This is a genomic window from Pseudomonas sp. SIMBA_068 (genome assembly GCF_046534705.1).
GTDB classification, from domain to species: domain Bacteria; phylum Pseudomonadota; class Gammaproteobacteria; order Pseudomonadales; family Pseudomonadaceae; genus Aquipseudomonas; species Aquipseudomonas putida.
Window position 1 is genome coordinate 1 of the sequence record NZ_JAWRYI010000010.1, and the last position, 57,183, is coordinate 57,183.

48 protein-coding genes (1 of these 48 only partly in view) are annotated in these 57,183 nt (G+C 63.7%); 22 read left to right on the top strand and 26 right to left on the bottom strand.

All coding sequences use genetic code 11. The features are described from left to right. A partial coding sequence (locus SB756_RS21285; RefSeq protein WP_410911779.1) for a YifB family Mg chelatase-like AAA ATPase occupies positions 1-1,331 on the top strand: 1,331 nt, incomplete at its 5' end. A 79-nt stretch (positions 1,332-1,410) separates the two neighbouring features. On the opposite strand, the gene SB756_RS21290 is transcribed toward SB756_RS21285, so the two are convergent. Both SB756_RS21290 and SB756_RS21295 read right to left on the bottom strand, forming a co-directional pair. Next, complete coding sequence (locus tag SB756_RS21290) at positions 1,411-1,779, bottom strand: response regulator transcription factor (protein WP_341797095.1); 369 nt, start codon at positions 1,777-1,779, stop codon at positions 1,411-1,413. Then, entirely contained in the window at positions 1,776-2,768 is a 993-nt protein-coding gene (locus SB756_RS21295) for a response regulator (RefSeq protein ID WP_341797096.1), read from the bottom strand. Before SB756_RS21295 ends, SB756_RS21290 begins: the two co-directional genes overlap by 4 nt. Before the next feature lie 240 nt (positions 2,769-3,008). Between SB756_RS21295 and SB756_RS21300 the strand changes: the two genes are divergently transcribed. Continuing rightward, positions 3,009-8,057 (top strand): AAA family ATPase, encoded by a 5,049-nt coding sequence (locus tag SB756_RS21300; protein ID WP_410911781.1) that lies wholly within the window; start codon positions 3,009-3,011, stop codon positions 8,055-8,057. Between the two features lie 123 nt (positions 8,058-8,180). On the opposite strand, the gene ycaC (SB756_RS21305) is transcribed toward SB756_RS21300, so the two are convergent. Continuing rightward, positions 8,181-8,807 (bottom strand): isochorismate family cysteine hydrolase YcaC, encoded by a 627-nt coding sequence (gene ycaC / locus SB756_RS21305; protein WP_341797098.1) that lies wholly within the window; start codon positions 8,805-8,807, stop codon positions 8,181-8,183. 72 nt (positions 8,808-8,879) lie between these two features. Next, on the bottom strand, positions 8,880-9,242 hold the full coding sequence (locus tag SB756_RS21310; RefSeq protein WP_086978482.1) for a helix-turn-helix domain-containing protein: 363 nt from the start codon (positions 9,240-9,242) through the stop codon (positions 8,880-8,882). Between the two features lie 137 nt (positions 9,243-9,379). On the opposite strand from SB756_RS21310, the gene SB756_RS21315 reads away from it, so the two are divergent. From SB756_RS21315 to SB756_RS21330, 4 genes are all read left to right on the top strand, one after another. Then, on the top strand, positions 9,380-10,354 hold the full coding sequence (locus SB756_RS21315) for a GlxA family transcriptional regulator (RefSeq protein WP_341797099.1): 975 nt from the start codon (positions 9,380-9,382) through the stop codon (positions 10,352-10,354). A gap of 237 nt (positions 10,355-10,591) precedes the next feature. After that, positions 10,592-12,379, top strand: a complete 1,788-nt coding sequence (locus SB756_RS21320; protein WP_341797100.1) for a monovalent cation:proton antiporter-2 (CPA2) family protein — start codon at positions 10,592-10,594, stop codon at positions 12,377-12,379. 688 nt (positions 12,380-13,067) lie between these two features. Continuing rightward, entirely contained in the window at positions 13,068-13,361 is a 294-nt protein-coding gene (locus SB756_RS21325; protein ID WP_341797101.1) for a hypothetical protein, read from the top strand. Positions 13,362-13,532: 171 nt separating this feature from the next. Then, the gene (locus SB756_RS21330; RefSeq protein WP_410911784.1) at positions 13,533-14,018 is read left to right on the top strand and encodes a PBECR2 nuclease fold domain-containing protein; all 486 of its coding nucleotides are present in this window, start codon (positions 13,533-13,535) and stop codon (positions 14,016-14,018) included. 290 nt (positions 14,019-14,308) lie between these two features. On the opposite strand, the gene ycaC (SB756_RS21335) is transcribed toward SB756_RS21330, so the two are convergent. Then, complete coding sequence (gene ycaC, locus SB756_RS21335) at positions 14,309-14,938, bottom strand: isochorismate family cysteine hydrolase YcaC (protein ID WP_284359198.1); 630 nt, start codon at positions 14,936-14,938, stop codon at positions 14,309-14,311. A gap of 135 nt (positions 14,939-15,073) precedes the next feature. Here ycaC (SB756_RS21335) and SB756_RS21340 point away from each other — a divergent pair, with 135 nt between their 5' ends. After that, on the top strand, positions 15,074-15,985 hold the full coding sequence (locus SB756_RS21340; protein ID WP_019473573.1) for a LysR substrate-binding domain-containing protein: 912 nt from the start codon (positions 15,074-15,076) through the stop codon (positions 15,983-15,985). Here the strand turns inward: SB756_RS21340 and SB756_RS21345 are convergent. Next, complete coding sequence (locus tag SB756_RS21345; protein ID WP_410911786.1) at positions 15,946-17,145, bottom strand: YbfB/YjiJ family MFS transporter; 1,200 nt, start codon at positions 17,143-17,145, stop codon at positions 15,946-15,948. The two genes, SB756_RS21340 and SB756_RS21345, sit on opposite strands and share 40 nt — an antisense overlap. A 129-nt stretch (positions 17,146-17,274) precedes the next feature. Here SB756_RS21345 and SB756_RS21350 point away from each other — a divergent pair, with 129 nt between their 5' ends. Both SB756_RS21350 and SB756_RS21355 read left to right on the top strand, forming a co-directional pair. Beyond that, a complete protein-coding gene (locus SB756_RS21350; protein ID WP_410911788.1) occupies positions 17,275-18,132 on the top strand; it encodes a LysR family transcriptional regulator in 858 nt (285 codons plus the stop codon). Positions 18,133-18,266: 134 nt separating this feature from the next. Continuing rightward, positions 18,267-19,529, top strand: a complete 1,263-nt coding sequence (locus SB756_RS21355) for an OprD family porin (RefSeq protein ID WP_410911790.1) — start codon at positions 18,267-18,269, stop codon at positions 19,527-19,529. Between the two features lie 147 nt (positions 19,530-19,676). Here the strand turns inward: SB756_RS21355 and SB756_RS21360 are convergent, their stop codons facing one another. From SB756_RS21360 to ycaC (SB756_RS21375), 4 genes are all read right to left on the bottom strand, one after another. Continuing rightward, entirely contained in the window at positions 19,677-21,518 is a 1,842-nt protein-coding gene (locus SB756_RS21360) for an amidohydrolase (RefSeq protein WP_410911924.1), read from the bottom strand. A gap of 313 nt (positions 21,519-21,831) precedes the next feature. Next, positions 21,832-22,650 carry an alpha/beta fold hydrolase gene (locus SB756_RS21365; protein WP_410911791.1) on the bottom strand — a complete coding sequence of 273 codons (819 nt, stop codon included), beginning with the start codon at positions 22,648-22,650 and terminating at the stop codon, positions 21,832-21,834. Between the two features lie 39 nt (positions 22,651-22,689). Next, positions 22,690-22,998: a hypothetical protein gene (locus tag SB756_RS21370; RefSeq protein ID WP_341797108.1), complete on the bottom strand. Its 309-nt coding sequence runs from the start codon at positions 22,996-22,998 to the stop codon at positions 22,690-22,692. Positions 22,999-23,115: 117 nt separating this feature from the next. Next, positions 23,116-23,745, bottom strand: coding sequence for an isochorismate family cysteine hydrolase YcaC (gene ycaC, locus SB756_RS21375; protein ID WP_019472736.1), 630 nt, complete (start codon positions 23,743-23,745; stop codon positions 23,116-23,118). Positions 23,746-24,066: 321 nt separating this feature from the next. Here ycaC (SB756_RS21375) and SB756_RS21380 point away from each other — a divergent pair, with 321 nt between their 5' ends. After that, positions 24,067-25,494: a mechanosensitive ion channel domain-containing protein gene (locus SB756_RS21380; RefSeq protein WP_410911793.1), complete on the top strand. Its 1,428-nt coding sequence runs from the start codon at positions 24,067-24,069 to the stop codon at positions 25,492-25,494. Positions 25,495-25,601: 107 nt separating this feature from the next. Here SB756_RS21380 and SB756_RS21385 read toward each other — a convergent pair whose 3' ends face one another. Further along, positions 25,602-26,888 (bottom strand): NAD(P)/FAD-dependent oxidoreductase, encoded by a 1,287-nt coding sequence (locus SB756_RS21385; RefSeq protein ID WP_341797110.1) that lies wholly within the window; start codon positions 26,886-26,888, stop codon positions 25,602-25,604. Between the two features lie 150 nt (positions 26,889-27,038). After that, entirely contained in the window at positions 27,039-28,529 is a 1,491-nt protein-coding gene (locus SB756_RS21390; protein ID WP_012274799.1) for an aldehyde dehydrogenase family protein, read from the bottom strand. A 135-nt stretch (positions 28,530-28,664) separates the two neighbouring features. On the opposite strand from SB756_RS21390, the gene SB756_RS21395 reads away from it, so the two are divergent. Then, positions 28,665-29,555 carry a LysR family transcriptional regulator gene (locus SB756_RS21395; RefSeq protein ID WP_341797111.1) on the top strand — a complete coding sequence of 297 codons (891 nt, stop codon included), beginning with the start codon at positions 28,665-28,667 and terminating at the stop codon, positions 29,553-29,555. A gap of 200 nt (positions 29,556-29,755) precedes the next feature. Next, a complete protein-coding gene (locus SB756_RS21400) occupies positions 29,756-31,150 on the top strand; it encodes a VOC family protein (RefSeq protein WP_410911795.1) in 1,395 nt (464 codons plus the stop codon). Positions 31,151-31,206: 56 nt separating this feature from the next. On the opposite strand, the gene SB756_RS21405 is transcribed toward SB756_RS21400, so the two are convergent. Next, positions 31,207-32,136 (bottom strand): LysR substrate-binding domain-containing protein, encoded by a 930-nt coding sequence (locus SB756_RS21405; RefSeq protein ID WP_341797113.1) that lies wholly within the window; start codon positions 32,134-32,136, stop codon positions 31,207-31,209. Positions 32,137-32,292: 156 nt separating this feature from the next. Between SB756_RS21405 and SB756_RS21410 the strand changes: the two genes are divergently transcribed. Beyond that, complete coding sequence (locus tag SB756_RS21410; protein WP_016502208.1) at positions 32,293-33,681, top strand: NorM family multidrug efflux MATE transporter; 1,389 nt, start codon at positions 32,293-32,295, stop codon at positions 33,679-33,681. A gap of 81 nt (positions 33,682-33,762) precedes the next feature. Here SB756_RS21410 and SB756_RS21415 read toward each other — a convergent pair whose 3' ends face one another. Continuing rightward, the gene (locus tag SB756_RS21415; RefSeq protein WP_410911926.1) at positions 33,763-35,322 is read right to left on the bottom strand and encodes a putative bifunctional diguanylate cyclase/phosphodiesterase; all 1,560 of its coding nucleotides are present in this window, start codon (positions 35,320-35,322) and stop codon (positions 33,763-33,765) included. A 402-nt stretch (positions 35,323-35,724) separates the two neighbouring features. Here SB756_RS21415 and rep point away from each other — a divergent pair, with 402 nt between their 5' ends. Next, positions 35,725-37,734 (top strand): DNA helicase Rep, encoded by a 2,010-nt coding sequence (gene rep / locus SB756_RS21420; protein WP_341797115.1) that lies wholly within the window; start codon positions 35,725-35,727, stop codon positions 37,732-37,734. A gap of 64 nt (positions 37,735-37,798) precedes the next feature. Next, positions 37,799-38,371 carry a xanthine phosphoribosyltransferase gene (locus SB756_RS21425; protein ID WP_003253535.1) on the top strand — a complete coding sequence of 191 codons (573 nt, stop codon included), beginning with the start codon at positions 37,799-37,801 and terminating at the stop codon, positions 38,369-38,371. 123 nt (positions 38,372-38,494) lie between these two features. Here the strand turns inward: SB756_RS21425 and SB756_RS21430 are convergent, their stop codons facing one another. The 5 genes from SB756_RS21430 to dadA all read right to left on the bottom strand — a co-directional run bounded on the left by SB756_RS21430 (position 38,495) and on the right by dadA (position 44,317). Beyond that, a complete protein-coding gene (locus SB756_RS21430) occupies positions 38,495-40,351 on the bottom strand; it encodes an acetyl-CoA hydrolase/transferase C-terminal domain-containing protein (protein ID WP_341797116.1) in 1,857 nt (618 codons plus the stop codon). Between the two features lie 226 nt (positions 40,352-40,577). Further along, positions 40,578-40,982 (bottom strand): c-type cytochrome, encoded by a 405-nt coding sequence (locus tag SB756_RS21435; protein WP_033692624.1) that lies wholly within the window; start codon positions 40,980-40,982, stop codon positions 40,578-40,580. Between the two features lie 154 nt (positions 40,983-41,136). Next, positions 41,137-41,685 (bottom strand): cupin domain-containing protein, encoded by a 549-nt coding sequence (locus SB756_RS21440; RefSeq protein ID WP_016489803.1) that lies wholly within the window; start codon positions 41,683-41,685, stop codon positions 41,137-41,139. A gap of 109 nt (positions 41,686-41,794) precedes the next feature. Further along, on the bottom strand, positions 41,795-42,868 hold the full coding sequence (gene alr / locus SB756_RS21445) for an alanine racemase (RefSeq protein ID WP_410911798.1): 1,074 nt from the start codon (positions 42,866-42,868) through the stop codon (positions 41,795-41,797). Positions 42,869-43,012: 144 nt separating this feature from the next. Continuing rightward, positions 43,013-44,317, bottom strand: a complete 1,305-nt coding sequence (gene dadA / locus SB756_RS21450) for a D-amino acid dehydrogenase (RefSeq protein ID WP_410911800.1) — start codon at positions 44,315-44,317, stop codon at positions 43,013-43,015. 156 nt (positions 44,318-44,473) lie between these two features. On the opposite strand from dadA, the gene dadR reads away from it, so the two are divergent. Beyond that, positions 44,474-44,962, top strand: a complete 489-nt coding sequence (gene dadR, locus SB756_RS21455) for a transcriptional regulator DadR (protein WP_003258963.1) — start codon at positions 44,474-44,476, stop codon at positions 44,960-44,962. A 2-nt stretch (positions 44,963-44,964) separates the two neighbouring features. Here dadR and SB756_RS21460 read toward each other — a convergent pair whose 3' ends face one another. Beyond that, positions 44,965-45,318, bottom strand: a complete 354-nt coding sequence (locus SB756_RS21460; protein WP_341797118.1) for a YkgJ family cysteine cluster protein — start codon at positions 45,316-45,318, stop codon at positions 44,965-44,967. 197 nt (positions 45,319-45,515) lie between these two features. Here SB756_RS21460 and SB756_RS21465 point away from each other — a divergent pair, with 197 nt between their 5' ends. Further along, positions 45,516-46,808, top strand: coding sequence for an NAD(P)/FAD-dependent oxidoreductase (locus tag SB756_RS21465; protein WP_410911802.1), 1,293 nt, complete (start codon positions 45,516-45,518; stop codon positions 46,806-46,808). Between the two features lie 42 nt (positions 46,809-46,850). Here the strand turns inward: SB756_RS21465 and SB756_RS21470 are convergent, their stop codons facing one another. Beyond that, positions 46,851-47,081, bottom strand: coding sequence for a DUF1127 domain-containing protein (locus SB756_RS21470; protein ID WP_410911804.1), 231 nt, complete (start codon positions 47,079-47,081; stop codon positions 46,851-46,853). A 178-nt stretch (positions 47,082-47,259) separates the two neighbouring features. Here SB756_RS21470 and SB756_RS21475 point away from each other — a divergent pair, with 178 nt between their 5' ends. Further along, positions 47,260-48,690 (top strand): aminotransferase class I/II-fold pyridoxal phosphate-dependent enzyme, encoded by a 1,431-nt coding sequence (locus SB756_RS21475; protein WP_174370591.1) that lies wholly within the window; start codon positions 47,260-47,262, stop codon positions 48,688-48,690. A gap of 59 nt (positions 48,691-48,749) precedes the next feature. Further along, the gene (locus SB756_RS21480) at positions 48,750-50,300 is read left to right on the top strand and encodes a phospholipase D family protein (protein WP_341797120.1); all 1,551 of its coding nucleotides are present in this window, start codon (positions 48,750-48,752) and stop codon (positions 50,298-50,300) included. 37 nt (positions 50,301-50,337) lie between these two features. Here SB756_RS21480 and SB756_RS21485 read toward each other — a convergent pair whose 3' ends face one another. Continuing rightward, a complete protein-coding gene (locus SB756_RS21485; protein ID WP_410911806.1) occupies positions 50,338-51,477 on the bottom strand; it encodes an MFS transporter in 1,140 nt (379 codons plus the stop codon). Between the two features lie 202 nt (positions 51,478-51,679). Beyond that, positions 51,680-53,173: an aldehyde dehydrogenase gene (locus SB756_RS21490; protein WP_049275895.1), complete on the bottom strand. Its 1,494-nt coding sequence runs from the start codon at positions 53,171-53,173 to the stop codon at positions 51,680-51,682. A gap of 196 nt (positions 53,174-53,369) precedes the next feature. Here SB756_RS21490 and SB756_RS21495 point away from each other — a divergent pair, with 196 nt between their 5' ends. Continuing rightward, positions 53,370-53,729 (top strand): cupin domain-containing protein, encoded by a 360-nt coding sequence (locus tag SB756_RS21495; protein ID WP_019472525.1) that lies wholly within the window; start codon positions 53,370-53,372, stop codon positions 53,727-53,729. A 77-nt stretch (positions 53,730-53,806) separates the two neighbouring features. On the opposite strand, the gene rpmG is transcribed toward SB756_RS21495, so the two are convergent. After that, on the bottom strand, positions 53,807-53,962 hold the full coding sequence (gene rpmG / locus SB756_RS21500; RefSeq protein WP_003253507.1) for a 50S ribosomal protein L33: 156 nt from the start codon (positions 53,960-53,962) through the stop codon (positions 53,807-53,809). 11 nt (positions 53,963-53,973) lie between these two features. Continuing rightward, a complete protein-coding gene (rpmB, locus tag SB756_RS21505; protein WP_003253504.1) occupies positions 53,974-54,210 on the bottom strand; it encodes a 50S ribosomal protein L28 in 237 nt (78 codons plus the stop codon). Between the two features lie 361 nt (positions 54,211-54,571). Between rpmB and SB756_RS21510 the strand changes: the two genes are divergently transcribed. Continuing rightward, positions 54,572-56,179 carry an ABC transporter substrate-binding protein gene (locus SB756_RS21510; RefSeq protein ID WP_084967367.1) on the top strand — a complete coding sequence of 536 codons (1,608 nt, stop codon included), beginning with the start codon at positions 54,572-54,574 and terminating at the stop codon, positions 56,177-56,179. Positions 56,180-56,240: 61 nt separating this feature from the next. On the opposite strand, the gene radC is transcribed toward SB756_RS21510, so the two are convergent. Next, on the bottom strand, positions 56,241-56,921 hold the full coding sequence (gene radC, locus SB756_RS21515; RefSeq protein ID WP_410911808.1) for a RadC family protein: 681 nt from the start codon (positions 56,919-56,921) through the stop codon (positions 56,241-56,243). Between the two features lie 128 nt (positions 56,922-57,049). Here radC and coaBC point away from each other — a divergent pair, with 128 nt between their 5' ends. After that, positions 57,050-57,183, top strand: partial view of a bifunctional phosphopantothenoylcysteine decarboxylase/phosphopantothenate--cysteine ligase CoaBC gene (coaBC, locus tag SB756_RS21520; protein WP_016489816.1) — the 5' portion only. The gene runs 1,078 nt beyond the window's last position; the window shows 134 of its 1,212 coding nt (coding positions 1-134); the start codon lies at positions 57,050-57,052; the stop codon falls past the right edge of the window.

A 57,183-nucleotide genomic window follows, 5' to 3' on the forward strand; every position in this document is an offset into this window, starting at 1 on the left:
AGAGTGAGGTTCTGGAAGGCCCGAAATATAAGGGCTACAGCGAATGTCCATACCATGCACACTCACCGGTGGGCGGGCGCTACGACCTGGCCATTGCCCTGGGCATCCTGGCCGCCGACGGCCAAGTGCCAGCGGCCAGCCTTGCAGAGGTCGAGTGCCTGGGCGAACTGGCGTTGTCGGGCAAATTGCGGGCAGTGCAAGGCGTGCTGCCGGCGGCCTTGGCGGCACGCGAGGCGGGCCGCTCGCTGGTGGTTCCACGGGAGAATGCCGAGGAAGCCAGCCTGGCCGGCGGGCTGGTGGTGTATGCGGTGGGGCACCTGCTGGAGCTGGTCGCCCACCTGAACGGCCAAGTGCCGCTGGCGCCTTACGCGGCCAACGGTTTGGTCCTGCATCCACGTCCCTACCCTGACCTGAGCGAGGTGCAAGGCCAGCTGGCGGCCAAACGCGCATTGATGCTGGCGGCGGCTGGGGCGCACAACCTGCTATTCACCGGGCCACCCGGCACCGGCAAGACCTTGCTCGCCAGCCGCCTGCCAGGGTTGCTGCCACCGTTGGACGAGCACGAGGCGCTTGAGGTGGCGGCCATCCAGTCGGTCAGCGGGCATACACCGCTGAGCAGCTGGCCGCAGCGACCCTTTCGCCACCCCCACCACTCCGCATCCGGCCCGGCACTGGTCGGTGGCAGCAGCCGTCCGCAACCGGGCGAAATCACCCTCGCCCACCATGGCGTGCTGTTTCTCGATGAGCTGCCAGAGTTCGAGCGGCGCGTGCTGGAGGTACTGCGCGAGCCGCTGGAATCGGGCGAGATCGTGATTGCCCGCGCCCGCGACAAGGTGCGCTTTCCGGCACGCTTTCAGCTGGTGGCGGCGATGAACCCATGCCCTTGCGGCTACCTGGGCGACCCTACTGGCCGCTGCCGTTGCAGCACCGAGCAGATCGCGCGTTACCGCAACAAGCTGTCCGGGCCGCTGCTGGACCGCATCGACCTGCACCTGACCGTCGCCCGCGAAAGCACCACGCTCAACAACCAGCCCTGTGGTGAAGCCAGTGCCAACGTGGCAGCCAGGGTGGCACAGGCGCGGGAGGTCCAGCAGCGCCGCCAAGGGTGCGTGAATGCGTTTCTCGACCTCGAAGGGTTGCGCCTCCATTGCGGATTGACGGCGGCGGACCAGGCGTGGCTGGAAGGGGCCTGCGAACGGTTGACCTTGTCGTTGCGGGCAGCGCACCGGTTATTGAAAGTGGCGCGGACACTGGCGGACCTGGAGGGCTGTGAGGCGATCGGCCGGCCACATCTGGCCGAGGCCCTGCAGTACCGGCCGGGAAATAACTAGATTGCCGGGGCCGCTCTGCGGCCCATCCGACCGGTCCGGCGCCCTCGCAAGGCCGCTCGTAAAAGGGACTGGTGGCACATCACTGACTACCCGCCAATGCCTCTTCAACCACCTTCAGCAACGCCTCTTCAGAGAAAGGCTTGCCCAGGCAGGCCAGCGCCCCGAGGCTCATCGCCGAATGCACCGCGCCATCATCCCAATGCGCCGACATGCAGATCACCGGCAAACGCCACTCCCGCCGCGCCAGTTCACGCTGCACGTCCAGCCCACCCATGCCAGGCATCTTCAGGTCGAGCAACACACAACCCGCCTGCCGCGCCAGCTCCGAGCCCAGGAACACAGCGCCCGCAGCAAACGAAAAGGTCTCGAACCCGGCCGAACGCAACAGGTTAGCCAGGCTTTTGCGCACCGAAGCATCGTCGTCGACGATGCACACCCATCTGTTCATGCGCCGCCCAGGCCCTCAGGCCGCGCCCCGATAATGGTGTGCATGGCCACCAGTTCGACCAGCGAGCGGGACTGCATCTTGTTCATGATGTTTTTCTTGTGCACCTTGGTTGTCACTTCACTGGTGCCGATCTGCCTGGCGATCTGCTTGTGCGACAAGCCATCGACCACCAGCGAGAAAACCTCGCGCTCACGCGGGGTCAGGCGCTGGTACTTTTCCTCGACCTGCCGCGCGTGGCGCCATTTACGCCCATCAGCCACGGCCCTGTGCCGCACGGCCTGTAGCAGCGTCAGCAGCTGGTCTTCGTCAAAAGGCTTGGTCAGGAACTCCACAGCACCGGCTCGCATGGCCTGCACCGTCATCGGGATTGTGCCGAAGCCCGTCATGAACACGATTGGCCAGGGCAGTGCCAGCCGGCGCAGTGCATCTTGCACCTCAAGCCCGTTGGTATCGGACAGGTGCATGTCCAACAGGAGGCAGGCATAGGGGGTTTCCAGGCGGGCGTCGAACAGCGCCTCGGCACTGGCAAACAGATGATGCGGGATATCCTGTGAGCGCAGCAGGCGGCCCAGCGCCGTACGCACCGACGGGTCGTCGTCCACAACCAGCACCGGCACATGAGCGCTGTGATCCAACGCCTCAAGGCTGTCGGCCGCAGCACACAGCGGCGACTGGACCTGCGCCTGGCAAGGGACATCGAAGCTGATCTCGGCGGCCAGGCGGTAACCCCGCCGCGGCACAGTCTGGATCAGCCCACGGTCGCCAAAGGCTTTACGCAGCAGAGACACCTGCACCTGCAGGTTGTTGTCCTCGACCACGGTGCCGGCCCACACCTGGCTGAACAGCTCGTCCTTGCCGACCACCCGGCCCTTGGCCTTGATCAGCGTGGCCAGCACCTCGAATGCGCGCCCGCCCAACACGATCGGCTTACCGTCGAGAAACGCTTCGCGCCGCTCCAGCGACACCTGGGCATTGCCTATTCGGATCATGGCTTCCTCGCACGGGCACGGGCGTTTGCGCCGCCCCGGGCAGCCTAGGCCGACGCACACATTGAGACAATTATCCCGAGGGATAGGTTGGCCCAAGCACTATACAAGTGCCGGTCGGCCCTCAGGGTACGATAACGGACAATAGCGTGCCCGTTCCTGCCAAGCGGGCTGCAACCCTCATCCGTACTGGGCTCGCTGCGTATACTCGCGCGTCAGGATGTCGCTGCCAGGGGGTTCCAGATGCTCGATGAACGCCTCGCTCACAGGCCCATCGATTTTGACCAGTCGATTGACGAGGGCTGGCTGAACCGGTGCGCTGTCACACCGCTGGGCCAGGAGGGCGAGCTCAGCTACTTCCGGCTGAGCGACGCCGTCACCGGCCAGTCGTGGATCGCTGCGCGCGCTCCGCTCGACGCACCCGCAGCCTGCCAGCGCCTGGAGCGTGACTACCAACTACAGCTGGACCCTCAGTGGGCGGTAATCCCCTCGGCGTTCGTGCGCTCGGCCGAGGGCCCGCTGCTGGTGTACCCGGCCGGCCACTCCATTGCCGACCTGCTGAGCGAAGGCCCGGCGGCCCTGGAGCCGTTTCTCGACATCGCGGTGAACGCCGCAAGGTCCCTGGCCCGGGCCCACGAACGCAATGTGCTGCATGGCGCATTGCAACCCGAACATGTGTGCCTGCAAGGCCCTCAGCGGGTGCGCCTGGGCTGCTTTCGCGCAGGCCCGGCGCAACTGATCGGCGAACAGGGCACCCCGCTCGGCAACTGGTCCTACCTGGCGCCGGAGCAGGTTTGCCCCCATGGCAGCAGCAGCGACCGGCGTAGCGACATCTATGCCCTGGGCGCTATCCTTTACCAGCTGTTGCTGGGCGAACTGCCGCTGGCGGGGCGCGACACCCAACACTGGCGCCAACTGCATGCAGGCGTGCAGCCAAGGGCAGCCTGCGAAGTGGACAGCAACGTGCCGCAGCCTCTGAGCCGGATCCTGGCCAAGGCCCTGGCCAAAGAACCGGACGCGCGATACCAGAGCGCTCGCGCCTTGGCAGTAGACCTTGCCTACTGCCAGCGGCAATGGGCCAGCAGCAAGACCATGGCAGCGTTCACCCCAGGCTGCGCCGACCCGGTCGCGCCCAACCGCACACGCCTGTATGGCCGCAGTGCGGAACAACAAGCCATTGCCCTGATGCTCAAGGGCCTGCGCCGCCACAGCACGCCACAAGCGCTGTTCGTCAACGGTGCCGCCGGCATGGGCAAGTCGAGCCTGGTCGAGGCCGCGCTGAAGAGCAACGCCCACGGCTACTGGGCCATCGGCAAGTGCAATAGCCTGGCCCAGGCCGTGCCCTATGCGCCTTGGGTGGAGATCCTCGGCGCGCTGACCAACCAGCTGCTGGCGAAGAACAGCCAGGACCTCGACACCCTGCGCGGCGAGATCTTGCGCCGCATCAAAGGCCACGGTCGGCTGCTGGGCAAGCTGGCGCCAGACCTGCAATTGATACTCGGCCCACTGCCCGCGCTGCCAGCAAAACCCACGCGCCTCGCGCTGCAGAAGGAATTACAGGCGATCGTAGAGTTCCTGCAGGTGTTCAGCCGCCCTGGTCAGCCACTGGTGCTGTTTCTCGATGACATGCAGTGGGCCGACGACGCCACGCAGCAGCTGCTGGCACAGCTGCTGGCACAGGCGCCCGCTAACCTGTTGCTGATCTTTGCCCGGCGCACTGACGCACAAGCTAGCAGTGCACAACCCGCCATGCCCGCAGGCGTGCGCAGCACCACCCTCAACCTGCGCCCGCTGGCCGTTGGCGCGGTGGCCGAGCTGATCGGCGAACGCTACCACGTCGCCCCCGACCAGACCTTGCAACTGGCCGAACTGGTGCACGACAAGACCGCCGGCAACCCGTTTTTCATCAACCAGATCCTCAGGGCGATGGTCGAGGACCAGTTGTTCACCTTCGATACCCAGGCCATGCGCTGGTCGTGGTGCCTGCAGGCCGTGGCCCGGCACCGCTATTCCGACAATGTCGCCGACCTGATGGTCCACCGCCTGGTGCGCCTGCCCGCGCCCCAGCGCGACGTACTGCGCATCGTCAGCGCAGCAGGCAACCGATGCGATGAACGCTTGCTCCGCCGGGTCCTTGCACAAGCGCCGGGCGAACCGTTGCAGGCCTTGATTGGCGCAGGCTTCCTGCTGCCGAGCCAGAACGGCCTGGGCTTTGCCCACGACCGGGTGATGGAAGCGGCTTATCAGCTCACGCCCGTGCGCGAGCGCGAATCGCTGCATGCATGCATTGCCCAGGCCATGCTGCAAACCTGGCCAGAGCACTTGCACGAGGTGCTTTTCGAGGCTGCCCACCAGCTGCAACGCGCCAGCCCACGCGGGTTTTCAGCGGATGACTGCGAAGTGTTCCTGCAGCTTTTACGTGAAGCGGCATTGCGCGCGCGCGACAGCGGCGCCTTTGCACAGGCTGCGGGTTACCTGCACACGGCCGAGCAGCTGCTGCACCACGGCAGCACCCTGGAAAGCCGCGCCACGCACGGCTTTGCCATCGCCTGCATGGCGGCGGAGTGCGACATGCAACTGTCGCGCATGGCTGCGGCCGAGGCCCAGCTCAGCGAGTGCCGACAGCGCGCACGTTCGGCGCTGGATCGGGCCCGGCTGTGCCAGTTGCAGGCCCGCCTGTTCACCTTGCAGAGCGACTATCAGGCAGCCATCGACAGCGCCTTATCAGGCCTGGAACTGCTGGGTATCCGCCTGGCACGCGGCGTCGACCGGCAACTGGTAGAAACCAGCCATGCCCGTGTGCTGGCCATGATCGAACAAAAGGGCCGCCACTGCCTGGAGTCGCTGCCGCGTGCCGACTCGGAGCAAGTGGCGGTGGCGATCGGCCTGCTGGCCACGCTGTCGTCATCGTTCTTTGTCCAGGACGACCTCGGCTTCCTGCACCTGGCCAAGCTCATGGAGTTGTCGCTGCTGCATGGCGTTGCCCCAGGCAGCACTTACGGCCTGGCCTGGTTCGGGGTGATGATCGCCGAGCGTTTCGGTGCCTACCACGACGGCCATGCCTATTGCCTGGCCGCGCTGAAGCTGATCGAGCGGCACGGCTTCGAGGGCGATCTGACCAGCGCGTTGCTGGCCCTGGACCAGGTCAGCGCCTGGACTTCGCCGATGGAGTTCGCCCGCCGCACCGCACTGGAAGCGGTCGACTCGGCACGCCTGAGCGGCGACCTGGCGATGGGCTGCTATGCCCGCAACCATCTGGTCTCCGACTCGCTGTTCATGGGCCGCTATCTGCCGGACGTCGCTGAGGAAGTGAAACAGGGCCTGGCCACCGTTCGCCGTTGCGGCTACAGCGATATAGAACAGATCCTGCAGGCCCAGCAAGCGTTCGTCGCCAACCTGAGCGGCGCAGCCTGCGTGGCCTCGACCACGCCGGTCAACTCAGCGACCACGCTGTTTTTCCGGCACCTGTTCACAGGCATGTCGGCCTTCTACCTGGGCAACATCCCACACGCCATGCGCCACCTGGCCAAGGCCGGTGACAATGCCTGGGCGGCGCCTGCGCATATCAACCTCGCCGACTACCACCTGTTCCACGGCCTGGCCCTGGGCAGCCCGGAGGCCCCCGCCAGCCTGGCCGACAAGCTGAGCGAGCTGCGAGGCTTGCGTGAGCGTTTCAGTCGCTGGGCCGGCTTCAACCCGGCGACCTTCCGCAACAAGCTGCTGCTGATCGAAGGCGTCATCGCCAAGCTTGAAGGTGACGGCCTGGCCGCCATCCGTTGCTTCGACCAGGCGCAGATCGCCGCCACCGCAGCGGGCTTCATCCACGAGCAGGCCCTGGCCCATGAACAGCTGGCCGAGGTGTGCATCCCCAGCGGTTTGATTTCCGGCGCCAACCTGCACCTGCGCATCGCCCGCGACTGCTTCCATATCTGGGGTGCGACGGGCAAGGTCCATCAGCTGGAGGCCTTGCACCCGTTTCTGCGCACCCAGCCCATCCAGGAGACCTACCGCGCCACCCACCAGGCCAAGCTCGACCTGGAAGCCGGTATCGAAGCCGCGCGCGCGTTGTCCGAGGAAGTGCTGCTCGAAGGCCTGATCGAGACCCTGATGGGCCACCTGACCCAGCATTCCGGTGCCGACCACGGCGCGCTGTTGATCGTCAGCGGCGCCGAATTCCAGATGGCCGCCCTCGCCTATATCGACGATGCCGGCCTGCACGTCAGCATGGACAACTGCCAGAAGTTCATGACCCAGGCACCGCTGTCGATCATCAACACCACCATGCGCACGCGCAAGCCGCTGGTCCTCAATGATGCCCAGAGCGATTGCCCCGAGGCTTTCCGCCAGGAGCTGCAGGCGCGCAACGCACGTTCGGTATTGTGCCTGCCGCTGGTGATCCAGGGCGTGCTGATCGGCTTGGTGTACCTGGAGAACCGCATGGTACCCAACTTGTTCGGCAGCCAGCGCCTGGCCATGCTGGAAATCCTCGCCTCGCAGGCAGCGGTCTCGCTGCAGACCGCCAAGTTCTATACGCGCCTGGCCGAAGACAACCAGAGCCGAGCGCAGATGGAAGCCGAACTGCGCCGCTCACGGGCGGAACTGGCGCGCAGTGCGCACCTGCAGGCGATGAACGAGCTGTCGGCGTCCATCGCCCACGAGATCAGCCAGCCGCTGCTGGGCATCACCTCCAACGCCGCCGCCAGCCTGCGCTGGCTCAAGCGCGCCAAGCCCGACCTGGAAGAGGCAATCGCCGGCCTGGAAGACATCCGCAACGACAGCGAACGTGCCGCCAACATCGTGCGTGCATTGCGCTCGCTGGCCAAGCAGTCGCCGATGCAACTCCAGGCGGTGAAGCTGGACGAGCTGATCCGCGAGGTGGTGCGCTTGACTTCGGCCGATGCCGCCAAGGCCACGGTTGACGTGCAGACATGCCTGCACGCGGGGGTGACCGTGACGGCCGACCCGGTGCAGTTGCAGCAGTTGGTGTTCAACCTGATCACCAATGGCCTGGAAGCGCTGGCGGGGTATCGCAGCGATGGCGTGCTGCGGATTGCGTCGACGGTGGCCGGGGATGAGGTGGAGCTCTGTGTGGACGACAACGGGCCAGGGATTGCACCCGAGGAACGGGAGCAGGTATTCGGGGCGTTCTACACCACCAAGAGTGGTGGCATGGGGATGGGGCTGGCGATCTGCAGTTCGGTGGTGCAGGCCCATGGCGGGCAGTTGCAGGCGCTGTTGTCTGAGTTGGGTGGATGTCGGATTCGCTTCACTCTGCCTGTGAATCCTGCTTAGCCTGTACCGGCCAATCGCCGGCAAGCCAGCTCCCACAGGGGACTCCACAGTATTCAACCCTGGCGCTGTACCTGAGGGAGCTGGCTTGCCGGCGATTGGGCCGCACAGCGGCCCCGCTCTAAATCAGCGCGAGGTCAATGCCGAATAGCTGTTCATCAGGTTGCGGTAGTTAGGAATGCGCTGCGACAGCAGGTTACCCAACCCTTCGATGTCATTACGCCAGTCGCGGTGCAGCTCACAGGCCACCGAGAACCAGTTCATCATCTGCGCGCCCGCCTGGGTCATGCGCGCCCATGCCGCCTGTTGCACGGTTTCGTTGAAGGTACCCGAGGCATCGGTCACCACAAACACTTCAAAGCCTTCAGCCAGTGCCGACAAGGTCGGGAAAGCCACGCACACATCGGTCACCACGCCGGCGATGATCAGCTGCTTGCGGCCGGTGGCCTTGATCGCCTTGACGAAGTCTTCGTTGTCCCAAGCGTTGATCTGGCCTGGGCGGGCAATGTACGGCGCGTCCGGGAACATCTCTTTCAGCTCGGGTACCAGCGGGCCGTTCGGGCCTTGCTCGAAGCTGGTGGTGAGAATGGTCGGCAGGCCGAAGAACTTGGCCAGGTCCCCCAAGGCCAGCACGTTGTTCTTGAACTCGTTGGGCGAGAAGTCCTGCACCAGAGAGATCAGGCCGGTCTGGTGATCCACTAGCAGGACCACGGCGTCGTCTTTGTTCAAGCGCTTGTAATCGGGTTGGCTCATGGGGTGACTCCTTGGGTTGGGAATACGGGCCGGCACTGTCCGCAAGGGCTTATACCGGTGGATAGCTTCGGCTTAAGGAATGGCCTGCGCCTGGCGCCAGGCCTTGGGCGGCTGGCCAACCAGGCGGCTGAACGCGCGGGTGAAATGGGCCTGGTCGCAAAAGCCGCACTCCAGGCTCACATGGGTGATCGGGACCTCTGTGGCAAGCAGGCGCTTGGCCTTTTCCATGCGCGCCAACAGGCGCCAGGCCTGGGGCGAGAGGCCAGTGTTGACCTTGAAGGCACGGGAGAAATGGCTGCGGGTGAGGTTGCACACGCCAGCGATCTCGATGATCGACAGCGAGCTGCGCAGCATCAGTTCCTTGGCCTGGCGCAAGCGTGCGGGCGTCAGTGCGCCGGTGGTTTGCAGCGGCTCTTGGGGCGTGCCGTGGTGCATGGCGACTCTCCTCTTGAATGCAGAAAGTCTCGCCCCCGGCACATGACAAAGTCCTGAGCCAAAGCTGAATTGTTCTTAATTGTGCGCAGCGGTATACCGTAAGATGCAGGCTGTACTCAGCTACCGAACGAAGAAGCATGCAGGTAAACGCTCACCGCACCGTGGCCATGGTGCTGTTCAACGACGTCCTGTTGCTGGACGTCATCGGCCCGATGGATGCATTCGCCATCGCCAACCGGTTTTTGCCGGCAGAGCGGCAATACCGGCTGCTCACCCTGGCCGAAGGGCAGGCAGCGGTGCGCGGCTCATGCGGGCTGAAAGTGGTGGCAGACCTGCGCCTGGAAGACCTGCCAGAAGCCGTCGACCTGTTGCTGGTACCCGGCGGCCCGGGGGCGTATGACACCGCCGTACCAGCGCTGGAGCGCTGGTTGCCACAGGCGGTGCGCAGTGCCAGGCGCTTTGGTGCCATTTGCACTGGGGTATTCCTGCTGGGCCGGGCCGGGCTGCTGGACGGCTACCGCTGCACCACCCACTGGAACTACGTGGAGCGCCTGGCACGGGCGTTCCCCGAGGCCAAGGTCGAGACCGAGCAGATCTACGTGATCGACCGCTGCTTGATCACCTCGGGCGGAATCACCGCAGGGATCGACCTGGCGCTGGCGGTGGTGGCCGAGGACCACGGTAAGGCATTGGCCCTGGAAGTGGCCAAGGTGCTGTTGGTCGCCCGCCATCGCCAGGGCGGGCAAACGCCATACGGGCCGTTGCTGGCAGCGGTACCGCGTGATGATTCGCCCATTGCCCGGGTACAGGCGCACATCGTCGACCATATCGAGCAGGCGCTCACCGTGCAGAACATGGCCGAACTGGTGGCCATGAGCAGCCGAAATTTCGCCCGCACGTTCCAGCGCGAGGTGGGAATAACGCCGCTTCAGTACCTGCAGAATGCCCGGATCGACCGGGCGCGCAAGCTGTTGGAAGGTAGTGACCTGCCGTTGAAGGTGGTGGCGGCGCAGTGTGGGTTTGGCAGCGACCGGCATTTGCGCAAGGTGTTCTGTGAGCGTATTGGCATGACGCCGGCGCAGTATCGGGCGCAGTTTGGTGGCGATGAATAGTTAGATCTGCACCGCCTTCTTCGCGGGCATGCCCGCTCCCACAGAGATAACACAGGCCTTAGGGGCTTAGCTGAGCCTGTGGGAGCGGGCGTGCCCGCAAAGAGGCCGCCACAGACTGTCACCTGTAATGGGACAATCTTTCTCCCATAAAGCAGATTGTCTACCACGCCCACATTCCCCAGAATCGTCGGCCAAACTGTTCAAACGCTGCCCCGGCAGCTCATGGAGTAAGCGCCAATGCCACACGAAGGCAGCCTTCTGCAAACCGCGGTGATCTTTCTGCTCGCCGCGGTCGTCGCCGTCCCCTTGGCCAAGCGCCTGCAACTGGGGGCTGTGCTCGGCTATCTGCTGGCCGGTGTGGCCATCGGCCCGCAGGCGCTTGGCCTGATCCGCGACACCGAAAGCGTGGCGCACATTTCCGAGCTGGGCGTGGTCCTGCTGCTGTTCATCATTGGCCTGGAACTGTCGCCCAAGCGCCTGTGGCTGATGCGCAAGTCGGTGTTCGGTGTCGGTACCGCCCAGGTGCTACTGACCGGCGCGCTGATCGGTGCCATCGCCCTGTTCGGCTTCAGCCAGACACTGCCGGCAGCCATCGTGCTCGGCTTGGGCCTGGCGCTGTCGTCCACCGCCCTTGGCCTGCAAAGCCTGGCCGAGAGCAAGCAGCTCAACGCCCCGCACGGCCGCCTGGCGTTCGCCATCCTGCTGTTCCAGGACATCGCTGCGATCCCGCTGATTGCCTTGGTACCGCTACTGGCCGCCAGTGGCCCGGACACCAGCCACGGCGACAGCCTGCAACACGGCCTGAAGGTATTCGGCAGCATCGCCGTGGTGATCATCGGCGGCCGCTACCTGTTGCGCCCGGTGTTCCGCACCGTGGCTCGCACCGGCCTGCCGGAGGTGTCTACTGCCACCGCACTGCTGGTGGTAATCGGCACGGCCTGGCTGATGGAAGAGGCCGGCATTTCCATGGCCTTGGGCGCCTTCCTCGCCGGCCTGCTGCTGGCCGACTCGGAATACCGCCACGAGCTGGAATCACAGATCGAGCCGTTCAAGGGCCTGTTGCTGGGGCTGTTCTTCATCAGCGTGGGCATGGGCGCCAACCTGCGCCTGCTGCTGGAAATGCCGCTGGTGGTGCTGGGCCTGACCCTGCTGCTGGTCGCGGTAAAGCTGGTGCTGCTGATAGGCGTCGGGCGCGTGGTCGGTGGCCTGAACAGCGCCAGCGCCCTGCGCCTGGGCATGGTGCTGGCGGCCGGTGGCGAGTTCGCCTTCGTGGTGTTCAAGCTGGGCAAGGACCAAGGCCTGTTCGACACTCAGACCTACGACCTGCTGCTGATGACCATTACCCTGTCGATGGCCATCACCCCGCTGCTGATGCTGGGTTGCGCCCGCGCCCTCAAACGCCCGCAACCGGCGCGTGAAGTGCCCGAGCAGTACAAGCAGATCCAGACGGATACACCGCGGGTGGTGATCGTCGGCATGGGCCGCATGGGCCAGATCGTCGCGCGTATCCTGCGGGCGCAGAAGATCCCGTTCATAGCGCTGGAAACCTCGGTGGATGCCATCGAGATGACCCGTATGTTCGAACAGGTGCCGGTGTTCTACGGCGACCCGTTGCGCCCGGAGGTGCTGCATGCCGCCAAGGTGGGTGAAGCGGAGTATTTCATCATCACCATTGATGACCCTGAAGCCGCTATTCATACCGCCGAACGAGTAAAACGCCTGTACCCACACCTGAAGGTGCTGGCCCGGGCACGTAACCGCCAGCATGTGCACAAGTTGGTGGATGCAGGCGCCGAGCCGATTCGCGAGACGTTCTACTCCAGCCTGGAGATGACCCGCCGGGCGCTGGTGGGGTTGGGCTTGAGCGATGAACAGGCGGCGGACCGGATTACCCGGTTTACCCAGCATGACGAAGAAGTGCTGGTGGCCCAGGGGCAGGTACGCGATGACCGGGCCAAGGTGATGCAGACGGCCAAGGAGGCGCGGGTGGAGCTGGAAAGGTTGTTTGATTCGGATGCGGATTGAGGGTTTTTGTCGTACGCCTTGAGGGTTGTGGTGCCTGTGAGATCGAGCGCCGCCCGCGCGGCGCTTCGCAGCACAAGGCTGCTCCTACATCTATTTCGGGCCAATTATTCCTGAGCCCTAGGCGCGCGGCCCTCTTGGTGCTCACCTCAATAACGTGTCGAACAAACAAGGCGTTCGCGCGCGCTGGTGCAGGCGTCACTGGCCCGAAACAGATGTAGGAGCAGCCTTGTGCTGCGAAGCGCCGCGCGGGCGGCGCTCGATCTCACAGGCGCCAAAAACCTATCGCCTGGCACCTGGAGGCCATCCTGCAACCTCCTGACGATCACTCGCCGCCATTACGCGCACCCAAAAAAACCATCACAGAATCGTCCGATTCTCAGCAAGGTCCTACTTTCCAGCCAACCATTTCCTACGTTAACGCCGCCCCCGAGGATTTATCCTACACATCGTGTCGACGCCCGTCTGATTGTCCGGGGAAGGCCTGCTCTCTAGGCTGACCGGGTCGCTGTCGGTTCAGCGATCGGGTGTGGAAACCCGTCTGATCTGAGGTGCTGTCTTCAATGGCAGCTGTGCGCGGGAGGCCGTATGGCCTACCGGGTTGCCTCCGACCGGTTTTCCACCCCGCGTACAGCTGCCACCCTTCGTGTGGAAACGGATGGTTGCAGGTCAACCCTGTGAGGTCACTCCAATGAAAAGAATCGTCCCCGATCCCCCCCTTCCCGAAACCACACAACGCCCTTTCAGCCGCTGCGATGCCGGCCATCCCCCATTGTTCACAGTAAACCCGGGCGTCTCCGCCCACGATGCCCTGGTGCATGTCGCCCAGTACCTGCGCGGCGCCTACGACTGCGGCTACAAAGCCTTGGAGCATCTGGATGACACCGGCAAAAGCCTATTCTGGAGCAACCTGAATGCAATCGAAATGGCAGAAGGATTGGTTGAGGCACTGCTGGATGGGATTGAGTCACAGCCAATAAGTTGAAGCGCATTGGATAAGCTTTGAGCAGGCTGCAATGATCAGCCTGCTCTACCGACATTCAGGAAACGACCTACAAAACGCGTCACCCTCCGTCTGATTGTTCGGGGGAACACTTCGCCATAGGCTCACCTGGCCCGCCGCCGCATCAGCGACTGTTCCCCGTCAGGTATCTCATTGAGCCCCAAAAACCCAGCCGCAACAATTGCCGAGAACAAAGGCCAGATGTCCTGGCTGGACGAACAACTACCCGACCTCAGAACACTTGCGCGCGATCTACGCACCCAGGCTATCGAAGAACTAGCGCCTGCTGATTCGCATGACGCTGCAATCGAGGTTGCTGCGCAGCAGCTGGGCTTCGACAGCGAAAAAACTGAGGAAGTAAGCATCAGCAGCCCAATGGGCGACATCCGGATTCTGCGCAGCTGTATCCACCACATCGTCGAGAAGAGACAGGACGCCCAGGAACGCTATGTAAAAGTAGCGCTGGACACGTTAATCGGACCATTTGAGATATGGCAGGTCGCTTACACCAATGATACCTGCAGACTGGCGTTCATTGGCGCCTACGAAACCAGGCGGCAGATGCTGGTAATCGTGACACTCGACAACGGCAAAATGCTGTGGAATTACATGCAGTGCGATGCAAAAAGCACTGAATAAACATCGCCACGGAAAGCTGCTCTACAAGCGGTACACTTTTTTGCCGACGAAAAAAAAGGGCCACTGTCACCAGTGGCCCTGTATTTGCGCTTGATATTCATATACACACCCTCAAGCGGGGGTGTGGAGGTCTCACCCGACGCTGATGATTCAGCCATCGACGGGGTTCCTACGCCAGCTAGTGCCGCTGAATGGCAGCTGGTTTCGCGCTCAAGTCAAACGCTAACAACACTCTACGATCAAGTCAACGATAGCGCCCCAGGGGAGGCCAATCATCAGGTTACTTAGTGTTACTTACCCGCAGTCACCGCGTTATAGCTGGTCATCAGGTTGCGATAATCCGGAATGTGGTTGGAGCACAGCGCAGCCAGCCCTTCGACATCGTTGCGCCAGTCGCGGTGCAGCTCGCAGGCCACGCCGAACCAGGTCATAAGCTGCGCACCCGCCTGGCTCATGCGGTCATGGGCGGCATCGCGGGTCATTTCGTTGAAAGTGCCGGAGGCATCGGTCACGACGAACACATCGAATTCTTCTTCCAGCGCCGACAGCGCCGGGAAGGCTACGCAAACCTCAGTCACCACACCGGCAATGATCAGCTGCTTCTTGCCAGTGGCCTTCACCGCCTTGACGAAGTCTTCGTTGTCCCAGGCGTTAATCTGGCCTGGGCGGGCGATATACGGCGCATCCGGGAACAGCGCTTTCAGCTCTGGCACCAGCGGGCCGTTAGGGCCTTGCTCGAAGCTGGTGGTGAGGATGGTTGGCAGGTTGAAGAACTTGGCCAGGTCAGCCAGGGCCAGTACGTTGTTCTTGAACTTGTCCGGCTCGATGTCACGCACCAGGGACAACAGGCCAGCCTGGTGGTCGACCAGCAGTACGGCAGCATCGTCTTTGTTCAGGCGGTTGTAGGTGAATTTGCTCATGGTCTGTGCTCCTAAGGGTTATGAATTTTTCAGCAATCCGGGGTGTTTCGCGTTGATGGGCACAGATTAAAATCATCACCTTTGCTGCACCAGACTGCGAAAACCGTCCTTAGCGTTCCGTTTGGAGAACGATCATTGGAAGACCTCAACTCCCTCTACTACTTCACCCAAGTCGTGGAGCACGGCGGCTTCGCCCCGGCCGGGCGGGCGCTGGACATGCCCAAGTCGAAACTCAGCCGGCGCATCGCCGACCTTGAAGACCGCCTGGGCGTGCGCCTGCTGCACCGCACCAGCCGCCACTGCTCGCTGACCGAAATCGGCCAGGCCTACTACAACCGTTGCCTGGCCATGCGCGTGGAGGCCGAGGGCGCGGCGGAAATCATCGAGCGCAACCGCAGCGAGCCACGCGGGCTGGTGCGCATCAGTTGCCCCACCACCCTGCTCAACTCCTGGGTCGGGCCGATGCTGACCCGCTACATGCTCAAGTACCCCCAGGTGGAACTGTTCATCGAGAGCACCAACCGCCGTGTCGACCTGCTGCATGAGGGCTTCGACATCGCCCTGCGCGTGCGCTTTCCGCCGCTGGAGAACACCGACATGGTGATGAAGGTGCTGAGCAACAGCACCCAGTGCCTGGTCGGCCAGCCGCACTACCTGGCGCAACTGCCCAAAGGGTTTGACCCACAGCTGCTGGGCACGCTACCCAGCGTGCATTGGGGCAGTGCCCAGCGCGAGTACCAGTGGGAACTGTTCCAGGGTGAGGACAACAGCCGCAGCATCGTCATCCCGCATACACCGCGCATGGTGACTGACGACTTGTTTGCCCTGCGCCACTTCGTAGTGGCCGGGGTGGGGATTGCGCACTTGCCGCGGGTGGCGGTGCGCGAGGACCTGGCGGCAGGGCGGCTGGTTGAGCTGATTCCGGACTGGCACCCGCGGTGTGGCATCGTGCATGCGATCTTCCCGTCGCGCCGCGGGCTGCTGCCCTCGGTGCGGGCGTTGATCGATCACTTGGCAGAAGAGTTCGCAATCAGCGACATGGCCTGATGCTCTTTGGGCAGCAGATCAATCAGCAGCGCCAGCAGCACCGCGCCAGCGGCTACGGCGAACAGCACGGTGTAATGGCCGCCATTGGCAGCAAACAGTGCTGAATAAGCGTAACCTGCAATGGCCTGAAAACTGGCGAACGATACCGTCGCCCTGCTCCACGTCGCATTCTGCCGGGCATGGCCATCGACCAGTTGGTGCACCCTGGCCAGCGCCAGCGGCACGATGCCCGGCGGGAACGAACCAATCAACAGTGCGGCGGCGCCGAGCAAGCGCAGGTCATGGCTAACCAGCAGCACCGCCAAGGCTGCCAGTTGCGCCAGCAACACCAGGCGAATGCCGGCACGTGCCCCCAGGTGGTCGGCCATTAGCCCGTAAGCCACCGGCCCGGCAATTGCCCCCAGGCCATACAGCCCCCAGATCACGGCCCCGGCATGTGTACCAGCGCCAAGACCCCGGCTGATGTAGTCCACCAGGAACATCATCGGTGCCACCAGTGCTGTTGCCATCAGCGCGTACTGACTGAAGAGAACAAGGATGGCGGGCGAGGCAACCCCTTGCTGCTTCGTCTGCGTAACCTGCGCATACTCGTGCTCGGCCGGCCAACCAGCCCAGCTGGTGAGGGTCAGCAGCAGCGACAGCAGGGCCAGCCCAAGCCAGGTCTGCTGCAAGCCTTTGCCCAGCAGCCAAGGCACCAGGCTCGCGGCACCGGCGATACCCAGGCCGATGCCGAGAAAGATCGCACCACTGGCCAGCCCACGCCGCGAGGCCGCGACATGGGGCAGGATTGCGCTGGCCGCCAGTACCATGATCACCCCGCCAGCCACCCCGGACAGTAACCGCCAGCCGAAGTACCAGCTCACCGACAGCGGCCAGGCACACGCCAGGAACGCCAGGCTGACACAGAGCATCATGCAGCGCAGCACTGATGCACTCGACCAGCGTGCAGCCAATGGCCTGCCGACGAGGGCGCCGATCAGATACCCGGCGAGGTTGGCAGCACCGAGGTAGACCACCGCCGAACTGTCGAACCAATGCGCGTCGATCAGCGCCGGAACCAGCGGTGTATAGGCAAAACGCGCCAGGCCGATACCTACCAGGCTCGCACACAGCCCGGCCCAGATCGGCAGCCAGGGGGAACGTGATGTTGATTCGCTCATGATATTCCCTTGCGCCAGCGTCGGCGCTTGTCGATAACGATGGGAACAGCATAAAGTGGCCGATCGCAGAAAAAATGCAGCGATTTTTCACTACTGCACTGCATCATTGCATCATCGAGGATCACGTTGATGAACTGGGACGATACCCGCGTCTTTCTCGCGCTGTGCCGCGAGCAGACCTTGCGAGGCGCAGCCCGTCGCCTGGGTGTGGACCAGGCAACCGTCGGCCGCCGGCTGTCGTCGTTGGAAAGTGCGCTGGACGCGACCCTATTCCTGCGCACCTCCAGCGGCTATTCGTTGACCAGCGCCGGCGAAGTGGCGATGCGTGCGGCACTCGAGATGGAGACGGCCGCCGCCGGCCTGCAGCGGCAGATCCTCGGCATGGATGAGCGCCTGAGCGGCGCAGTGCGGGTCACCACCACCGATTCCTTCGCCCTCGACTTCATCATCCCGGCGATTGCCCGCCTGCGCCTCGACCACCCGGGTATCGAAGTGCAACTGCACGCTTCGACGCAGATGCTCAACCTCAGCCAGCGCGAGGCCGATATCGCTGTGCGTACACATAAGCCGGATAACCCCGAGCTGGTTGTGCGCCGGCTGGCGCGCTGGCACAGCGGGCTTTTCGCTTCTCGCGAATACCTGCAGCGACGCGGTGAACCCCCGCCGGGCAGCGCATTTGCCGGGCACGAACTGGTGATCTACCAACCGTACCTGGACAGCGGCAAGGAGGTGACCCTGGCGGGCGAGTCGATAGCTCAAGGGCGGATTGCAATAACCTGCACCTCGGGTCTTATGGTGCGGCGGGCTCTGGCAAGTGGTATCGGCCTGGGTGAGCTGCCGGTGCCACTGGGGGAGCGCGATGGCCTTCAGCAGGTATGGCCGCCGGGCAAGCCTTACGACATCTGGCTGGTGACCCATCAGGATGTGCGGCACACCGCGCGGGTGCGGGTGGTGATAGAGGCTATTGTCGAGGCGTTCAGCGTCTAGGCAGCCTGTGCCGGCCTCTTCGCGGTGATAGCCGCTCCTGCAATGATGGTGCGGGCACCTCCCCCAGCACACCCTTACAAGACCGCTGGCCTACACTTGCTCCACAGTCCCGGATCATCCCACCCGGAGCCCTCATGATCCGCGCCACTCACGGACCGGGCCGCGCCCTGCTCGCCACGCTCGCCTTGTGCCCCACATTCAGCCAAGCCGACGAACCCGGCTGGTCGCTGCTCAGCCGCAACTACTTGCTGCACAGCGACTTCCGCTCACCTTCCGCCAGCGGCCAGAACTACCGCCAGGAATGGGCCCAGGGTTTCATCGGCGAGGTACGCTCCGGGTTCACCCAGGGCGCTGTCGGGGTGGGCCTCGATGCCCACGGTTTTATCGGCCTCAAGCTCGACGGCGGCCGCGGCCATGCCGGCACTGGCCTGCTGCCACGCGACAGCGATGGCCGCGCCGAGTCCGACTATTCCAGCGCTGGTGCCGCACTCAAATTTCGCCTGGGCAATACCCGGCTGCGCTATGGCGAGATGATGGTGGAAACACCGGTATTCGATACCGGCGACAAACGCCTGCACCCGGAATACGCCACCGGCTGGTTCGTGGAAAACGCCGACCTGCCCGACTGGCGCCTGCAGGCCGGGCGTTTCACCGCCTTCAGCAACCAGGACAACAGCTCTACCCATGACGACTTCAGCGGCTACGGCGCCAGTACTCACAACCGCGCAATCAGCCTGGCCGGCGCCACCTTCGCGCCCGCAGGCCCGTTCGGCGGCGCGCTGTATGCCGGGCAGTTGCAGGACACCTGGCGCCAGGCCTACCTGAACCTGAACATGGCTGAGCGCAACTGGCGCCTGGACGGGAACCTGTACAAAACCCGCGATACCGGCAACGCCAGCGCGGGCGCAATCGACACCCTCGCCTACAGCCTTCTGGCCAAATACAGTTTCGGCGCCCAGGCGCTGAGCCTGGCCTACCAGAAGGTCGAGGGCGACACCCCGTTCGACTTCGTCGGTGGCGATTCCATCTACTTGGCCAACTCGATCAAGTACGCCGACTTCAACGGCCCCGGCGAGCGCTCGTGGCAACTGCGCTACGACCTCAACTTTGCCACCCTCGGCGTGCCCGGCCTGAGCCTGATGGGCCGCTACGTCAGCGGCCGTGGTATCGATGGCAGCCATGCACCAGCGGGTGGCGCCTACACCGGCCAGTACGGACCGGGCGGCAAGCACTGGGAACGCGACATCGACCTGAAATACGTGGTGCAGTCAGGTGCGGCCAAAGACCTGAGCCTGTCGTTCTCCCACGTGAGCCACCGCGCCAACCAGGCCCAGGCCGGCGATGACATCGACCGCATCTACCTGATCATCGAATACCCACTCAAAGGCAGCTTCTGACATGAACACTGCCTCTTCGAACAGGTGCTGTACAGCACTCGGCACCCGCGCGATCCCTGTGGGAGCGGGTTTACCCGCGAAGAGGCCGGCACTGAAAACACAAGAAAGGGGCCAGACACTGGTCCCCTTCCTTCATGTCAGCTCAGCTTAGAAAGCAAAGCAAGAACAACCCAGCGCCCCCCAGAAGCCTTGGAAGTCATTCACCGGCACACTCGATTTGCGCGCTTTGTCATGACTGTGCGCATGTACCCCGCACGGCCCCGAGCACTGATGCACGGCTGCCGCCAACGATGGCGTACCCACGCGCCAGTGCCCTGGCACCTTGGCTACTGGCGACCACTCTGGCAGCACTGGCACCTGCGGTGGGCCAAGGCGATCGAATTCTCCCGCCGCGTACACCACCTTGCCATCGACGATGGTCAGCACCGACTCGATGCCCTTGATCGCCTCTTCATCGACACTGAAGAAGTCCAGCGACAGCGCCGCCAGGTCGGCCAGCTGGCCCACCTTGATCTGGCCTTTCTTGCCCTGCTCGCTGGAGAACCAGGCACTGCCCTGGGTGAACAGTTGCAGTGCGGTGTCGCGATCCAGGCCTTCCGGGTACAGCTCCATGCCGCCGACGGTCTTGCCGCTGACCAGCCAGTACAGCGAGGTCCACGGGTTGTAGCTGGACACACGGGTAGCGTCGGTACCGGCACCCACTGGCACGCCCATGTCCAGCATGCGCTTGATGGGCGGGGTCTGCTCGGCAGCCTTGGCGCCGTAGCGGTCGACAAAGTACTCACCCTGGAAGGCCATGCGGTCCTGGACGGCGATGCCACCGCCCAAGGCGCGCACGCGCTCGATGTTCTGGGGGGTGATGGTTTCGGCGTGGTCGAAGAACCACGGCAGGCCGTTGAACGGGATGTCGCGGTTGACCTTCTCGAACACGTCGAGCATGCGCGTGATCGATTCGTTGTAGGTGGCGTGCAGGCGGAACGGCCAGCGTTGCTCGACCAGGTGGCGCACCACCGGTTCCAGCTCTTCTTCCATGGTCTGTGGCAGGTCCGGGCGCGGCTCGAGGAAGTCCTCGAAGTCGGCGGCGGAGAACACCAGCATTTCGCCGGCGCCGTTGTGGCGCAGGAAGTCGGTGCCGCTGTGCAGCTTGACGCTGGAGGTCCACTTCTTGAAGTCGTCCAGCTCTTCCTTGGGCTTCTGGGTGAACAGGTTGTAGGCGATGCGCACGGTCAGCTGGTTGTTGTCGGCCAGCTCCTGGATCACCGAATAGTCGTCGGGGAAGTTCTGGTAGCCGCCGCCGGCGTCGATGGCACTGGTGAGGCCCAGGCGGTTGAGTTCGCGCATGAACTGGCGGGTGGAGTTGACCTGGTACTCCAGCGGCAGCTTCGGCCCTTTGGCCAGGGTGGCGTAGAGGATCATCGCGTTCGGGCGGGCGATCAGCATGCCGGTCGGGTTGCCAAACTTGTCGCGCTGGATCTCGCCTCCCGGCGGGTTCGGGGTGCTCTTGTCGTAGCCGACGGCCTTGAGCGCAGCGCGGTTGAGTAGCGCGCGGTCGTATAGGTGCAGCAGGAATACCGGGGTGTCGGGCGCAGCCTGGTTGATTTCTTCCAGGGTGGGCATGCGTTTCTCGGCGAACTGGAATTCGTTCCAGCCACCGACTACCCGCACCCACTGCGGGGTTGGCGTGCGCGCGGCCTGGTCCTTGAGCATGCGCAGGGCATCAGCCACCGACGGCACGCCTTCCCAGCGCAGTTCGAGGTTGTAGTTCAGGCCACCGCGGATCAGGTGCAGGTGCGAGTCATTCAGGCCCGGTATCACCGTGCGCTGCTTGAGGTCGATGATTTGCGTCGCGGCGCCCTTGTGGGCCATGGCCTCGGCGTCGTTGCCCACGGCGACGAAGCGGCCGTCCTTGATGGCGACGGCGGTCGCGGTGGGCTTTTCGCGGTCAACGGTGTGCAGCTTGCCGTTGAACAGAATCAGGTCGGCGGTCATGGAACCTCCTTGGGTGGATGCGTGAGCGGAACCGGCTTGGCCGGTGAAGGGCAATGCGGACCAGAGCGCGCCCGCGGCACCGAGCACGGTGCTGGTGGCGAGGAACTGGCGACGGGTCTTGTCGTTGCGGTCTTGGGCCATGGTGTTCTCCGTCTGGGTGCGGCGGCGGCAGGCGCAACTGCGGAGCATGCCGGTTAATGCTGGGTCAGGGCTTGGATGGATGTGCGGTAGGCTGTAGAAGGTTAGCCCTGATCAACATTAGTGCTGCCAGGGCCGGCCTATTCGCGGGCGAGCCCGCGAATGCCTCCCACAATTACCGCTGGAGAAACGCCAGCAAGTCCTCGTTCAACTGCTGCGCATGGGTCACCGCAAACCCGTGCGGCGCCCCGGCATACACTTTCAGCTCAGCCCCACGAATCAGCTCCGCCGCCTGCTTGCCGGTGGCCTCGAACGGCACGATCTGGTCGGCGTCACCATGGATCACCAACGTCGGTACATCGACCTTGCCCATGTCCGGCCGGAAATCGGTCTCGGAGAACGCCGTCACGCACTCCAGCGTGCCTTTGATCGATGCCATCAGCGCGATGTTCAGGGTCTGCGTCTGAACGCCCTGGGACACCTGCTGCCCATGGTTCAGGCCATAGAACGGCGTCGCAAAATCGGCAATGAACTGCGCACGGTCGGCCCGCAGGCCGGCACGAATACCCTCGAAAACCGACAGGTCGACCCCTTCAGGGTTGTCTTCACGCTTGCCGAACACCGGCGTCACCGCACCCAGCAGCACCAACCCGGCCACCCGCTCGCTGCCGTGGCGGGCGATGTAGCGGCTGACATCCCCGCCACCCATCGAGAAGCCCACCAGGGTCACGTCGCGCAGGTCGAGGTGTTCGATAAGCTGGGCGATGTCATCGGCGAAGGTGTCGTAGTCGTAACCGCTCCACGGCTGGCTCGAACGGCCGAACCCACGGCGGTCGAAGGCGATGGCGCGGTAGCCGCGGCTGGCCAGGAACTCCATCTGCGAATCCCACATGTCGGCATCCAGTGGCCAGCCGTGGCTGAACAGCACGGGCTTGCCGCTGCCCCAGTCCTTGAAATAGATCGAAGTGCCATCGCGGGTAACGAACGTGCTCATGTCGGTATCTCCTTGAAAGTATCGAAGTAAGGGCGCGACTCAACCGCGCAGCCAGTTGGCACAGCGGCGGGTTACCCAAGGCATGATGTAGAACACCACCGGCAGGATGACGAACAGGTTGACGATCAGGTTGCCGGTAATCGGGCCGCCCAGCTGCGGGAAGCGTGCAAACAACGGCGCCAGCAGTTGCGGAATGACCATGGTCATCGGGCAGATCACCAGGTAGGTCAGCAGCGCCTGTTTCCAGCGCGGTGGCTGGGCCGGCGTCGCGCCCGTCGGGCTAGCGAGAACGTGGTGTTGCAGGCATACGGTCACCACTTCACGGTTGTCTTGGAGTGCGGTGTTCATCGGCGTTCCTTGGGATGAGCTTGCCCGCATCCACTGTGCAACGGTGAACGGGCGGAGGATTGGATGGGTGTGCTGCCCTTTGGCGGGCACCGACTGGCGGTGCCCGGGGCGGTCGGCTTACTTGCCGGCGTTGAAGGCGTTGTAGCTGGTCATCAGGTTGCGGTAGTCCGGGATGTGGTTGGAGCACAGCGCGGCCAGGCCTTCAACGTCGTTGCGCCAGTCGCGGTGCAGCTCGCACGCCACGCCGAACCAGGTCATCAGTTGCGCACCGGCCTGGCTCATGCGGTCATGGGCGGCGTCGCGGGTCATGGCGTTGAAGGTGCCGGAGGCATCAGTCACCACGAACACATCAAACTCTTCTTCCAGAGCCGCCAGGGCCGGGAACGCAACACACACCTCAGTCACGACGCCGGCGATGATCAGCTGCTTCTTGCCGGTGGCCTTTACTGCCTTGACGAAGTCTTCGTTGTCCCAGGCGTTGATCTGGCCGGGGCGAGCGATGTACGGGGCATCCGGGAACAGGGCTTTCAGCTCGGGGACCAGCGGGCCGTTGGGGCCTTGCTCGAAACTGGTGGTGAGGATGGTCGGCAGGTTGAAGAACTTGGCCAGGTCAGCCAGGGCCAGCACGTTGTTCTTGAAAGCGTCTGGTTCGATGTCGCGGACCAGGGACAGCAGGCCAGCCTGGTGGTCGACCAGCAGTACGGCGGCGTCGTCTTTGTTCAGGCGGTTGTATTTGAAGTTGGTCATGGTCGTTGCTCCTAAGGGTTTCTGTCTTCAGTAAGTTGGGTGTTTCGCGCTGATGGGAGAAGATTAAAACCATCACCTTTGCAGCGGTAGATAGCGTTTTTTGGCTTTAACGTTCTGTTTTAGGAACGATAGATTGGCGTTGGTTTTGCTGGTCTCTTCGCGGGCTCGCCCGCTCCCACAGGGATCGCACAAGATTCAAAAGCAGCGCTTTACCTGTGCGAGCGGGCAAGCCCGCGAAGGAGCCAGCACAGGCTTGCATTGCCTGCCCGGCAAACCTGCTCTATTACTACCCACAGCCCTCCCCTCACCCCCGAGACCACCATGCTGGCGTTCATCCAGTCGTCCCCGTTGTTGCTCGGCACTACCCTCATCCTGCTCGACCTCGTGCTCTGGCAAGTCATCCCCACGCAGCGCCGTGCCTGGCGCATCGGCACGCGGCTGGTGATATTCCTGCTGTTCAGCTCGGTGCTGGTGGCCGCCGGCATGAGCCCGCTGCAACCGCCACCCTGGCCCGACGATGTCTCGCGCAACCTCATAGCCACGGTACTGGCCATCGGCTGGTGGCTGTTTGGCGCGCGCACGGTCACGGTGGTGTTCGGCCTGCTGCTGGTGGCCCGGGGCAGCCATGGCGGGCGGCTGCTGCAGGATGTGCTGGGGGCGTTGATCTTTTTGGTCGCTGTAGTGGCTGCCGCGGGCTATGTGATGCAACTGCCGGTGAAGGGCTTGCTGGCTACGTCCGGGGTGATGGCCATCGTCATCGGCTTGGCGTTGCAGAGCACCTTGGCGGACGTGTTCAGCGGCATCGTGCTGAACACCACGCGGCCCTATCAGATTGGCGATTCAATCTCCATCGACGGCACCGAAGGCAAGGTGCTGGACATCGACTGGCGCGCCACGCGGCTGCTGACCGGCACCGGCAGCCTGGCGGTGATCCCCAACTCGGTCGCGGCCAAGGCGCGGCTGCTCAACCACAGCCGCCCGGCCGATGTGCATGGGGTGTCGATCAGCGTGGTGGTGCCGGCCAAAGTGCGGCCCAAGCGGGTGTTCGATGCGCTGGAAAAGGCCTTGCAGGGCGTCAGTGCCATTCTTGCGACCCCAAAGCCGAAGGTGACGGTGAAGGCCTCGACGCTGGAGTCCGTGGAGTACGAGGCCAGCGGCTTCGTGGCCGACGCGGGCACCAAGGGCGACGCACGCAATCAGCTGTTCGACCTTGCCCACCGGCACCTGGAGGCCAGCGGGGTGATGTGGAACGTGGACCTGGCCATGCCGCCGCGCAGCCGACAGCGCGAGGTGCTGGACGAAGTGCGGGTGTTCCGCTCGCTAAGCGATGAGGAGCGTGACGCGCTGAGCCAGCGCATGACGGCGGTGGAGTACCTGGCGGACCAGGTGATCCTGGGCGTGGGTGAGCATTCCGAGCACCTGCTGGTGATTGGCAGCGGGGTGGTGTCTGCGTCGGTGCGTGATGGCGACAAGCGGATCGAGGCTGGGCGCATGGGGCCGGGTGAGGTGCTGGGGATCGAGGGGATCATCGATGAGGACGACTCGTTTGCCGAGTTTCGCACACTGACCGGTTGCGTGCTGTACCGCATCGAAAAGGAACAGGTGAAGAGCTGTTTGCAGCAGCGTGGCGAAGTGCAGACGGCGTTGAGCAAATTGCAGCGGTTCCGCAGGCAAAGCCGGGAGTCGTTGTTGCTGCAAAAGCCGGCCCTGATCAAGAAAGGCGGCTTCCTCAGCTGGTTGCACAAGTAAACCTGGCCGGTCTCTTCGCGGGCACGCCCGCTCCCACAACAACCCCACAGGTTTCAGCATCTGCGCGATTCCTGTGGGAGCGGGCGTGCCCACGAAGAGGCCAGTACTTACAACACAACCCTCAGGCACTGCCCCGCGTGGTAAAGCGAGAAGCCAGATTCGTAGAACGCGGTCCGCAGCGAAGGCGCACTCACGCCGCTCATCGGCGAGAACGGAATCGGCAGGCTGTCCGCGTCACCCTTGAGCAGAAACTCGGCAAAGGCACGGCCGATCACGGTACCTGTGGTGTTGCCACGCCCGTTGTAACCCGTAACCGCGACCAACCCTGGCGCCGGCTCGAACAGGCGCATCAGGTGGTCAGGGGTAAAGTCGATACAGCCGGTCCAGTGCATTTCCCACTCGACCTTGCCCAGTTCCGGGTAATAGTGGCTCTGGATGCGGTCCGCCCAGCTGCGCACAAACCACGCCGGCTTGTTGTCGACCCGGCCCAGGCTGCCGAGCAGCAGGCGGCCCTGATCGTCGCGGCGGATGCTGCTAAGCACGGTGCGGGTGTCCCACGAGCCTTGGCCATGTGGCAGTACCTTGTCGGCCGCGGCACCCTGCAGCGGCTTGGACGCCACCTGGTAGTAGTAGCCACGGAAGAACTGCTTCTGCAGGTTGCTCCAGTCGCCTTCGGTGTACGCGCCAGTGGAAACAACCACCTTGTCGGCGCGCACCGAGCCACGCGCAGTCTTCACCCGCCAGCCATCGCCATCACGTTCCAGGCCTTCGACCGAAGACTGCTGGAACAGCTTGCCGCCCAGGCGCGCCACGGCAGCCGCCAGGCCCTGGGTGTAGCCCATGGGGTTAATGGTGCCAGCGCGGCGGTCGAGCAACGCGGCGGAAATCTTGTTGGTACCGCAATATTCCTGGCACTGGGCGCCGGTCAGCAGCTCCACGTCGGCACCACGGCGTCGCCATTGTTCGTGGCGGGCCTCGAGGTCAGCGATGCCGGTGGCGTTGTGCGCCATGTGCAGCGTGCCTTTGTGCTGGGCCTGGCAGTCGATGCCCAGGCGCTCGATCATGGCGAACACTTCACCCGGGGCTTCGCCGAGCACCTTGTTCAGGCGGCTGCCCTGCTTCTGGCCGAGGGTGGCCTCGACGTCGTCGGGGCGGATCCAGGTGCCGGCGTTGACCAGGCCGACGTTGCGCCCGGAGCCACCGTGGCCGATCTTCCAGGCCTCAAGCAGGATCACCGACTTGCCCTGTTCGAGCAGGTGGATGGCCGCCGACAGGCCAGTGATGCCACCGCCGATCACGCAGACATCAGCCTTGTGCTCACCGGCCAGGGCCTGGGCGGCAACGGTCGGTTTGCTGACGAATTCCCACAAGCATTCTTGACGCAGTTCGGACATGGCCGGCTCCAGCAATTTGTTCTTGTTGGGGCTGCTTCGCAGCCCATTCGCGGCACAAGGCCGCTCCTACAGGAGATCGCGATGCCTGTGTAGGAGCGGCCTTGTGCCGCGAACCGGGGGCTATGCCCCCGGCCATGCAGCATCAATACATCAGTCGAACACGATACCCTGCGCCAGCGGCAGCTCACGCGAGTAGTTCACGGTGTTGGTCTGGCGACGCATGTAGCCTTTCCAGGCATCCGAACCCGACTCACGACCACCGCCGGTTTCCTTCTCGCCGCCAAACGCACCGCCGATCTCGGCGCCGCTGGTACCGATGTTGACGTTGGCGATACCGCAGTCGCTGCCCGAAGCACTCTGGAAGCGCTCGGCTTCACGGATGTCGGTGGTGAAGATGCACGACGACAGGCCTTGTGGCACTTCGTTGTTCAGGCGCAGGGCCTCTTCGAAGTCGTCGTAGGCCAGCACATACAGGATCGGGGCGAAGGTTTCGTGGCGCACCACGTCGCTCTGCGCCGGCATTTCGGCAATGGCAGGCGACACGTAGTAGGCGTTCGGGTACTGGTCGGCCAGCTGACGCTCGCCACCAAACACCTGGCCACCTTCGTCGCGGGCCTTGGCCAGCGCGCCCTGCATGGCGTCGAACGACAGCTTGTCGATCAGCGGGCCCACCAGGTTGTCCTTGCGCGGGTCGCCGATACGCACTTTGCCGTAGGCGGCTTTGACGCGGGCAACCACTTCGTCCTTGATCGAGCGGTGCACGATCAGGCGGCGCAGGGTGGTGCAACGCTGGCCGGCGGTGCCGACAGCCGAGAACAGGATGCCGCGCACGGCCAGGTCCAGGTCGGCGCTCGGCGCCAGGATCATGGCGTTGTTGCCGCCCAGTTCCAGGATGCTGCGGCCGAAGCGGGCAGCAACGCGTGGGCCGACTTCGCGACCCATGCGGGTGCTGCCGGTGGCGCTGACCAGCGGTACGCGCGGGTCGTCGACCATGGCTTCGCCAGCTTCACGGCCGCCGATCACCAGTTGTGCCAAGCCAGCCGGAGCATCGCCGAAGGCTTTCAGGGCTTTTTCGAACAACGCCTGGCAGGCCAGGGCGGTCAGCGGAGTCTTCTCGGACGGTTTCCATACCACCGAGTTGCCGGCCACCAGGGCCAGGGCGGTGTTCCAGGCCCACACGGCAACCGGGAAGTTGAAGGCGCTGATCACGCCGACCACACCCAGCGGGTGCCAGGTTTCACGCATGTGGTGGCCCGGGCGCTCGGAAGCGATGGTCAGGCCGTACAGCTGGCGCGACAGGCCAACGGCGAAGTCGCAGATGTCGATCATTTCCTGCACTTCGCCCAGGCCTTCCTGGGTGATCTTGCCGGCTTCGATCGAGACCAGCTCGCCCAGGTCGGCCTTGTGCTCACGCAACACTTCGCCGAACAGGCGCACCAGTTCGCCACGGCGCGGGGCCGGCACAGTGCGCCAGGCGTCGAATGCGCTCTGGGCCTGATCGATGCGGGCGATGGTCTCGGCCTTGCCGAGCAGTTTCACCGAGGCGATCTGGCTGCCGTCGATCGGCGTGTGAACAGGGTAGTCGCCCTGGGTGTAAGCCTCGGCGGCAACGCCAAGGCGCTCGAGCAATCCAGCAACCATTTGTGCATCTCCTACATCGGTGATGGGGTGGAAAAATGATGTGGATCAGTATTAATCCGATCACATAGGTACAACAAACGACCTTTATTCCGCATATCATTCCGTCAGGTAATGATTTGAGCCGCAGAGACCGCTATGTCCAAACGCCTGGTGCCTTCCATGACCGCCCTGCAGTGCTTTGAGGCTGCAGCCCGCCATTTGAGCTTTACCCGTGCCGCCGAAGAACTGCACCTGACCCAGAGCGCCGTCAGCAAGCAGGTGGCGCAGCTTGAAGACATGCTGCGCCACCACCTTTTCCTGCGCATCCGGCGGCGCTTGCAACTGACCCCCGCCGGCAGCCTGTACTTGGCCGAGGTCAACAAGATCCTCACCCAAGTGGATATGTCCAGCCGCTACGTGCTCACCTACGGCGAGCAGACCGAGATATTGAAGGTAGCCACTCAACCCAGTTTTGGCGTGCGCTGGTTGATCCCGCACCTCAAGGGTTTTGGCAAACGCCACACCAACATCCACCTGGACATACGCAACGAGATGGAGCCGTTCGCCCTGCTGCAGGGCTCGGCGGACGTGGTGTTCTTCTATGGCCAGGGCACGTGGCCGGGGGCCACTTGCGTGGAGCTGTTCCGTGAGGAAGTGGTGCCGGTGTGTGCGCCAGAGCTGCTGGCCGGGCGCACGCTGGGCGATGCTGCAGAACTGGCCGACCTGGTGCTGTTGCAAAGCACTTCGCGGCCGGAGGCCTGGCATGAGTGGTTCCTGGAGTTGGGGTTGCAGAGCGTCAGCGCCTACCACGGGCCTCGTTTCGATACGTTCTATATGGCGTTGAGCGCTGCACAGGCCGGTTGCGGGGTGGCGCTGGTGCCGCGTTACCTGGCGGCGAAGGAACTGGCGGAAGGGAGCCTTGTGGTGCCGTGGAACCATGCGATGCGCAGTGCCGGGGCGCATTACCTGGCGTATGCCGAGCATGCGGCGGAGGTGCCCAAGGTGCGGGCTTTGGTGGAGTGGATTCACGAGCAGCTTCAGCCTTGAGATTGCCAGGGCACAAGGCCGCTCAACAGCAACGCGGTCCCCTGTAGGAGCGGCCTTGTGCCGCGAATGGGCTGCAAAGCAGCCCCAATGGCCCTGAAGGTCGATCAAAAAAGGAATGACACACTCACTTTTTTTCGCTTGTGAGCCAAGTGCATTCCCAGCTTTCATGTAAGCGTCCGAACCCAACCAGGAAGCTAGCGATGCCCGCCCACGATTTCGTCAGCCCAGACAGCATTCGCGCGCAGTTCTCTGCCGCCATGTCGCTCATGTACAAACAGGAAGTGCCGCTGTACGGCACGCTGCTGGAGCTGGTGAGCGAAATCAACCAGCAGGTCATGGTCCAGCAGCCCAAGGTTGCCGAAGCCCTGCGCTGGACCGGCGAAATCGAGCGCCTGGACCACGAACGCCACGGCGCCATCCGCGTCGGCACCGCCGAAGAACTGGCCACCATCGCCCGCCTGTTTGCCGTCATGGGCATGCAGCCGGTCGGCTACTACGACCTCAGCTCCGCTGGCGTGCCGGTGCACTCCACCGCTTTTCGCGCGGTACACGAGCAGTCACTGCACGTCAGCCCGTTCCGTGTGTTCACCTCGCTGCTGCGCCTGGAGCTGATCGACAACCCGCAGCTGCGTGAGCTGGCACAGAGCATCCTGGCCAAGCGCCAGATCTTCACCACCCGCGCCTTGGAACTGATCGCCCAGTGCGAGCGCGATGGCGGCCTGAACGCAGCGGATGCCGAAGCGTTCGTGCAGGAAGCGCTGCACACCTTCCGCTGGCACCATGACGCCACCGTGACCGCCGAGCAGTACCAGCAACTGCACGACCAGCACCGCCTGATTGCCGATGTGGTGGCCTTCAAGGGCCCACACATCAACCACCTGACCCCACGCACCCTGGACATCGATGCGATCCAGCTCGGCATGCCGGCCAAGGGCATCCCGCCGAAGGCCGTGGTCGAAGGCCCGCCCACCCGCCGCCATCCGATCCTGCTGCGCCAGACCAGCTTCAAGGCCTTGCAGGAAAAGGTCGCGTTCAGCGACCAGCAGGGTAGCGAAGGCAGCCACACCGCGCGCTTTGGCGAGATCGAGCAACGTGGCGCGGCCCTGACGCCGAAAGGCCGCCAGCTGTACGACAAGCTGCTCGACGCCACCCGCGCCGCCCTGGGTGGCGCACCGGCCGAAGCCAATGCCGAGCGCTACATGACCTTGCTCAAAGATACCTTTGCCGAATTCCCGGATGACCTGGCGCAGATGCGTGAACAGGGCCTGGCGTACTTCCGCTACTTTGCCACTGAGAAAGGCCTGGCTGCGCGTGACCAGGAGGGCCGCCCGACCACCCTGCAAGGGCTGATCGACGCTGGCCATGTGCATTTCGAGGCGCTGGTGTACGAGGACTTCCTGCCGGTAAGTGCGGCGGGGATCTTCCAGTCCAACCTGGGCGACGATGCACAGGCCGAATACGGCAGTAATGCCAACCGCGATGCGTTCGAAGCGGCGTTGGGGCTGCAAGTGCAGGATGAGCTGGCACTGTATGCGCAAAGCGAGCGCCGCTCGCTGCAGGCCTGTGCACAGGCGTTGAACCTGGGATCGATGTAAGGCTTTGGATTGCCGGGGGCCGCTTTGCGGCCCTTTCGCGACGCAGCCCCAGAGGTTCAAACCAGAGGCGGCAGGATTTCCACATCCGGCAAATCCATCGCCGCCACCTCGTCTGCCAGAAAATCACTCAAGCGCCGCAACCGTTCGCCACCCGGCCGGGTGCGCGGCCATACCAGGTAGTAGTCCATCCCACTGGGCACTGCTGTCGGCCAAGGCAGGCTCAACCGCCCCTGCGCCACATCTTCGGCCACCATCAGCAAATCACCCATGGAAATCCCGTAGCCCCGTGCAGCGGCAATCATGCCCAGCTCCAGGGTGTCGAACACCTGACCGCCCTTGAGCGAAACCTTGTCGCCAAGCCCCATGCGCTCCAGCCATTCCCGCCAGTCACGCTTGTCCACCGTGGGGTGCAGCAGTTCGATAGAGGCTAGCCGGCCCACGTCCCAAGGCTCTTCGTCGAGCAGGTCCGGCGCACCGACCGGGATCAGCAACTCCGGAAACAGCTTGCGCACCTCCCACTCCGCCGGGAACACGCCGTCGCTGAGCAACACTGCGCAATCGAACGGTTCCTGGTTGAAGTCCACATGGTCGACGTCCATCCATGCGCTGGTCAGCTGCACTTCGTTGCCCGGTTGCAGGTGGCGGAACCGGCTAAGGCACGCCAGCAACCAGCGCATGGTCAGGGTCGATGGGGCTTTCATGCGCAAGATGTCATCTTCGCCGCGCAAGTTATCGCAGGCCCGCTCCAGCGCCGCGAAGCCTTCGCGCACCCCGGGCAACAGCACCCGCGCCGCTTCGGTCAACTGCAGGCTGCGGCCACTGCGCACGAACAGGCGGCAGGCAAAGTGCTCTTCCAACGTACGGATATGCCGGCTGACAGCACTTTGGGTAATCGACAGCTCTTCGCCCGCACGGGTGAACGAGCAAAGCCGTGCAGCAGCTTCGAATGCGCGCAGGGCATACAACGGAGGGAGCTGTCGGGACATGAGGCACCTGCCATACGGGACTGTGGAGCGAATCATCAATGAGCATATATACATGAGTTAGACTCATGCCAAGGATCGCTTTTATCCTTTTGTGCAAAGTTGACCGAAGCCTCAGAATCGCCCTTCGTTGTTTTCCCCAGGAAAAAGGACCACCCCATGCATGTCGCGCCCACCACAGAACTCAAGGCTTTGCTGCGCCTGGCCGGGCCGCTGATCGCCTCGCAGTTGGCGCACATGCTGATGGTGCTGACCGACACGCTGATGATGGCCCGTATCAGCCCGCAAGCGCTGGCCGGTGGCGGCCTGGGCGCGGCGAGCTACTCGTTCGTGTCGATCTTTTGCCTGGGCGTGATCGCTGCGGTCGGCACCTTGGTGGCGATCCGCAAGGGCGCCAACGACATCGAAGGTGCCACCCGCCTGGCACAGAACGGCGTGTGGCTGGCCTGGGGCCTGGCGCTGATCGCCGCGCTGGCCCTGTGGAATCTTGAGCCGGTACTGCTGCTGTTCGGGCAACAGCCCGAAAACGTTGCCTCGGCCGCCGAATTCCTCACCCTGCTGCCGCTGGCGCTGCCCAGCTACCTGACCTTCATGGCCTTGCGTGGCTTTACCAGCGCGCTGGGCCGCTCGACCCCGGTGATGGTGATCAGCGTGGTCGGCACGGTGCTCAACTACCTGTTCAACGTGGCGTTGATCGAAGGCATGTTCGGCCTGCCAAAGCTAGGCCTGATGGGCATCGGCCTGGTCACCGCAGTGGTATCGCTGGGCATGGCCATCGCCCTTGCTTTGTACATCCGCTGGCATTCGGCCTACGCCGCCTACCCGCTGCGCAAGGGCCTGTCACGCCCGTCGCTGCCAGCCCTGCGCGAGCTGTGGCGGCTGGGCCTGCCAATTGGTGGTACCTACATGGTGGAAGTGGGCCTGTTCGCCTTCGCTGCGCTGTGCATGGGGGTACTGGGCAGCACCGAACTGGCGGCACACCAGATCGCCCTGCAGATCGTGTCCACGGCGTTCATGGTGCCGACGGGCTTGTCCTATGCGGTGACCATGCGCGTGGGCTTGTACTACGGCGCTGGCAACCTGCTGGCGGCGCGCAGTGCCGGGCGCGTGGGCATCGGCTTCGGGGCGATGATCATGTTCGCCTTCGCCGCGCTGTTCCTGCTGCTGCCCGAAGCGCTGGTGGGGCTGTTCATCGACCGCAATGACCCGGCCTTTGCCGCGATCTTCCAGGTGGCCGTGCAGTTGTTGATGGTGGCGGCGTGGTTCGAGCTGTTCGATGGCATGCAGACCATTGCCATGGGCTCGATCCGTGGGCTGAAGGATGCCAAGACCACCTTCCTGATCGGGCTGGTGTGCTACTGGCTGGTGGGGGCGCCGAGCGCCTGGTTGTTCACCTTTACCCTGGGCGGTGGTGCAGTGGGGATCTGGTGGGGGCTGGCGCTGGGGCTGGCGTGTGCGGCGGTGGCGCTGACCTTTGGCTTTGAGTGGCGGATGAAGCGGCTTTTGAGAAAGGCGGTGGCGCGCGCAGGGGCTGCTGCTTCCGCCTGACTTCAGGGCCTCTTCGCGGGCACGCCCGCTCCCACAGGATTGCGCGGTCCCTGTGGGAGCGGGCGTGCCCGCGAAAGGGCCCTAAAGGACAGCATCCAACTGACAGCCAGGCACCTTCAGCAAAAAATCGATCAGCTCCCCGACCGGCAGCGGCTTGCTGACCAAAAAGCCCTGCACCTGGTCACAGCCAAACCCACGCAACAACGCCAGCTGCTCTTCGCTCTCCACTCCCTCGGCCACCACTTCGAGGTTGAGGTTGTGCGCCAGGTTGATCATGGCGTGCACCAGCTTGCGGTTCTCCTCGCGCATTTCCATTTCTGCTACAAAGCTGCGGTCCACCTTTAGCAAGGTGATCGGCAGGCTGTTGAGGTGCACGAACGAAGAGAACCCTGTGCCAAAATCGTCGAGCGAGAAGCGCACGCCCAAGCGGCCGAGGGCGTCCATGGTCTGGCGCACCACCTCGTTGCGGCGCATCACCGCCGTCTCGGTCAGTTCGAACTCCAACCAGCGGGCGTCCACGCCATGCTCAAGGATCAGGCGGCTCAGGGTGGCCAGCAGCTGGCTGTCCTGGAACTGCCGAAAACTCAGGTTTACGGCCATGTGCAGCGGCTCCAGCCCGCGCTCACACAGCGCCTGCATGTCGCGCAAGGCACGGGAGATGACCCAGTAGCCCAACGGCACGATCAGGCCGCTCTGCTCGGCCAGGGGCACGAATTCGCTGGGCGGTAACAGCCCGCGTTCGGCATGGCGCCAGCGCACCAGCGCCTCCAGGCCGACAATGCGCCCGTCGGCCAGGTCGAGCCGCGGCTGGTAGTGCAGCTCCAGCTCGTCACGGCGCAGCGCGCGGCGCAGCTCGCTTTCCAGGTCAGCAAGGCTGCGGGCGTTGCGATTGATGCGTTCATTGAACACATGGAAGGTGCAGCCCTGGCTGCCCTTGGCCTGGCGCATGGCAATGTGCGCATGCCACATCAGCGGGTCGGCACCGCTCTGCGCGCGGGCATGGGCCAGGCCCAGGCTGCAACCCAGCAGCAGGCTTTCGCCGTCGATCCAGTAGGGTTCGGCCAGGGCCTCGACGATGCGCTCGGCAATCCATTCAGCGCGGTTGGCGTCACGGCGGGTGTCGATCAGCAAGGCGAACTCGTCGCTGCCCAGGCGAGCCAGCTGGTCGCCTGCTTCGAGCTGGTTTTGCAGCCGCGCCACCACCTGCAGGATCAGGCGGTCGCCGCTCTGGTGGCCCAGCGCATCGTTGACGTGGCGAAAGTTGTCCAGGTCCAGGTGGCCCAAGGCAATGCCACGGCCCTCGTTCTCGGCCAGGCGCGCGGTCAGCAAGGCCTGGAAGCCCTGGCGGTTGGCGATGCCGGTCAGTGGGTCCTGTTCGGCCAGGCGCTGCAAGGTGGCCACCAGCACCCCGCGTTCGCGCACATGGCGCAGCGAGCGGCGCAGGGTGTCGGCATTGAGCTGGTCGCGTACCAGCCAGTCGCTGACGGCGCTGGGCGCCACCTCGGGCTCGTGCTCGAGCAGCAGGATGGTCGGCAGCTCGCAGCGCCCAGGCACCGGCTGCAGGGCCGGGGTTGCCAGCACCACGGCCTGGCGATCATGGCTGAACAGGCTATCGACCGAGTCCCAGTCAGGCGCGGTCAGCAGCACGGCACTGCCGTTAAGGGCAGGTATGCAGGCGTGCAACAAGGCGGCCCATTGCGGCTCATCAGCCAACAGCAGCAAACGCAAAGGTTCGACAGGCGTGGACAAGCGGGCTCCTTAGGACTTCACGGTGCAACGATAACTGCCAGTATGCTACTGCATTAATGAAAATGATTTTCACTTTTATACATGCATTTGCGGCCGTAGCATCCCGACGTATTTTGTCGTGCATCGTGCTCGAAACCAGACGAGCCGGCAAATATGATTTTTTCAGTTGCTAGCATTAGTGGCGCTAATAATGAGGCGGACAAAAGTCTGACTCAGACGTCAGACGGTCGCGCCACAACCGCCCCATGCCTGTTAGAATGCGCGGCTATTTTCTGGCGACCCCCGGTTTCTAGCATGTCCCGACTCAATCCCAGGCAGCAAGAAGCCCGTGACTACGTCGGCGGCCCTCTTTTGGTGCTCGCCGGTGCAGGTTCGGGCAAGACCAGCGTGATCACGCGCAAGATTGCCCACCTCATTCAGAACTGCGGCATCCGTGCCCAGTACATCGTGGCGATGACCTTCACCAACAAGGCCGCACGCGAGATGAAGGAGCGGGTCGCCACCCTGCTGCGCCCGGGGGAAGGCCGTGGCCTGACGGTGTGTACCTTCCACAACCTGGGCCTGAACATCATCCGCAAGGAGCACGACAAGCTGGGCTACAAGCCAGGCTTCTCGATCTTCGACGAGTCCGACATCAAGGCGTTGCTGTCGGACATCATGCAGAAGGAATACTCCGGCGACGACGGCATCGACGAGATCAAGAACATGATCGGTGCCTGGAAGAACGACCTGGTCCTGCCACCCGAGGCCCTGGAAAAGGCGCGCAACCCGCGCGAGCAGACCGCCGCCATCGTCTACACCCACTACCAGCGCACGCTCAAGGCGTTTAACGCGGTGGACTTCGACGACCTGATCCTGCAGCCGGTCAAACTGTTCCAGGAGCACCCCGAGGTACTGGAGCGCTGGCAGAACCGCGTGCGCTACCTGCTGGTGGACGAATACCAGGACACCAACGCCAGCCAGTACCTGCTGGTGAAAATGCTGATCGGCATGCGCAACCAGTTCACCGTGGTGGGCGACGACGACCAGTCGATCTATGCCTGGCGCGGTGCCCGCCCCGAGAACCTGATGCTGCTCAAGGAGGACTACCCTTCCCTGAAGATCGTCATGCTCGAGCAGAACTACCGCTCCACCAGCCGCATCCTGCGCTGTGCCAACGTGTTGATCGCCAACAACCCGCACGCGTTCGAGAAACAGCTGTGGAGCGAGATGGGCGTGGGCGACGAGATCCGCGTCATCCGCTGCAAGAACGAGGAAGCCGAGGCCGAACGCGTGGCCATGGAAATCCTCACCTTGCACCTGCGCACCAACCGCCCGTACAGCGATTTCGCCATCCTCTACCGCGGAAACTACCAGGCCAAGCTGATCGAACTGAAGCTGCAGCACCACCAGGTGCCGTATCGCCTGTCGGGCGGCAACAGCTTCTTCGGCCGCCAGGAGGTCAAGGACCTGATGGCCTACCTGCGCCTGTTGGTGAACCCGGACGATGACAACGCCTACCTGCGGGTAATCAACGTACCGCGCCGCGAAATCGGCTCCACCACCCTGGAAAAGCTCGGCAACTATTCCACCGAGCGCGGCATTTCTATGTACGCCGCCAGCGAGGAGCTGGGCCTGGGTGAGCACCTGGACGCCCGCTACACCGAGCGTTTGCAGCGCTTCAAGCACTGGCTCGACGGGGTACGCCACAAGGTAGCACTGGAAGACCCGATTGCCGCGCTGCACGAGATGATCCGCGATATCGACTACGAGAACTGGATCCGCCAGCAGACCGCCAGCGACAAGGCGGCGGACTTCCGGATCAGCAACGTCTGGTTCCTGGTCGAAGCGCTGAAAAACACCCTCGAGAAGGACGAAGAGGGCGACATGACCATCGAGGACGCCATCGGCAAGCTGGTGTTGCGCGACATGCTCGAGCGCCAGCAGGAAGAAGAAGAGAACGCCGAAGGTGTGCAGATGATGACCCTGCACGCCTCCAAGGGCCTGGAGTTCCCCTACGTGTTCATCATGGGCATGGAAGAGGAAATCCTCCCGCATCGCTCCAGCATCGAGGCCGACACCATCGAAGAGGAGCGCCGCCTGGCCTACGTGGGCATCACCCGCGCGCGCCAGACCCTGGCCTTCACCTTCGCTGCCAAGCGCAAGCAGTACGGTGAAATCATCGACTGCACGCCCAGCCGGTTCCTTGACGAACTGCCTCCGGACGACCTGGCCTGGGAGGGCCTGGACGATGCGCCGGTCGAGGTAAAGGCCGCACGCGGCAACAACGCCCTGGCCGATATCCGGGCAATGCTCAAACGCTGATCAACCATTACTCTTAAACTTTGCCGCTATTTGCGGCCACCTTTGCTACATCGAGGAAAACAAAGTGGAAGCACTGCATCAGAAGATTCGCGAAGAAGGCATCGTGCTTTCCGACCAGGTTCTCAAAGTCGACGCGTTTCTCAACCACCAGATCGACCCGGCGCTGATGCAGCTGATCGGTGACGAGTTCGCCCGCCTGTTCGCCGATGCCGGCGTGACCAAGATTGTCACCATCGAAGCCTCGGGCATTGCCCCGGCCGTGATGACTGGCCTGAAACTGGGCGTACCGGTGATCTTTGCGCGCAAGCACCAGTCGCTGACCCTGACCGAGAACCTGCTGACTGCCTCGGTGTACTCCTTCACCAAGCAGACCGAGAACACCGTGGCCATTTCGCCACGCCACCTCAACAGCAGCGACCGCGTGCTGGTGATCGACGACTTCCTGGCCAACGGCAAGGCGTCGCAAGCGCTGATCTCGATCATCAAGCAAGCCGGTGCCACCGTGGCTGGCCTGGGTATCGTGATCGAGAAGTCGTTCCAGGGCGGCCGTGCCGAGCTGGACAGCCAGGGCTACCGCGTTGAATCGCTGGCCCGGGTGAAGTCGCTGGAAGGCGGTGTGGTCAGCTTCATCGAGTAAGCCTGTACCGGCCCCATCGCCGGCAAGCCAGCTCCCACAGGTACTGCACAAGGCTCGGCCTCTGTGAAACTCCTGTGGGAGCTGGCTTGCCGGCGATGGGCTGCAAAGTAGCCCCGGCAATTTTCAGGTCGCCGCCAACCCTGCCAGCAAAAGCCGCTGATACAGCTCTTCCTTCAATCCCTGCGGAGCGGCCAGCCCCATCCGCCCCAGGTGCCCTTGATACCCCTCCGGCCCCGGCGCATCCAACGCTGCCTTGCCCAGCTCCAGCACCTCGCTCAGCTTGAACTTGCTCTTCAACCAGTTCAGCGCCCGCAACAGGTCGCGCTCTTCAGCCGTGAAGTCCGTCCCCATCGGATACTCCGGGAACAGCCGCGCATGCCGCACCCTGATTGCCTCCAACCGCTGCGGCGTATTGTCAGTAAAGCGAGCGTCCAGCTCAAAATCCTTGGGCAGCTTGCCGGCCTCTTTTGCCTGCTCGATGAGCCCCTGCTGGAAACGCGAATCGCTCACCGCCAGCAACCGCGCAATCACCTCGCTGTCGGTCTGCCCACGCAAGTCGGCAATGCCGTATTCGGTCACCACGATATCGCGCAGGTGCCGGGGTATGGTGCAGTGGCCATACGTCCAGAACAGGTTTGAAGTCACCTCCCCGCCTGCCTCGCGCCAGCTGCGCAGCAGCAGAATCGAGCGCCCTCCCTCTAGCGCATGGCCTTGGGCGACGAAGTTGTACTGCCCGCCCACGCCACTGAGCACGCGGCCGTCTTCCAGCTGATCGGCCACCCCGGCGCCGAGCAAGGTCATGGCGAATGCCGTGTTGATGAAGCGCGCATCGCGGCGCTGACGTCGCTTGAGTTCTTCCTGCCCGTACAGCTCGTTGATGAAGCTGATACGGGTCATGGCAAACCGCGCGCGCTGTTCGAGTGGCATCTCCCTCAACCGCTGGTAGAACGCCTGCGGGCCAAGGAAAAAACCGCCATGCACCACTGGCCCTTCGTCATCGGCCGGGCGCCGCAGCAGGCCTGCTTCGGCCAGTACCAGCAGGCCATTGACGAACATCTCGCTGCAGCCGTACAGGCCTTGGGCAAACGTCCCCAGCCCCCCTTCGCGCTCGATCAGCGCATGCCACGGGCCCGTATCCAGCTCGTCGAGCAAGGCGCGGTAGCCTGCGTTGTCACCCTGGCGGGCCAGCAACGCGGCGGCAACTGCATCGCCCATTGCACCGATGCCGATCTGCAGGGTGCCGCCATCGCGTACCAGTGTGCTGGCGTGCAAGCCGATGCAGTGGTCCTGGGTGCCCACCGGCATGTTCGGTGTGGAGAACAGGCGACGTTGCTCGGCCTCGTCGATCAACAGGTCGAACGCATCGATGGGCAGTTCCGCATCGCCGGGCATGTAGGGCAGTTCGGCGTGCACCTGGCCGAGCATGAGGATGGTCTCGCCGGCCGCGCGGCGCTTGGCGATCATCGGCAGCAGGTCGAGGGTGATGTCGGGGTTGCAGGCAAGGCTCAGGTGAACAGGCCTTTCAGGTGTGGCGGCCACCAGTTGCGCGACCAGGTTCAGGCCCTTGGCGTTGATGTCGCGTGCGGCGTGGCTGTAGTTGCTGCTGATGTAATCCTGCTGGGCAGCCTCGCTGTGCAGCAGGCTGCCGGGCTGCATGAAAAACTGCTCGACGCGGATGTTCGGCGGCAGGCTGTCATTGCGCAGGTCGGCAAGGTAGTCGAGCTCTTCGTAGTCGGCGAAGACGCGCTCGACGAAGGGTTCGAGAAAGCGCCGCTGCAGGCCGTCGCCCAATGGTGGGCGGCCGAGGGACAGCGCCGTGTAGATAGTCAGCCGCCGCTCGGGCAGCTCGCGCACCCGGGCGTACAGGGCGTTCACGAAAGCATTAGGCTTGCCCAGGCCCAAAGGCAGGCCCATGTGGATATGGGCTGGCAGCCGGGACAAGACCTGCTCGACAGCCTGGTCGATGGAGCAGAGGTGCATCGGGGCCTCCTGAGACATCCATGGGTTCAGGGGTTGGACATGGCACTGGCGGGTTGGTTGCCTGTGCTGGCCCTTTCGCGGGCACGCCCGCTCCCACAGGATAACCACAATCCTCAGGTTCTGTGGGGGACTTGTGGGAGCGGGCGTGCCCGCGAAAGGGCCAGCACAGGCACCACAAAAACAAAGCCCGCCATCAACGGCGGGCCTGATGCAATTCAGCTGTGTCTTACAGCCCGGACATCTTCTTGATCGCCCCTTTCAGGTCGTCATCCGAGCAGTCCGCGCAGGTGCCTTTGGGCGGCATGGCGTTGATGCCGGTAATGGCCTTGGCCAGGATGCCATCCAGGCCGCCCTGGTGGTCGGCGCGTTCTTTCCACGCGGCGGTATCGCCCACTTTAGGCGCACCAAGCAGCCCGGTGCCATGGCAGGCATTGCAGTGCTTGGCGATGATCTCATCTGGGGTCTTGGCACCCCCGCCTCCCGCTGCAACAGCCACTTCCATGCCTTTGCATTCCTGGCCCTGGACGCACACCTGGCCAACCGGCTCCAGGCGTTTGGCAATGTCGTCATTGGTCGCAGCGGTTGCGCTCATTGCCCAGAGGGCGAATACGGCTGCTGGTACGGCCAGCATCTTCTTGATTTGGTTCACGCGAACACCCTCATGGTGGCTAATCACGCTCGCGGCCACGGAACGGCGAGCGTTGAAAAGTATAGCGGGAACCCAGAGGCCGTGAAACGACCCTACACGGGAAAGGGGTATTGCCGAATCAATGCACTGCGCTGGATCAAAAGTTTGAAGGCGTCGCCGCACTGATCAGGCGCGCAGGCTGGTTGAAAGGGTTGCGAAAGCGGTGCGGACGCGTGCTTTCGAAGTAGTAGCTGTCGCCTTCTTCCAGGATGAAGATCTCGTTGCCGACCACCAGCTCCAGCCGCCCTTCGAGCAGGATGCCGGTTTCCTCGCCGTCATGGGTGAGCATCTCGGCACCGGTGTCGGCACCTGGCGGATACACCTCGGTGAGAAACGCGATGGCACGGTTGGGGTGCGACTTGCCGACCAGCTTCATGGTCACCGCGCCATCCGAGATATCAATCAGCTCGTGGGCCTTGTAGACGATCTGAGTGGGGCTTTCAGGTTCCAGCTCGACCGAAAAGAACTCGACCATCGACATGGGAATGCCGCTCAGCACCTTGCGCAGCGAACTGATGGAGGGGCTCACGCTGTTCTTCTCGATCATCGAGATGGTGCTGTTGGTCACACCGGCACGCTTGGCGAGTTCGCGCTGGGACAGGCCCTTGAGCTTGCGGATGGCTTGCAGTCGTTCGCCGACGTCCAAAGCTGGAGCCTCCTGAAACGGTGGAAAGGGGGGTGGATGTGAACGATATCATGGCAATGCCGTTCAGTATTTACAACACACCGCCCCTCAACCTGTCCGCTTCAGCGTGTCATTCGCCGATGTAGTCCCGCGGTACCCGCTTCAGGTTGCAGAAGATCTGGTAAGGAATAGTGCCCGCGTGTGCGGCCACTTCGCTGGCCAGCACCTGCTTGCCCCACAATTCGACCGGGCTGCCGACGGTGGCTTGCGGCACGTCGGTCAGGTCGATGTTGAGCATGTCCATCGACACCCGGCCGATCAGCTGAGTGCGCTGGCCGGCGACCAGCACCGGGGTGCCGTTGGGTGCCTGGCGCGGGTAGCCATCGGCATAGCCCATGGCGACCACGCCAACACGGGTTGGCCGTGGGCTGACGAACTTGGCGCCGTAGCCCACCGGCTCGCCGGCAGGCAGCTCGCGCACGCTGATGACCCGCGATTGCAGGGTCATCACCGGTTGCAGGCGTGCGGCCTGGGCCTGGGGCACTTCGAACGGCGTGGCGCCGTACAGCATCAGGCCTGGGCGTACCCAATCGCCGGGCGCTTGCGGCCAGCCCAGCACGCCGGGCGAGTTGCGCAGGCTGCACTCGGCAGCCAGGCCCTGGCGGGCGGCTTCGAACACGGCGATCTGCTGGGCGGTAGCGTCGGCATTCAGTTCGTCGGCGCGGGCGAAGTGGCTCATCAGCACGATGCGCGAAACCTTGCCGCTGGCCAGCAGGCGCTGGTAGGCGTCGTGGTAGTCCTTGGGGTGCAGGCCGACGCGATGCATGCCGCTGTCCAGCTTCAGCCAGACGGTGAGCGGCTTATGCAGCTGGGTTTTCTCGATGGCTTCCAGCTGCCACAGCGAGTGCACCACGCACCACAGGTCGTGCTCGGCAATCAGCGCCAGCTCGCTGGCTTCGAAGAAGCCTTCCAGCAACAGCACCGGGGCCTTGATACCGGCGGCGCGCAACTCCAGCGCCTCTTCGATGCAAGCCACGGCAAAGCCGTTGGCTTCGGCCTCCAGGGCCAGGGCGCAGCGTACGGCACCGTGGCCATAGGCGTCGGCCTTGATCACGGCGAGGGCTTTGGCACCGGTCAGTTCACGGGCCAGACGGTAGTTGTGGCGCAGGGCCTGGAGGTCGATCAGGGCGCGGGCGGGACGCATGGCGGCTGCCTTATGGTGGTTCGGGTTGAAAACGGTATTGGATTCTTCGCGGGCTCGCCCGCTCCCACAGGAGCATCACAGGTATTGAAGACTGTGCAGTACCTGTGGGAGCGGGCGAGCCCGCGAAAAGGCCGGTACAGGCTATTACTGCTGGTGAACCGGCGCGCCCTGCCCGTGCTTGGTCGCTTCCCGGCTGTTGCCATAACGGGAAATGTCCAGGCCTTCGGCACTGATCTGCGGTTTCTTGCGCGCAATCAGGTCGGCCAGCAGGCGACCGGAGCCGCACGCCATGGTCCAGCCCAGGGTACCGTGACCGGTGTTCAGGAACAGGTTGCGGAACGCCGTGGCACCAACGATCGGTGTGCCGTCCGGGGTCGCCGGACGCAGCCCGGTCCAGAAGCTGGCCTGGCTCAGGTCACCGCCGCGAGGATAAAGGTCGTTGACGATCATCTCCAGCGTTTCGCGCCGACGCGGGTTCAGCGACAGGTCAAAACCGGCAATTTCAGCCATGCCGCCAACCCGGATACGGTTGTCGAAACGGGTGATCGCGACCTTGTAGGTCTCGTCGAGAATGGTCGAAGTCGGGGCCATGTCGCCGTTGGTGATCGGTACGGTCAGCGAGTAGCCCTTCAGCGGGTACACCGGCGCCTTGATGCCCAGCGGCTTGAGCATCTGCGGCGAGTAGCTGCCCAGCGCCAGCACGTAGCGGTCAGCGGTTTCCAGCTTGCCGTCGATCCACACGCCATTGATGCGGTCGCCCGCGAAGTCCAGGCGTTGGATGTCCTGGCCAAAACGGAACTCCACACCCAGCTTGATGGCCATGTCGGCGAGCTTGGTGGTGAACATCTGGCAGTCGCCGGTCTGGTCGTTAGGCAGGCGCAGGGCGCCGGCCAGAATGTCCTTCACGCCAGCCAGGGCGGGTTCGACGCGGGCAATACCCTCGCGGTCCAGCAGTTCGTAAGGTACGCCAGACTGCTCGAGCACAGCAATGTCCTTGGCCGCGGCATCCACCTGGGCCTGGGTGCGGAACAGCTGGGTGGTACCCAAAGAGCGGCTTTCATAGGCAATGCCGGTTTCGGCGCGCAGTTCGTCCAGGCAGTCGCGGCTGTACTCGGACAGGCGCACCATGCGCTCCTTGTTCACCGCGTAACGGCTGGCGGTGCAGTTGCGCAGCATCTGCGCCATCCACAGGTACTGGTCGACGTCGCCGGTGAGCTTGATGGCCAGGGGAGCGTGGCGCTCCAGCAGCCACTTGATGGCCTTCAGCGGCACGCCTGGGGCGGCCCAGGGCGAGGCATAGCCGGGCGAGATCTGGCCGGCGTTGGCAAAACTGGTTTCCATGGCCACCGCCGACTGGCGGTCAACCACCGTCACTTCGAAACCTTGCCGGGCCAGGTAGTAGGCACTGGCGGTTCCGATTACACCGCTACCAAGTACCAGAACTCGCATCGTTATATCCCTCACACGCGGCACGCCGCAGACTTTTATTGATATGGCATGAATGGGCGCAGTATAGGAATTTGAGACCAGTGCAATTCACTATATAAAAGCCTATTATTGGCGAGAATTCTCGGCAAAATCGCCTTTCACGGAGGGGCATCCCCTATGAGAACCCAGCACCAGAGCAAGCGTGAACTGGACAAGATCGACCGTAACATCCTGCGGATCCTGCAGAATGACGGGCGTATTTCCTTCACCGAACTGGGCGAGAAAGTTGGGCTGTCCACCACCCCTTGCACCGAGCGGGTTCGCCGTCTGGAGCGCGAGGGCATCATCATGGGCTACAACGCCCGCCTGAACCCGCAGCACCTCAAGGGCAGCCTGCTGGTGTTCGTGGAAATCAGCCTGGACTACAAGTCGGGCGACACCTTCGAGGAGTTCCGCCGCGCGGTGTTGAAGCTGCCCCACGTGCTGGAATGCCACCTGGTGTCAGGTGACTTCGACTACCTGGTGAAGGCGCGCATTTCGGAGATGGCGTCGTACCGCAAGCTGCTTGGCGACATCCTGCTGAAGCTGCCGCACGTGCGCGAATCGAAGAGCTACATCGTGATGGAAGAGGTTAAAGAAAGCCTCTGCCTGCCGATCCCGGACTGAGGCTAGACCAGCACCTGGCGGGTGGTGGCAATGAACTGGTGCACGAGCTGCTCGGCTGCGGGCTCGATCATCGGCTCAGGGCCACGGCCACGCGGGCAGGCCATGCGTGGCGTGGTGCCAAAAAGGCGGCAGATCATCGGGCGCTCTTCATACACCGTGCAACCGTTGGAGCCTAGGTGCACACAGTCCAGGCGCTCTAGGGCAGCTGCCTGCTCGGCCTGGGACTTGCGCGGCAGGCGGGCCATTTCTTCTGTCGACGTGGTGACCGGGCCGCAGCAGTCGTGGCAGCCGGGCTCGCACTCGAACGAGGGAATGAGTTCGCGCAGGAAGTGGATCTTGTGACGGTTGCAGGACATGGCTAGGTACAAAATTGAAGACTGGAGTTGGATTATAGGGCCAATCGCCCGCAAGCCAGCGCCCACAAGTGCACCACTGGTCTCAGCCTTTGCACAGCTCCTGTGGGAGCTGGCTTGCCGGCGATGAGGCCGGTTGCCCACCCTAGAGCCCCGGCTTATCCTCCCCCACTAGCCCACCAGCACCCAGGAACGAACCAATGATCCACAGCGCGCAGCACGCCGCCTCCTATTACGCCGCCAGCAGCGCGCCACACCCTGACTACGCCTTCCTGCAGGGCGAGCACAGCGCCGATGTATGCATCGTCGGCGGCGGCTACTCGGGCCTGAACACTGCCATCGAACTGGCCGAACGCGGCCTGTCGGTCATCCTGCTGGAAGCGCGCAAACTGGGCTGGGGCGCCAGCGGGCGCAATGGCGGGCAGTTAATCCGCGGCGTCGGCCACGGCCTGGAACAGTTTCTGCCGGTAATAGGCGAGGAAGGCGTGCGCAGCATGAAGCTGATGGGCCTGGAGGCCGTGCAGATCGTCCGCGAGCGGGTCGAGAAGCATGCCATCGCCTGCGACCTGACCTGGGGCTACTGCGACCTGGCCAACAAGCCAGCCGAGCTGCTGGGCTTTGCCGAAAACGCCGAAGAACTGCGCAGCCTGGGCTACGCGTATGAGCTGCGGCTGGTCGGCAAGGACGATATCCACAGCGTGGTCGGCGCCGACTGCTATGTGGGCGGGCTGATCGACATGGGCTCCGGCCACCTGCACCCGCTCAACCTGGCCTTGGGTGAAGCGGCCGTGGCCAGCAGCCTGGGCGCAAAGCTGTTCGAGCAGTCCGAGGTTACCCGCATCGACTACGGCCCCGAAGTGCAGGTGCATACCGCCCAGGGCCGGGTACGCGCCAAGACCTTGGTGCTGTGCTGCAACGCCTACCTCAACGGCCTCAACCGCGAGCTGGGCGGCAAGGTGTTACCCGCCGGCAGCTACATCATCGCCACCGAGCCGCTGGGCGAAGAGCGCGCCCGCGCGTTGTTGCCGCAGAACATGGCGGTGTGTGACCAGCGCGTGGCGCTGGATTACTACCGGCTGTCCGCCGACCACCGCCTGCTGTTCGGCGGTGCCTGCCACTATTCAGGCCGCGACCCGAAAAACATCGCCGCCTACATGCAGCCCAAGATGCTCAAGGTGTTCCCGCAGCTGGCCGACGTGCGCATCGACTACCAATGGGGCGGCATGATCGGCATTGGCGCCAACCGCCTACCGCAGGTTGGCCGCCTGGCCAGCCAGCCAAACGTGTATTACGCTCAGGCCTACTCAGGCCATGGGCTCAACGCCACCCACTTGGCCGCGCGGCTGCTGGGCGAGGCCATCAGTGGCCAGGAAAGCGGGCGTTTCGATCTGTTCGCCAAAGTGCCGCATATCACCTTCCCCGGCGGCAAGCACCTGCGCTCGCCGCTGCTGGCGCTGGGCATGCTGTGGCACAGGCTTAAAGAGCTGATCTGAAAACTGACGAGGTCGGCGTCGGAGCGGCCTTGCGTCTCGTTGTTAGTCTTTCCAGAAGGGTTTACGCCCTTCGGTACGGGCCTGCTCCCAGCTCAGCCCGACATCGCGCAACTCGTCATCCGTCAGCTGCAGCAGCGCCCTACGGGTGTGCCAGCGATGCAGCATCAGCCCCCAACGCCCAAGCCCTTCCGGCGCTTTGAATACCTTGGCCTGCTGCCCGGCTTCCAGTTCCCTGGCCATCAGTTGCAAGCGCACATCGCTCATGCCGCCCATCACCGCACCCTCTCGTTCAGTTGATACCGTGGAGACAGGATGCGCGTCGGCACCATCGACAATACAGATCCAATACAGCCTTATTATTCCCATACAGAATTGGCCGTCGGCCGACTGAATGCTGTATTTTCAGCCCAACTGTACCGGTCGCTATGCCAATGCAGCGCAGGAGTATGCCGTGACCCTCTACCTGAACCTGGCCGAACTGCTCGGCGCCCGTATCGAGCAAGGCCTGTATCGCCCCGGCCAGCGCCTGCCATCGGTGCGCGCCCTGAGTGTGGAACACGGAGTAAGCCTGAGCACCGTGCAGCAGGCCTATCGCATGTTGGAAGACGGCGGCATGGTCTCGCCCAAGCCCAAATCCGGCTACTTCGTCAGCGACCACCGCCACCTGCCAGCCCTGCCCGCCGTAAGCCGCCCGGCCCAGCGCCCGGTGGATATCTCGCAGTGGGAACAAGTGCTGGAGCTGATACGCAGCACGCCGCGCCAGGATGTGGTCCAGCTCGGCCGTGGGATGCCCGACATCAACAGCCCTACCCTCAAGCCGCTGTTGCGTAGCCTGGCTCAGTTGAGCCGGCGCCAGGACATGCCTGGCCTGTACTACGACAACATCCACGGCAACCTGGCCCTGCGTGAGCAGGTGGCGCGGCTGATGCTCGACTCCGGTTGCCGCCTGAGCCCGGCCGACCTGGTCGTGACCACCGGTTGCCACGAGGCGCTGTCGTGCAGCATTCGTGCGGTCTGCGAGCCAGGCGACATCGTCGCGGTCGACTCGCCCAGCTTCCACGGTGCCATGCAAACCCTGAAGGGCCTGGGCATGAAGGCGCTGGAAATCCCCACAGACCCGGTGACCGGCATCAGCCTGGAGGCGTTGGAACTGGCGCTGGAACAGTGGCCGATCAAGCTCATCCAGATCACCCCCAGCTGCAACAACCCGCTCGGCTACATCATGCCCGAGGCCCGCAAGAAGGCCCTGCTGAGCCTGGCCCAGCGCTACGACGTGGCGATTCTGGAGGACGATGTGTACGGCGACCTGGCGTACACCTACCCGCGCCCGCGTACGCTCAAGTCGTTCGACGACGATGGCCGCGTGCTGTTCTGCAGCTCGTTTTCCAAGACCCTCGCCCCCGGCCTGCGGGTGGGCTGGGTGGCGCCCGGGCGCTACCTGGAGCGGGTGCTGCACATGAAGTACATCAGCACCGGCAGCAGCGCCAGCCAGCCGCAGCTGGCCATCGCCGACTTCATCGCCGGCGGCCACTACCAGCCCCACGTGCGGCGCATGCGCAGCCAGTACCAGCGTGGCCGAGACCTGATGAGCGAATGGGTAACCCGCTACTTCCCGCCGGGCACCCGCGTCAGCCGCCCCCAGGGTGGCTTCATGCTGTGGGTGGAACTACCCGAACATTTCGATACGCTGCGCCTGAACCGGGCTTTACTGGAGCAAGGTGTGCAAGTTGCGGTGGGCAGCATCTTCTCGGCTTCGGGCAAGTTTCGCCACTGCCTGCGCATGAACTTCGCCGCGCGGCCGACGCCGCAGATCGAGGCTGCCGTGCGCAAGGTAGGGGAAACCGCCCTTCGTCTACTGGATGAAGAAAGCGCCGACGCGTAACTTTGCGCCGCCCGCGACGGTCCAACCCCAAAGCCCTTGCTGCACAGGACGATCCACCCTTGAGACTCCAGCACGCCTTGCCTCTGCTGCTGGTGCTGCTCGGCCTTGCCGGCTGCGCCAGCGTCAGCTCGCCCCGCGAAACCAGCCAGGCGCTGCCCGCCAATGACTCCGCCTTCGGCCGCTCGGTACTGCGCCAGGCAGCACCCTACGGCGGCCGTTCGGGCTTTCGCCTGCTGCCCAACAGCAATGAAGCGTTCCGCGCCCGTGCCGAACTGATCCGCAACGCCCAAGCGAGCATCGACCTGCAGTACTACATCGTCCACGACGGCCTCAGCACCCGCGCCCTGGTGCATGAACTGCTGCGTGCCGCCGACCGTGGCGTGCGTGTGCGCATCCTGCTGGACGACACCACCAGCGACGGCCTGGACACCATCATGGGCACCCTCGATGCCCACCCCAACATCCAGATCCGCGTGTTCAACCCGCTGCACCTGGGCCGCAGCACAGGCGTAACGCGCGCCATGGGCCGGCTGTTCAACCTGTCGCGCCAGCACCGGCGCATGCACAACAAGCTGTTCCTGGTGGACAACAGCATGGCGATTGTCGGCGGGCGTAACCTGGGCGACGAGTATTTCGATGCCGAGCCCAACCTCAACTTCACCGACATCGACCTGCTGGGTATAGGCCCGGTGGCCGAGCAGCTGGGGCACAGTTTCGACCAATACTGGAACAGCGCCCTCAGCCGGCCGATCACCGACTTCCTCTGGCATGAGCCGGATGCCAACGACCTGCGTGCCAGCCGCCATCGCCTGGAAGTGTCCCTGGCCGAGGCGCGCACCCAGCGCAAAGCCCTGTACGACCGCTTGATGGCCTACCAGTCGCAACCGCGCCTCGATGTGTGGCGCAACGAGCTGATCTGGGCACACGCCCAAGCGCTATGGGATGCCCCAAGCAAGGTGTTGGCCGACGACGAGCCAGACCCGCAACTGCTGCTGAGCCAGCAACTGGCACCAGACCTGGCCAACGTGCACCGCGAGCTGATCCTGGCTTCGGCCTACTTTGTGCCGGGTGAACCGGGGCTGCTGTACCTGACCGGCCGCGCCGACGCCGGCGTTTCGGTGAAACTGCTGACCAACTCGCTGGAAGCCACCGACGTGCCGGCGGTGCATGGCGGCTATGCACCCTATCGCCGGGCCTTGCTTGAGCACGGGGTGGAGCTTTACGAGCTTCGCCGCCAGCCAGGCGATCCCAGCGCAGGGCGGTTGAGCTTCCGTGGCAGCTCCGATTCGAGCCTGCACACCAAGGCGATCGTTTTCGACCGGCGCAAGACTTTCATAGGCTCGTTCAACTTCGACCCACGTTCAGTGCTGTGGAACACCGAGGTCGGGGTGCTGGTAGACAGCCCGGAGCTGGCCGAATACACCCGCGAACTGGCCCAGCAGGGCATGGCGCCCGCGCTGAGCTATCAGGTGAAATTGATGGGTGACAAGCTGGTGTGGGCCACCGAGGACAATGGCCAGCGGCACGTACTGACGTCTGAACCGGGTGGAATGTGGCGGCGGTTCAATGCCTGGATCAGCAAGGCGGTTGGCTTGGAGAAGATGTTGTAGTTGCCATCTTTGGGGCTGCTTGCAGCCCCAAAATCCATCAGGCAGAAACCGGTTCAAACGCCCCACGCCGCTGGGTCAACACCACAAGCCCCGCAGCCCCGGCCGCCATCAGCCACAACAGCGCATGCCCGCTGACCCACTGGCTCCCCGCCCCCGCCAGCAACGGCCCGAGCAGGCAACCAATACCCCACAGCTGCGCAACATGGGCGTTGGCCCGCACCAGCGCATCATCACGGTAGCGCTCGCCAATCAGCACCAGCGACAAGGTGAACAAGCCCCCTGCACTGGCCCCGAACAACACCCACAACGGCCAGATCGCCGGGGTATGCAGCAAGAGCGGAATCGCCAGGCTGGACACCAGCAACGTCACCGCGCAGCCGGTGAACAGGGTGCGGCGCGACATATGATCGGCCAACGCGCCGATGGGCAACTGCAGCAACGCATCCCCCACCACCACGGTACTGACCATGAACAGGGCGATCTCGGTGGTGAAGCCCTGCTGCAAGCAATACACCGGCAGCAAGGTAAGGATCATCGCCTCGAACGAAGCGAACAGGGCAATGGCCCAGGCGATCACCGGCAAACGCCGGCAGAAACGGAACAGGTCGCCGAAGGTAACGTTGCAGGCTTCCGTGCTGGGTGCACCGCCACGCCCCAACAGGATCAGCGGCGCGACCAGCAGCAGGCCCGTCGCGGCCCAGAAACCGAAGTCGTCATCGGAGCCGAGAAAGCCCAGCACCAACGGCCCGGCCAGCTGGCTCAAGGCGTAGCTGCTGCCGTACAACGCCACCAGGCGGCCACGCCATTGCTCGACCACCAGCTGGTTGATCCAGCTTTCGCCGAGGATGAACACCACGGTCAGGGACATGCCGATCATCAGCCGCAGCAGCAGCCACAGCGGGTAGCTTGGCAACAGGGCCAGCAGGCCGATCGACAGCGCCCCACCCCACAGGCACAGGCGCATCGCCGAGGGCACGCCAACCCAGCCTGCCAGGCGGCTGGCCAGGCTGGCACCGGCCAGTACGCCCAGCGCCGGCATCGCCGCCATCACACCGATGGCAAAGCTGCCGTAGCCCCAAGCCTCCAGGCGCAGGGACACCAGCGGCATGCTCACGCCAAGCGCCAGCCCGACACTGAGCACCGATGCCAGTACGGCGAAGTAGGTACCCCAACGCATTGCAGCCTCCCAGCCAGAATTCGTGAACAGCAAAAACGACGAAGCCGGGTCAGCGTGAGCCGACCCGGCTATTGTTGGGGCTGCTGTGCAGCCCATCGCCGGCAAGCCGGGCTCCCACAGGTACAACGGAGGCCTTGCGGGCTGCGAAGAACCTGTGGGAGCTGGCTTGCCGGCGATTGGGCCGCAACGCGGCCCCCTGGAGTTACAGCTTGATCCAGGTCGCCTTCAGCTCGGTGTATTTCTCCAGCGCATGCAGCGACTTGTCACGACCGTTGCCCGACTGCTTGAAGCCACCGAACGGTGCGGTCATGTCGCCGCCGTCGTACTGGTTGACCCAGACGCTGCCAGCGCGCACGGCACGGGCGGTCTTGTGGGCCTTGGAAATGTCCGACGTCCAGATGCCAGCGGCCAGGCCGTATGGCGTGTCGTTGGCAATGGCGATGGCCTCTTCGGCGGTGTCGAAGGCAATCACCGACAGCACCGGGCCGAAGATTTCTTCCTGGGCAATGCGCATGGCATTGGTCACGCCGTCGAAGATGGTCGGCTCGACGTAGGTGCCGCCAGTCTCTTCCAGGGTGCGCTTGCCGCCGGCCAGGAGCGTGGCGCCGTCCTTGTGGCCAGCCTCGATGTACGACAGCACGGTGTTCATCTGCTGGGTGTCAACCAGGGCACCGACCGTGGTCTGTGGGTCCAGCGGGTTGCCTGGTTTCCAGCCTTTCAGGGCCTCGACCACCATCGGCAGGAACTTGTCCTTGATCGAACGCTCGACCAGCAGGCGCGAGCCTGCGGTGCACACTTCGCCCTGGTTGAAGGCGATGGCGCTGGCAGCGGCTTCGGCAGCAGCTTGCAGGTCCGGCGCGTCGGCGAAGACGATGTTCGGGCTCTTGCCACCGGCTTCCAGCCAGATGCGCTTCATGTTCGATTCGCCTGCGTACACCATCAGCTGCTTGGCGATCTTGGTCGAACCTGTGAACACCAGGGTGTCGACGTCCATGTGCAGGGCCAGGGCCTTGCCTACGGTGTGGCCATAGCCTGGCAGCACGTTCAGCACGCCAGCCGGGATACCGGCTTCGATCGCCAGCTGGGCAATGCGAATGGCGGTCAGCGGCGATTTTTCGGACGGTTTGAGTACGACCGAGTTACCGGTGGCCAATGCAGGGCCGAGCTTCCAGCAGGCCATCAGCAGCGGGAAGTTCCACGGTACGATGGCACCGACCACACCTACCGGCTCGCGGGTAACCAGGCCAAGCTGGTCATGCGGGGTCGGGGCGACTTCGTCGTAGACCTTGTCGATGGCTTCGGCAGTCCAGTGAATGGCTTGAGCCGCACCCGGGATGTCGATGCTGGAGGAGTCGCCAATCGGCTTGCCCATGTCCAGGGTTTCAAGCAGCGCCAGCTCTTCAACGTTCTTGCGCAGCAGGTCGGCGAAGCGGATCAGCTTGGCCTTGCGCTTGGCCGGGGCCAGTTGCGACCACACACCGGCGTTGAAGGTGGCGCGGGCGTTTTCCACAGCGCGGTTGGCATCGGCCAGGTCGCAGCTGGCAACCTTGGCCAGGAAGCGTCCGTCGACCGGGCTCAGGCACTCGAAGGTTTCACCGGATGCGGCATCGGTGTATTCGCCGTTGATGAAGGCGCGGCCTTCGATCTTCAGTTGCTGGGCACGTTGTTCCCAGTCCGCACGGGTCAGGGTAGTCATACGAAACTCCTCCTCTTGTTTAGGTGCAACGCCGCACTGAGGACTCACAGGCGTTGTCAGAATTCTGGCCGGGCGACGAGCGCACACTGGCAAGCGATACCCTAAACCAGCCGGTGTAAACTATCAATATATTTGACACGAAAGGCTGAAAAGCCTACTGATGTTCATTTTATTAAACAAAAACAGGAGCCGCACCATGAGAATCGACAGCATCATCGACTTCGCGCAGGTCATCACCGAGGCCGAACGCTACCGCCCGGCGGCGGAGAAAATCCTCAAGGGCGAGCCAGACCAGGCGGTCTACAACCACTACTCCAGCCCTTGCGGGCAGTTTGCCGCAGGCGTGTGGGAAGGCGAGGTGGGGCAGTGGACGGTGAACTACACCGAGCATGAGTATTGCGAAATCGTCCAGGGCGTTTCGGTGCTGCGCGACCAGGATGGCGGGGCCAAGACCCTGCGTGCCGGTGATCGGTTTGTCATCCCTGCCGGGTTCACGGGCACTTGGGAAGTGCTGGAGCCTTGCCGCAAGATCTATGTCATGTTCGAGCAGAAGTAAGGCCCGCGAAGACGCCCTGACAGACATAAAAAAACCCGCGTCCTTTCGGAAGCGGGTTTTTTCAGGTTGCCGATCAATTACTTGATCTTGGCTTCCTTGTACACCACGTGCTTGCGAACAACCGGATCATATTTCTTGATCTCGATTTTGTCCGGGGTGGTGCGCTTGTTCTTGTCGGTGGTGTAGAAGTGGCCGGTACCGGCACTCGAAACCAGACGGATCAATTCACGCATGATGTTCTCCCTTAAACCTTGGCGCCAGCTTTACGGATGTCAACCAGAACGGCGTCGATGCCGCGCTTGTCGATGATACGCATGCCCTTGGCGGAAACGCGCAGACGCACGAAACGCTTCTCGGATTCAACCCAGAAACGGTGGTGCTGCAGGTTCGGCAGGAAACGACGACGGGTTTTGTTGTTTGCGTGGGAAATGTTGTTCCCGGTTACTGGACCCTTACCAGTAACTTGACAGACTCTCGACATGACTCAGCCCTCTAAAACCACATGCCCAACCCGGCATGGGTTGGCCGCTTAATCTCTCAGTCTTTGGCGCCTGGGCGCCGTGATTCTGGAGGTCTTATCGACCGGATCCGCTTATGCGACAGGCCGAGCCCCTAGAAAAGAGCGCTGCTTTATACCAGAAAGACTTGGCTGCAACAACACTAGATACACATTGACGCAACCCAGAACGTGCCGGGCCAGCATAGCGGCAGGCCCCGTCGGCCGTCGACCACTCGTCGCCATATTTGTAAAAAAGGGTGTGGTCATTTACCGACGGGCGCACTAGGGTAGGCCTTTTCCAGACTGCACTGGCAGATGGGCCACCGACAGCCAAGGAGCCACCATGCGTGCTGCCGCCCTTTCCTTATTGTTCAACTCACTGTTCGCCGCCGGCGCCCTGTTCGCTGCCGGCGTAGCCCAGGCCGCGCCGCTGAGCGTTTGCAGCGAAGCCAGCCCCGAAGGCTTCGACGTGGTGCAGTACAACTCGCTGACCACCACCAACGCCACAGCTGACGTGCTGATGAACCGCCTGGTGGAGTTCGACGCGGCGCAAGGCAAGGTGGTGCCGAGCCTGGCAGCCAGCTGGACGGTGTCGGCCGACGGCCTGGTGTATGATTTCACCCTGCGCGATGGCGTGAAATTCCACACCACCCCCTACTTCAAGCCAGGCCGTGAGCTGAACGCCGACGACGTGCTGTTCAGCTTCCAGCGCATGCTCTACCCCGCCCATGCCTGGCACAAGACCGCACCGGGTGGCTACCCGCATGCCCAGTCGCTGCAACTGGGCAGCCTGATCAAGGCAATCGAGGCGCCGGCGCCAAACACCGTGCGCTTTACCCTCAGCCACCCGGACGCCACATTCCTGGCCACGCTGAGCATGGGCTTCGCCTCGATCTACTCCGCCGAATATGCCGACAAGCTGCTGAAGGCCGGCACGCCCGAGAAGCTCAACAACCAGCCGATCGGCACCGGGCCGTTCGTCTTCCAGCGCTTCCAGAAAGACGCCGTGGTGCGCTATCGCGCCAACCCTGACTACTTTGCCGGCAAGCCGGCGGTCGACCCGCTGATCTTCGCCATTACCACCGATGCCAACGTGCGCCTGCAGAAGCTCAAGCGTGGCGAGTGCCAAGTGGCCCTGTCGCCCAAGCCGCTGGACATTGCCGAAGCAGGCAAGGACGGCAACCTCAAGGTGGCCACGACCCCGGCATTCATGACTGCCTTCGTCGCCATCAACAGCCAGCACCCGCCGCTGGACAAACCGGAAGTGCGCCAGGCCATCAACCTGGCGTTCGACAAGCAGGCCTACCTCAAGGCCGTGTTCGAAGGCTCCGCAGTGGCCGCCAACGGCCCCTACCCGCCCAGCACCTGGAGCTATGCCAAGGACCTGCCCGGCTACCCGCTGGACCTGAAGAAAGCCAAGGCCCTGCTGACCAAGGCCGGCTTGGGCGATGGCTTCAGCACCACCATCTGGACCCGCCCGTCGGGCAGCCTGCTCAACCCCAACCCCAGCCTTGGCGCGCAGATGCTGCAGGCCGACCTGGCCAAGATCGGCGTCAAGGCCGAGATCCGCGTAATCGAATGGGGCGAGTTGATCCGCCGCGCCAAGGCCGGCGAGCACGACCTGCTGTTCATGGGCTGGGCGGGCGACAACGGCGACCCGGACAACTTCCTCAGCCCGCAGTTTTCATGCGCTGCGGTCGAGTCGGGGACCAACTTTGCCCGCTTCTGCGACAACCGCCTGGACCAGCTGATCAGCGCCGGGCGCACCACCAACGACCAGAGTGTGCGTAGCCGGCTGTACCAGCAGGCGCAGACGTTGATCCAGCAACAGGCGCTGTGGGTACCGCTGGCGCACCCGAAGGCGGCGACGCTGCTGCGCCAAGGTGTGGAGGGGTACCAGGTGAGCCCCTTCGGGCGGCTGGATTTCAGCAAGGTGTCGGTGACCAAGTAACCCTGTGCTGGCCCCTTTGCGGGCTTGCCCGCAAAAAGGCCAGCACAGGCAGTACCAAGGCCTAAGCCACAATCCACCCATGCTCGACCATCGACAACGGCTCCCCGTCGCCGATGATGATGTGGTCCAGCACCCGCACGTCGATCAACGCCAACCCCCGCTTCAGCGACAAGGTCAGATGGACATCGTCCTGGCTCGGCTCGTTGTGGCCTGAAGGATGGTTGTGGCACAGGATCAGCGCCGCCGCGTTGTGCAGCAGTGCCCGGCGCACTACCTCCCGTGGGTAGACACTGGCCCGGTCTATCGTGCCCCTGAACAGGATCTCAAACGCCAATGGGCGGTGCTTGGTATCCAGAAACAGGCAACCGAACACCTCACTGATCTCATGGCGCAACATGGCCTTGAGATAGCGCCGCACCGCCGCTGGGCCCTCTAGCGCCGGTGCGCGCTCGAGGTTCTCATCCAGATAACGCCGGCCAATCTCCAACAGCGCCTGTAACTGTGCGTATTTCACGGTGCCAATGCCCGGCTCGCGCAGCACCGCTTCGCGTTCGGCCTCAAGAAACTGCCTAAGCCCGCCAAAACGCACCAGCAGCCCTCGCGCAAGGTCCAGCACATTGCGCCCGGCAACCCCCGAGCCCAGCAATACGGCGAGCAACTCTGCATCCGAGAGCGCAGCAGCCCCGCGCAGCAGCAACTTCTCCCGCGGCCGTTCTTGCGCCGGCCATTCCCTGATATTCATCCCCGCCCCCTGCCCTTGCTGCGGCCCATTTCGACCCTGTGTTAATCTATTTCGCCTCGTACATGCGACGTACTGCCGCAGGCAATTTCAAACGTCGCCGCCCGCTCTCACTGGAAAAAGGCAAGCCTATGCAGCGGCTGTATCGCAAGCGCATCGTTCTCGGCGTGGGTGGCGGCATTGCCGCCTACAAAAGCGCCGAGCTGATCCGCCGTCTCCTGGAGCACGGCGCGCAGGTGCGCGTCGTCATGACCCGTGGTGGTGC

What these genes read in the sequence shown, in the direction of transcription:
- SB756_RS21380 (WP_410911793.1), top strand. Translation starts at nt 24,067, where the DNA reads ATGCTGGCGTTCATCCAGTCGTCCCCGTTGTTGCTCGGCACTACCCTC.
- SB756_RS21325 (WP_341797101.1), top strand. Translation starts at nt 13,068, where the DNA reads ATGAAAAGAATCGTCCCCGATCCCCCCCTTCCCGAAACCACACAACGC.
- SB756_RS21295 (WP_341797096.1), bottom strand. Translation starts at nt 2,768, where the DNA reads ATGATCCGAATAGGCAATGCCCAGGTGTCGCTGGAGCGGCGCGAAGCG.
- SB756_RS21320 (WP_341797100.1), top strand. Translation starts at nt 10,592, where the DNA reads ATGCCACACGAAGGCAGCCTTCTGCAAACCGCGGTGATCTTTCTGCTC.
- SB756_RS21465 (WP_410911802.1), top strand. Translation starts at nt 45,516, where the DNA reads ATGATCCACAGCGCGCAGCACGCCGCCTCCTATTACGCCGCCAGCAGC.
- SB756_RS21370 (WP_341797108.1), bottom strand. Translation starts at nt 22,998, where the DNA reads ATGAACACCGCACTCCAAGACAACCGTGAAGTGGTGACCGTATGCCTG.
- SB756_RS21485 (WP_410911806.1), bottom strand. Translation starts at nt 51,477, where the DNA reads ATGCGTTGGGGTACCTACTTCGCCGTACTGGCATCGGTGCTCAGTGTC.
- SB756_RS21490 (WP_049275895.1), bottom strand. Translation starts at nt 53,173, where the DNA reads ATGACTACCCTGACCCGTGCGGACTGGGAACAACGTGCCCAGCAACTG.
- SB756_RS21435 (WP_033692624.1), bottom strand. Translation starts at nt 40,982, where the DNA reads ATGCTGGCCGTACCAGCAGCCGTATTCGCCCTCTGGGCAATGAGCGCA.
- SB756_RS21290 (WP_341797095.1), bottom strand. Translation starts at nt 1,779, where the DNA reads ATGAACAGATGGGTGTGCATCGTCGACGACGATGCTTCGGTGCGCAAA.
- rpmB (WP_003253504.1), bottom strand. Translation starts at nt 54,210, where the DNA reads ATGTCGAGAGTCTGTCAAGTTACTGGTAAGGGTCCAGTAACCGGGAAC.
- SB756_RS21310 (WP_086978482.1), bottom strand. Translation starts at nt 9,242, where the DNA reads ATGCACCACGGCACGCCCCAAGAGCCGCTGCAAACCACCGGCGCACTG.
- SB756_RS21355 (WP_410911790.1), top strand. Translation starts at nt 18,267, where the DNA reads ATGATCCGCGCCACTCACGGACCGGGCCGCGCCCTGCTCGCCACGCTC.
- SB756_RS21400 (WP_410911795.1), top strand. Translation starts at nt 29,756, where the DNA reads ATGCCCGCCCACGATTTCGTCAGCCCAGACAGCATTCGCGCGCAGTTC.
- rpmG (WP_003253507.1), bottom strand. Translation starts at nt 53,962, where the DNA reads ATGCGTGAATTGATCCGTCTGGTTTCGAGTGCCGGTACCGGCCACTTC.
- SB756_RS21365 (WP_410911791.1), bottom strand. Translation starts at nt 22,650, where the DNA reads ATGAGCACGTTCGTTACCCGCGATGGCACTTCGATCTATTTCAAGGAC.
- SB756_RS21430 (WP_341797116.1), bottom strand. Translation starts at nt 40,351, where the DNA reads ATGCACCTCTGCTCCATCGACCAGGCTGTCGAGCAGGTCTTGTCCCGG.
- dadA (WP_410911800.1), bottom strand. Translation starts at nt 44,317, where the DNA reads ATGCGAGTTCTGGTACTTGGTAGCGGTGTAATCGGAACCGCCAGTGCC.
- SB756_RS21390 (WP_012274799.1), bottom strand. Translation starts at nt 28,529, where the DNA reads ATGGTTGCTGGATTGCTCGAGCGCCTTGGCGTTGCCGCCGAGGCTTAC.
- radC (WP_410911808.1), bottom strand. Translation starts at nt 56,921, where the DNA reads ATGAATATCAGGGAATGGCCGGCGCAAGAACGGCCGCGGGAGAAGTTG.
- SB756_RS21315 (WP_341797099.1), top strand. Translation starts at nt 9,380, where the DNA reads ATGCAGGTAAACGCTCACCGCACCGTGGCCATGGTGCTGTTCAACGAC.
- SB756_RS21495 (WP_019472525.1), top strand. Translation starts at nt 53,370, where the DNA reads ATGAGAATCGACAGCATCATCGACTTCGCGCAGGTCATCACCGAGGCC.
- ycaC (WP_019472736.1), bottom strand. Translation starts at nt 23,745, where the DNA reads ATGACCAACTTCAAATACAACCGCCTGAACAAAGACGACGCCGCCGTA.
- SB756_RS21350 (WP_410911788.1), top strand. Translation starts at nt 17,275, where the DNA reads ATGAACTGGGACGATACCCGCGTCTTTCTCGCGCTGTGCCGCGAGCAG.
- alr (WP_410911798.1), bottom strand. Translation starts at nt 42,868, where the DNA reads ATGCGTCCCGCCCGCGCCCTGATCGACCTCCAGGCCCTGCGCCACAAC.
- SB756_RS21405 (WP_341797113.1), bottom strand. Translation starts at nt 32,136, where the DNA reads ATGTCCCGACAGCTCCCTCCGTTGTATGCCCTGCGCGCATTCGAAGCT.
- SB756_RS21385 (WP_341797110.1), bottom strand. Translation starts at nt 26,888, where the DNA reads ATGTCCGAACTGCGTCAAGAATGCTTGTGGGAATTCGTCAGCAAACCG.
- SB756_RS21300 (WP_410911781.1), top strand. Translation starts at nt 3,009, where the DNA reads ATGCTCGATGAACGCCTCGCTCACAGGCCCATCGATTTTGACCAGTCG.
- SB756_RS21510 (WP_084967367.1), top strand. Translation starts at nt 54,572, where the DNA reads ATGCGTGCTGCCGCCCTTTCCTTATTGTTCAACTCACTGTTCGCCGCC.
- SB756_RS21470 (WP_410911804.1), bottom strand. Translation starts at nt 47,081, where the DNA reads ATGGGCGGCATGAGCGATGTGCGCTTGCAACTGATGGCCAGGGAACTG.
- SB756_RS21345 (WP_410911786.1), bottom strand. Translation starts at nt 17,145, where the DNA reads ATGAGCGAATCAACATCACGTTCCCCCTGGCTGCCGATCTGGGCCGGG.
- SB756_RS21395 (WP_341797111.1), top strand. Translation starts at nt 28,665, where the DNA reads ATGTCCAAACGCCTGGTGCCTTCCATGACCGCCCTGCAGTGCTTTGAG.
- SB756_RS21360 (WP_410911924.1), bottom strand. Translation starts at nt 21,518, where the DNA reads ATGACCGCCGACCTGATTCTGTTCAACGGCAAGCTGCACACCGTTGAC.
- SB756_RS21460 (WP_341797118.1), bottom strand. Translation starts at nt 45,318, where the DNA reads ATGTCCTGCAACCGTCACAAGATCCACTTCCTGCGCGAACTCATTCCC.
- ycaC (WP_341797098.1), bottom strand. Translation starts at nt 8,807, where the DNA reads ATGAGCCAACCCGATTACAAGCGCTTGAACAAAGACGACGCCGTGGTC.
- SB756_RS21410 (WP_016502208.1), top strand. Translation starts at nt 32,293, where the DNA reads ATGCATGTCGCGCCCACCACAGAACTCAAGGCTTTGCTGCGCCTGGCC.
- dadR (WP_003258963.1), top strand. Translation starts at nt 44,474, where the DNA reads ATGAGAACCCAGCACCAGAGCAAGCGTGAACTGGACAAGATCGACCGT.
- rep (WP_341797115.1), top strand. Translation starts at nt 35,725, where the DNA reads ATGTCCCGACTCAATCCCAGGCAGCAAGAAGCCCGTGACTACGTCGGC.
- ycaC (WP_284359198.1), bottom strand. Translation starts at nt 14,938, where the DNA reads ATGAGCAAATTCACCTACAACCGCCTGAACAAAGACGATGCTGCCGTA.